Origin of the sequence: Mycobacterium sp. UM_WGJ (genome assembly GCF_000455125.1) — a bacterium.
Taxonomy (GTDB): domain Bacteria; phylum Actinomycetota; class Actinomycetes; order Mycobacteriales; family Mycobacteriaceae; genus Mycobacterium.
The window spans coordinates 1-50,264 of the sequence record NZ_AUWR01000075.1 but is presented as its reverse complement, the minus strand read 5'-3'; the positions used below and the strand labels follow the sequence as shown (position 1 = coordinate 50,264).

Genomic DNA, 50,264 nt, shown 5'->3' with positions numbered 1-50,264 from the left:
CCTCGCTGAACCGCCGGAGGGGTCCGCTACCACGGTGACATTGCCTTTCAACAGCACCGTGGCCCCGAATCGGTCGGCCAGCTCGCGGGCCGCGCCCACCCGGTCCGGCCCGGGCGGGTGTCCGGCTAGGCGGGCGTATTCGCCGGCATGCGGAGTGAGCACGGTGGGGGCGGTGCGGTCGGCCACCAGCGACGGGTGGGCGGCCAGGATGGTGAGCGCGTCCGCGTCGACGATCACCGGAAGATCGGTGCCGAGCGCGAACCACAGTGCGGCAGCAGCCTGCTCGCCGGTGCCAAGACCGGGACCGACTGCCCATGCCTGCACCTTCCCGGCGGCTGCCGGGCTGGGCGCCGCCACCACCTCCGGCCAGTGCGAAACCACTTGGGCATCAGCGCTTCCGGCGTAGCGCACCATGCCAGAGGTGGCCGCCACCGCTGCCCCGGCGCATAGGATCGCCGCGCCCGGGTAGGTCGCCGAGCCGGCCAGGATTCCAGTGACGCCCTGGGTGTATTTGTCGTCGCGGGGGCCGGGCGCCGGCCAGCAGGCCTCGACGTCGGCAGCGGTCAACGAATGAATGTCGGTGTCCGGCAGGTCCAGGCCGATCTCGATGAGCTCGACCCGCCCGCACTGCCCCAGCGCGTGCACCGGTTTGAGGCCACCGAAGGTGACGGTGAGCGCGGCGTTCACCGCGGGACCGTCCGCCGCGCCGGTGTGCGGATCCAAGCCGCTGGGGATGTCGACAGCCACCACCGGAATGCCCGCCGCCTCAACCGCGGCGAAGACTTCGGCGGCGTTCGGCCGCAACGGGCCGCGCCCAGAGATGCCGACCACTCCGTCGATCACCAGATCTGTTGCGGGCGGCACGGTGTCAACGATCCGGCCGCCGGCACGCCGGAACGCTGCAAGCCCTTTGGCGTGGGCGCGCGCAGGGTCGAGCAGGATGGCGCTGGCCGCCACGCCGCGCCGGCGCAGCAGCGTGGCCGCCCACAGCGCATCGCCGCCGTTGTCGCCGGACCCCACCACCGCGCACACGTTGCGTCCGGCGGTCCCGCCGGTGCGCGCGGCCAGTTCCCGAGCGATCGCGGTCGCCAGCCCAAACGCGGCCCGGCGCATCAACACACCGTCGGGCAGGCTCGCCAACAGCGGTGCTTCGGCAGCGCGAATGACCTCGACGCTGTAGTAATGCCGCACTTGCCCTCCTCGGACTGCCCGCGATTGTCAGGCTAGTGGCCGCCGACGACGCTCGGGGGATGTCGCGGCGGATGGTGGGGGTGAGTCAGCGGGTAACAGCACAATCCGATGACCACCGCGGCGGCGTGGCCGATCGCGGTGAAGTCGGGATTGATGAGCAGAGGCACGGTGAAGATGACGACCAGACCGGCCAGGTAGGCCCAGCGCCACGGCCGACGGATGCGGTAGGTGAGCACTGCCATCACGCCCACCAGGAAGTAGCTGACGCCGATGTCGCGGGCGAAGGTCAACCGCTCCGATTCGCGGTGCAGGTGAATCAGTGCGTAGAGCGCGCCCTCACTGACATAGGTGGCGCCGACGTGGGAGATCAATCCGACCATCAGCCAGCGCAGGTGCCCCAGCCAGTGTTCGGCCGGGGCCAGAAACAGGGTGAACAGCACCAGATACGGCGACCAGTCCTTGCCGTCGATCCACAACAGGCTGGAGACCAGCACCTCCAGCGGGTCGGTGGCCAGGTGATGCAGGTTGGTGGACTGCTCGACGAGCATGGTGTGCAGGCGCGGGCCGACCAGGTGCTGGATGAGGGTGGTGACGCCCAGCACCGCCAGCCATAGGTAAGTCAGCGGCGCGGTGTGCACGAAGTGCCACACCGCAGCCAGGCGCGTTCTGACGTCGGCCACGGCGTACAGCGTCGCACGGCTGATGCAGACACGGACAGACCATCCGCTGATAGCCTCTGGGAAAATCGGGCCCATCCGCCTGCGATCGGCCCCGAGGGGATCTGGGGGCACCTCATGAACGAACCGCACGGTCCGACGCCCAATCCATACCAGCAGCCCCCCTTCGCGCCCATGAACCAGCCCATCCCGCCGGTTCCGGGGGGACCGTTCCCGCCGCCGCTGCTGCCGCCTGGGCTCGGCGGTCCCCCACCGTGGTCGCCAGGGCCCAACCGCCGCAAGGTGTGGACGCTGTTGGCCACGGTCGCCGTGATCGCGGTGATCGGCGTCGTGCTCACCGTGACACTGTCCGGGCGCGGCCAGCACGACACTGCCAAGCCCGCCGCAAAGACGACGACCCCGGCGACAGCGTCGGCATCCACTGACAAGGCACCGGTCCCGGTTTCCAAGATCGAGGGGTTGCTGCCCCGGCAGGAAGTCCTCGCCGCGGCGGTGGCCGATCCCGAACTCGGCGTCGTGGCCAGTGGTGAGGCGATGGATGAGGTCACCGTGGTGGACGCCGACTGCCAGGGCATCAGTTCGGTCGCCTCGGGACCCGTCTACGCCGGCACCGGCTGGACCGCCATCCGCTGGCAACGCTGGTACAGCCCACCCGACATCGACACCCACGACCTGAAGCACGGCCTGCTGGTATCGGTGGCGGCCTTTCCCCGGGCGGACAACGCGCAGGCCTTCTACACCAAGCAGCGCGACAAGTGGAAAAGGTGCGCCGGCCGCACCCTGAACATGACCGTGACCCCTGGCGACAATGAGCCGCGCGTCTTCTGGACCGTCACCGAGGTCACCGAGTCCGATGAGCTCGTCAAGACAACAGCGATCAGTGAGGGCGGCGGTGGCTGGTCATGCCAGGACGCCCTGACCATCCGCAACAACCTCGTCGCGCAGGCCGATGTCTGCGGTAACAGCATCCCGGCCACCGCGGCGCAGGAAATCCTCGCCTCGATCACCACGAAGATCGACGCCGCCGGGTGAGCTGACCGCGTCGGGAGCCGGCGCCACCGCACCCAACCCTTGATCAGCCTCAGCGCCTCGCGTATCGTCCGACTCAATTTCGCGTCGCACAGTAGCGAATACAGGGGAAGGGCCGAGCCGTTGCGCAACCGCTACGCCGGGGAACCGTTCACCACCACCGATTCCGAGATCGCCGCCGCTTTGGAGCAGGTCTCGATCCCCACCTTGTTGCTGTCGTGCGTGCACATCACCGGCGACCCCCGCTTCATCCGGGAGTTCCGGCAGAACGGGATCTTCCTCAACGAGATCCAGGGGTTCATGTCCGAGGAGGACAAGGCCCGCGCCCGCGCCGAAGCGCTGCCGGTGATCATCGACTATCGCGACCGTGGCTGCCCGCAGCCCGCTCCCCTGCCCGCCGAGCTGGTCAAGGAGATGATGGACTGGGCGGCCTGCGAGACCGTGCCCGACGCCTACCTGGGGTTGCTCTCCGAAGAACTCGACCTCGAAGGCCGCGATCCACGACGGCCCGCACCCCTGGACCCGGCACGCGCCGCGGAGCTGTCGGTGGTGGTGGTCGGCTGCGGCGAATCGGGTGTGCTGGCCGGAATCCGGCTCGCGCAGGCCGGTATTCCCTTCACGATCATCGAGAAGAACGAGGGCCCGGGCGGAACCTGGTGGGAGAACGACTATCCCGGAGCCCGGGTGGACGTCGCGAACCACTTCTACTGCTACAGTTTCGAACCCAACAACGACTGGGGCCACTACTTCGCCGAACAGCCCGAGCTGCGGGCATACTTCACCGATCTGGTCACCAAACATGGCCTGAACGAGCACATTCGGTGGGGCACCGAGGTCACCGACGCCGTCTGGGACGAGGGCATCGGAACCTGGACCTTGACCACTCGCGCCGCCGACGGTTCGCAGTCCACGCTGCCGGCGCGCGCGGTGATCACCGCGGTCGGTCAGCTCAACCGGCCGCATCTGCCCGATCTCGACGGGTCGGACAGCTTCGCCGGACGCGCATTTCACTCCGCGGCGTGGGACCACAGCGTCGACCTGACCGGTAAGCGGGTAGCACTGATCGGGGCCGGTGCCAGCGGATTTCAGATCGCACCCGCGATCGCGGAGAAGGTAGCGCACCTCACGGTGTTTCAGCGCACCGCACAGTGGATGTTCCCCAACCCGATGTATCACGACGCCGTCGAAGACGGGGTGCACTGGGCGTTGCAGCACCTGCCGTTCTACGGCCGCTGGTACCGCTTCCTGCTGCTGTGGCCCGGCGCCGACAAGGGACTGGAGGCCGCCCGGGTAGACCCGGACTATCCCGACCAGGACTACGCGGTGAGCGAGATCAACGCCCTGGCCCGGCAGATGTTCACCGCCTGGATCACCGATCAGGTGGGTGACGACGACGAGCTGCTGGCCAAGGTACTGCCGGACTATCCGGCGACCGGCAAGCGCACCCTGCAGGACAACGGAACCTGGCTCAAAACCCTGCGGCGCGACAATGTCGAGCTGATCCGCACCCCGATACGCTCGATCACCCCGCAAGGGGTGGAGACCGACGACGGCGTCCACCACGAGGTGGACGTGATCGTGTACGCCACCGGCTTTCGGCACACCGACGTGTTGTGGCCGATGCGCATCACCGGCCGCGGCGGCACCGATCTACACGCGCTGTGGGGCAACAAACCGTATGCACACCTGGGCATCACCGTGCCCGGCTTCCCGAACTTCTTTGTGCTCTACGGGCCCGGGGCGCATCTGGCACACGGCGGCAGCCTGATCTTCAACTCCGAGTTGGAGATGCGCTACATCGACGCCTGCCTAGCCAAGCTCGCCGGTGAACAGCTGCACTCGATCGAGCCGACCGTGCAGGCCGCCACCGAGTGGCAGCAGGCCACCCAGGCCGCGATCGCCCAGACGGTCTGGGCTCATCCGGCGATCAAGCATTCCTACTTCAAAAACGCCGACGGCGAGATCCACACGGTGAGCCCGTGGCGGCTCGACGAGTACTGGTCGGCGGTGCGTGAACCGGATTGGTCGCAGTTCGTCATCACAGAGGGAGCGCGCAGGTGAGCGGAGTTGTCATCACCGGGGCGGCATCGGGGATCGGCCGGGCCTGCGCCCAAGCCCTTGTCGCCGAGGGGCGCCGGGTTGCGTTGTGGGACATCGCCCCGGCGGTCCAGGAGGTGGCCGAGAGTTTGGGGATGCCCGGCGCGGTGGTCGACGTGTGCGACGACGCCGGCATGCCCGCCGCGGTCGCGGTCGCGGCCGAGGCACTCGATGGCATCGACGGACTGGTGCACGCCGCGGGCCGGGTTCTGCCCGAACCGGTAGGCGCCTACACCGCCGAATCCTGGGATGCGGTAATGGATGTCAACTTGCGCGCGCAGGCGATGCTCGTGCAGTTGATGCTGCCGCATCTGGAGGCTGTCGCCCGGGCCGGTGGCGACCCGGCGGTGGTCGGCATTTCGAGCATCGAGGGCTTGACCGCCAACCCGTTCATCCCCGCCTACTGCGCCTCCAAGGCCGGACTGCTGGGGCTGACCAGGTCGATGGCCGCCCAGTTGGGCCCGGCCGGAATCCGCGTCAACGCGGTCTGCCCCGGCTTCATCGAAACCCCGATGCTGCAGATCGCGCTCGACGTCGAAGAGGTCGCGGCAGGCTTCGTGGCCGCTGCGCCGTTGGGCCGAATCGGTCAACCGGCCGAGGTGGCCCAGGCGGTGGCGTTCCTGATGTCGCCGCGGGCGTCGTTCATCACCGGAACCCAGATCGTCGTCGACGGTGGAGTCACCGCCCGGCATCCGTGACTGGCCTAGAAGACCCAGCTCTGCGGTGCGGCGATGACGAAGCCGTGGGTGGCCACCGGACCCTCCGCACCGGACACCTGGGGTTCTTTGAGCACACAGACCAAATCGGTGGACGGCGGGACCCCGCAGACCATCGACTGGGCGGGTGAGAAGTCCCAGAACACGATCTTGTGGCCCACCGGAAGCTTTGCGGCCGGCGGGTTTGCGGCGGCCAGAGCGTCCGGCGCAGCGGGAAGGAAACGCGCCGGAATGCTTTCCTTGCCGTAGATTCCGGGCAGCTCTACCGCTCCGGCGCCGCGCGGCGCCCCCGGAAGGTCGCCGGCACAGTTGACGTCGTGAGTGATCTTGCCCTGCCGCATCCTGCAGAGCAGCCCGGAGTCGGTCGCGAAGACCACGTTGGGGACCTCCTGCAGGTCACTGACCGAACCGGGCAGCGGCCCACTGTCGTCGATCAAAGAACCCAAGTCGGGGACACCCGGGGCCGCTACGGCGTCGGGGACCGCCATCGACGCCGCCACCGAGGCGATCGCCACTGCCAGTTCCCGCCACGCCAAGCGGAGCCTCCTTGTTCGCCGTGAACTCTTGAAACTACGAGCGACGGGCGCTGCGGTCAACGTCATCGGCCCACCGCGTGCATCCACGGCACCCGAACCTCGCCTCCGCGAGCACGCGCATCGGTAGCATCCCCGAAGATGACCCAGCGCCAGCCACCACCGAAACCGCCGATCTCGCGGGGCGATCTCGCCGGGTCTGTCTCAGCACTGGTCCTGACGTTCGTCGGCGGTGCTGTGGCCGCGGTCCTGGGACTGTTCATGATGGCCTTCACCGACTACTGCCCGCCCGCAACCTGCAATATCGATGCAGGCGTCACGGCAATCATGACCGGATTCGCGGCTGCCGCTGCGGTCGGCGCGATCGGAACGGCGGTGACCATCGTGCGACTGGTGCGCCGTCACCGGGCCTGGCCCTACGCCGTCGCGACCTTGGTGCTGACCGCCGTGGCGTGCGCTATGGGCATAGGCGGCTATCTCGCTGCGGTGGGCGGCTGACTCCTACGTGGCGCTCACCGAGGAAGCGCGCCTGGCAGCATCGGCGATCGCTTCCCGCAGACCCCGCGTCGCCAGCTCATCGGCCAGCTCGTTGTCGGCAACCCCGGAATGGCCTTTCACCCAGAACCACTCGACCTGGTGACGCGCGCAGGCGGCCTGAAGCCGTTGCCACAGGTCGACGTTCTTCACCGGCTGCTTGGCGGCGGTCAGCCAGCCGTTGCGCTCCCAGCCCGACACCCACTTGGTGATGCCATTGCGCACGTAGGTGCTGTCAGTGTGCAGATGTACCACCACGGGCCGGGTGAGGGCTTCCAGCGCCGCGATCGGAGCGGTCAGCTCCATCCGGTTGTTGCTCGTCTCGCCGGGCTCGCCACCGCACATCTCGCGGACGTGGTGGCGCATGCGCAGCACCGCGCCCCAACCGCCGGGACCCGGGTTGGGCCGGCACCCACCGTCGGTGTGGATGACGACCACGTCATCGGTGGATTCGGCGAGCGGTGTAGTTCCGCGAGCAAGAGATCCGACGCCATCAGGATCGGTGGATTCGGTCATCGGCTGAGAATAGGCGGCGAGATCATCGCGGTGCGGACCGACATGCCCAGATCGCGATGCCGCAGTGTGGTGATCCGGCGCCCGGGCTGCACGGCGTCCTTCACCGGCAACGTGCGCTCGCCGAAGAACGACGCCGTCGCCTCGATATCGGCGACGACGTAGGTGATACCCCACAGCGATGACGGGCCGTCCTCCGCGGCGTCGGGCGACCCGACGACTTCGAGGATCACCGACCCCAGCCGGAAGAAGATCTGCCGCATCGGCCGGCCGCCGAATTCGGCGTCGCGTACCCGGCGCGACTGCAGCCCGACCGCGACCAACGCCTGCACGGTCCGAGACAGGTTGGGAGACAACAGCACAACATGATCGATCGAGGTCACGCCGTTCGGATGTGTGGCCGGCTCCGCGGCCGCCGCGGCGGAACGGGAGGTGGGAATGCCGTCGAGCGGGCCGTCTTGGGGTAGGCCCCGCAATACCCACCCCAGGATGCCGCTGCCGCCTCCGGACAGCCGCAGCCGGACGTCACCCACCCGGCAGACGTCGTCGGGGTCCACGCTGAAACCGGCCGCGCGCCACGTGTCAGCCGGATCGGCAAGATGGAATTCATCGACGGTGACGGACATGCCGCTCACTCGTGTCAGGCCTGCGTGACCGGCTCGGGTTTCAGGTCGCGCCACCAGCAGTAGATGTACAGCAGCATCGACATCACCAGCGCGACGATCACCCAGAGCGTGATCGTGACGTCGATCCAGGATCCGATCGGCGGAGAGTCGGGCAGCGCGTTTCTCAGCGGGACCACCGCGAAAAGCATTGCCGCATACCAGGTTGTCATCGGCGGCTGGAACTTGCGCCAGCCCAGCAACGTCAGGTTGGCGACCACAACGGCCACCGCGGCCAAGGCGATCAAAACACCGACGATCACGGCACCAAAAGCCATCGTGCTCGGCGACCGGTGCAGCGTGATGCGGTACGGGCCACCGTCCTCGCGGTCGCTGACAATCTCGTTCTTCCAACCGGCGATGTGGTCCACGAACGTCACCGACATCCGTTCGGGAATCGTGGCATCACCACGCACGACGTCGACGGTGATGGGCCCGGTCTGGTAGTGATCGAACGGCCACTTCGACGAATTACCGGAGATGGTCAAGGGGACCGGGAACTCACCGGGCACCGTGCCTTTGGTCCAGGTGCGCTTCGTCGGCGTGACCGCGGAGTGCACCGCGAGGCTCAGGTCCTCGGTGAGCCCGTGCCGGACCGGATCGAGCAGTGCAGGCCCCGGGGTGATGGTGACCTTGCCGGTCAGGGTTCCCTTCACCGTCTGGAGATCCTCGATGTCGACGGTCACGGTCGTGCCATCGGCCGACGCCAGTCCTTCGGTGAGGTGGCGCGGGCATCCGCATCCCGCGCGCTCATACAGCGCGACGGTGACGACGTAGGACGCGACGAAGAAGATCGTCATAGCGAGGATCAGGAGCAGCCTGGGCCGGTTGAAGTGAACGGCAGGATCGGCGTTGGACAAGCCCGTTCTCCCTGATGTCAGCTCGATGGTCGACAGCAACGGCTGCATCGTCTCATCGTCGCCGCGGTTGCCGCCGAGTTTTCGACGGACAACGGCACACAAATCGAGTTGCTGCAACCGGTTTCCGGCAGTGCCGCGAACCGTTGGCGGGTTAGAAGACGTCGCTGTGCGGGGCGGCGATGACGAATCCGTGTGTCACCGTCGGGCCGCCGCTCTTGGCGCTGTTCTCGCGCGCGGCCTTGAGCACGCAGGCCACTTCGGTGCCCATCGGAGCGCCGCACACCAGCGATTCGGTGGGTGAGAAGTCCCAGAACACGATTTTGTGACCGGGCGCCAACATGATCGTCGGAACCTTTCCGGGATCGCCGAGGAGCCCGGCGGGCGCCATCGGCATGAACTGCGCCGGGCCGTTGCCGTCGGCATGGACGGTCCCCAGGCTCACGCTGCGGCTTCCCGCCGGGGCGCCGACCAGGTTCCCGGCACAGGCCACACTGTGCGTCACCTTCCCGCGACTTTTGCGGCAGGCCAGACCCGACGGGGTGGTAAATGCCAGATCCGGGATTCCGGTGAGGTCAGCCACCGAGCCCGGCAGCGGTCCGCTGTCGTCAAAAAGCGGGTCGAGGTCGGGAACCTCGTTCGCCGCACCGGCGTTGGGTACCGGAATAAGCACTGCCAACGCGGCGCACGCCGCCGCCAACAATTCCCGCACTGAAGGGCTCCTGCTACTCGACGGTGACCGACTTGGCCAGGTTGCGCGGCTTGTCCACGTCGTAGCCGCGCGCCTGCGCCACCCCGGCGGCAAACACCTGCAGCGGGATGGTCGACAACAACGGCTGGTACAACGTTGACACCGCAGGGATTTCGATCAGGTGGTCGGCGTAGGGGCGCACCGTATCGTCGCCCTCCTCGGCAATCACGATGGTGACGGCACCGCGGGCCTGGATCTCGCGAATATTGGACAGCAGCTTGGAATGCAGCATCGCCGCGTTCTTGGGCGAGGGCATCACGACGATCACCGGAAGGTCGTCCTCGATCAGTGCGATCGGGCCGTGCTTGAGTTCACCGGCGGCAAACCCCTCGGCATGCATATAGGCCAGCTCTTTGAGCTTGAGCGCGCCTTCCAGCGCCACCGGGTAACCGACGTGGCGGCCGAGAAAGAGCACCGCACTGGACGACGCGAACTGCCGCGCCAACTCGGCGACCGAATCGATGCCACTCAGCACGTGCGACACCAGGTCGGGCATCGCCTCCAGTTGCCGGTACTCGTGCTCGACCTCGTCGGGGTATTTGGTGCCCCGGGCCTGCGCCAGCGCCAGACCGACCAGGTAGTTCGCGGTGATCTGCGCCAGGAACGTCTTCGTGGAGGCGACGCCGATCTCCGGCCCGGCCCGGGTGTAGAGCACCGCGTCGCACTCCCGGGGAATCTGCGAGCCGTTGGTGTTGCAGACCGCGAGCACCTTGGCCTTCTGCTCCTTGGCGTGCCGGACAGCCTCGAGGGTGTCGGCAGTCTCGCCGGACTGGCTGATCGCCACCACCAGCGTGCTGCGATCCAGCACCGGGTCCCGGTAGCGGAACTCACTGGCCAGCTCGACTTCCACCGGCAACCGCGTCCAGTGCTCGATCGCGTACTTGGCCAACAGACCGGAGTGGTAGGCGGTGCCGCAGGCCACGACGAACACCTTGTCGATCTCACGTAACTCTTGGTCGCTCAAGCGCTGCTCGTCGAGAACGATTCGGCCGTCCTCGAAGTGCCCCAGCAGAGTCTCGGCCACCGCGGTGGGCTGCTCGGCGATCTCTTTGAGCATGAAGTACTCATAGCCGCCCTTCTCGGCGGCCGACAGGTCCCAGTCGATGTGAAATCGGCGAGCGGCGGCAGTGTCGTCGTTGCCGTGGAAGTCAGAGATGCGGTAGCCATCGGCGGTGATGACCACCGCCTGATCCTGGCCCAGTTCGACGGCTTCGCGGGTGTACGGGATGAACGCCGCCACATCGGAGCCCAGGAACATCTCGCCGTCACCGATACCGACCACCAGCGGGGTGGATCGACGCGCCGCCACGATGGTGCCGGGTTCATCAGCGTGGGCGAACACCACGGTGAAGTGGCCCTCCAGTCGGCGCAGCACCGCCAGCGCCGAGGCCACGAAGTCCCCGGCGGTGTCGCCCTCGCGGTACTGGCGGGCCAGCAGGTGAACGGTCACCTCGCTGTCGGTCTCGCTGGTGAACTCCACCCCGGCGCGTTCCAGTTCGTCGCGCAGCATCGCGAAGTTCTCGATGATGCCGTTGTGCACCACGGCGAACTTGCCGGCCGCGTCGCAGTGCGGGTGGGCGTTGTGGTCGGTGGGGCGGCCGTGGGTGGCCCAGCGGGTGTGGCCCAGCCCGGTGCCCCCGACCAGCAGGGCGGGATCGGTCGCGGCCAGTTCGGCTTCCAGGTTGGCCAGCCGGCCGGCGCGACGCCGGACGGTCAGCTGCCCGATCCCGTCGACGACGGCGATTCCCGCGGAGTCATAGCCGCGGTATTCCATGCGGCGCAGGGCCTCGACGACGACGTCGCGAGCAGGGCGTTGCCCGACGTAGCCGACGATTCCACACATAGCTGTTCAGGGTAGTGCACCGGCAGGCAGCCCCCATGAATCGCGCAGGTCAGCGGGATACCCGTCGCGCGCCAAGCAAGGTGCTCCTGGCCGAATCCCCCGTGCGTTACGGTCATCAGATGGCCAGCATCAAGCGCCTTTACACCGCGTTGACCCGACCCGGACCGCATCGCGTCCTGCGCGGCGATCTGGCCTATGCCGGCCTGGCCGGGGTGGTGTACACCCCACAGTCCGGGTACCGGCTTCCCGCGGTGGCATTCGGCCACGACTGGCTGACCGGAACCGACCGCTACGCCGGACTGCTGGAACACTTCGCCTCGTGGGGCATCGTGGCGGCGGCTCCCGACACCGGACGGGGGTTGGCGCCCTCGGTACTGGATCTGGCTGCTGATTTGGGCCGCGCCCTGGAGATCGCCACCGAGGTCCGGCTGGGGCCGGGTCGGATCAGTGTCGACCGCGATCGGCTCGCGGTGGCCGGACACGGGTTCGGCGGTTCGGCCGCGATCTTCGCGGCAGCCACACTGTCAGTGAAACCCACAGCGGTGGCAGCGATTTTCCCGACCGCGACCACCCCGCCCGCCGAGCAGGCGGCGTTGGGGCTGGACGTGCCGGGCGTGGTCTTCAGCAGTCCCGACGCCCCGAAGGCACTGCGGTCCAACGCGATCGAGCTGGCCCATGCCTGGCAGCATTGCACCCTGCGGGTGATCGACAAGGTGTCGCCGGCCGGTTTGCCGCAGGGCCGCCGGCTGACCGGGTTCTTCGGATTGCCGACCTCGGATCGGCGCACCCAGCGGCGGGTGCGGGCCCTGGTGACCGGATACCTGCTGGCACAACTGGTGGGCGACAAGACGTTCCGCGACTTCGCGAACCCCCGGGTGGCCCTCCCCCGTACTGCAGCGCTCGATGCGCTGCCGGAACCGGCCAGCCCGGAAGAGAAGATCGCCGCACTGTTCAAGTAGTTCTGCATACGGCAGCGGCCGTCGAGTCCTTTCAGACCCGAGCGGCAATACGGAATCAAACGTGGCGAAACGACAACGGTCGCCGAGCCCAGGTGGACTCGGCGACCGTGGTCGCGTTGCGCTGTCGGCTACGCGCCGGGCGCGCCGTCAGTGCCCGGGGTGCCGGGGGCGCCGTTGCCGGCACCGCCGGTTCCGGTGCCGCCGGTTCCGGCCGCCCCACCGGCCCCGCCGGGACCAGCCGGGCTGCCGCCCTTGCCACCGTTCGCGCCGTCGCCGCCATCGCCGCCGGTGTTGCCAGCGCCCTGGGCGGTACCGCCCTTGCCGCCCGCCCCGCCGGCACCGCCGGACCCGCCTGCCCGGTCAGTGCCGTCCGAGCCCGCCGCGCCACTGGTGCTGGCACCGCCGGCTCCGCCGGTGCCGCCGTTGCCGCCGGTGCCACCGACCGCGCCGTTGCCGCCGTCGAATCCGTCGCCGGTGGCGTTGGTTCCGCCGTTGCCGCCAGCTCCACCGGCACCACCCGCACCGGCAAGGCCGCCGTCCCCGCCGGCCCCGCCGCTACCAGCGACGGAGGTGCCACCGGCACCGCCCTTGCCGCCGTTGCCTCCATCACCGGCAGCGCTGCCGTTACCACCGGCCGCGTTCGAGTGGTTAGCGCCCACCGCGCCGGCACCGCCGACCCCGCCGTTACCGCCGGCACCGCCGGCACCGCCGTCGCCATCGCCGCCGACAGTTCCAGCGGGTCCGCTGGTGCTGGTACCGGCCGCGCCGCCGACGCCGGCCTTACCGCCGACCCCGCCGTTGCCGCCGTTACCGCCGTCTTGGCCCTGACTGCCGGCGCCTCCGTTACCGCCTGCACCGGCAGCGCCGCCGGTGCCACCGACTCCGCCGCTGCCGGCGGCGCCGGTGCCCGAGGTACCACCGGCCCCGCCGTTGCCGGCGCTGCCGCCGTTACCGCCGTTGGTGCCGTTGCCGCCGGCCGCGCCGTCAGTGCCTGCGGCTCCGGCCCCGCCGTTGCCGCCGGCGCCACCTTGGCCACCACTGCCATCGAGTCCGACGGTTCCTGCGGCACCAGCGGTTCCGCTGGTGCTGGCGCCGCCCGCGCCGGCCGCGCCGCCGGTGCCGCCCGCGCCGCCCTTGCCGCCATTACCGCCGGCCAAGCCGTTGCCACTGGCGTCGGTACCGCCGTTACCGCCGGCGCCACCGGTGCCACCGGTGCCACCGACTCCGCCGTTGCCGCCCTGGCCGCCGTCACCGGTGGTCGCGGAACCGCCGGCGCCGCCCTTGCCACCCGCGTTGCCGGCCGCGCCGTCACCGCCGTTACCACCGGCCTTGCCGGCCAGTGCGCTACCGGCCGCTCCGGCCGCTCCGGCCGTGCCGGCACCGCCGTTACCACCGTTACCGCCGTTGGCCGTGCCGGTAGCGGCGCCGCCGTTACCGCCCTGGCCGCCACCGGCACCACCGTCACCGCCGTTACCGGCATGAGCGTCACCGGGTGCGATGCCGAGGGGGTTCCCGATCGCCGCCACCGCGCTGCCGCTGCTGGCGCCGCCATTACCGCCGGCGCCAGCCGTACCGCCGGGCTGACCGGCAGCGCCGCCGGCACCGCCGTTGCCGCCGATGACCGTGCCGCTGCCGCCGGCACCACCGGCAGCGCCGTTACCGCCATTCGTCGTGCCGCCGGTGAGGCCGGCTCCGCCGGCACCGCCGGCACCGCCCGCACCGCCATTGCCGCCCACGCTGACGCCGGTGGCCGCGCCGGCACCACCGGCACCACCGACACCGCCATTGCCGCCATTGGCACCCGTGAAGCCGGACCCGCCGCCGCCATAGCCACCAGAGCCGCCGTTGCCGCCCATGCTGTAGACACCGGTCCCGTTGTTCCAGCCGGTAGCGCTACCGCCAGCGCCACCGATGCCGCCGTTGGAGGCGTAATTCGCGCCGTTACCGCCGGCGCCGCCGTTACCGCCGGCGAAGGTGCCGGTACCGCCGGCACCACCGGCCCCGCCGTTGCCGCCGGGGCCCCTGGAGCCGAACCCGCCCATACCGCCGCCGCCGCCCGCTCCACCGGTGGTCTTCACGGTGGCGTCGTTGGTGGCGCCAGCACCACCGGCTCCACCGGCGCCACCGTTACCTGCTGCCCCGGTGCCGTTGCCGCTACCGCCGAAGCCGCCCTGACCGCCGGCCCCGCCGACGCCCGCAGCTAGTGCGGAACCGGTCGCGGCACCACCGGCACCGCCGTTACCACCGGCGCCCCCGGTGCCAGTACCGAAGCCGCCGCCGCCACTGCCGCCACTACCGCCGAGGCCGCCGTTGATGCCGGCACCGCCCGCACCCCCGCTGCCGCCGTCCGCGCCGATGCCGAACTTGGCCCCGTAGCCCAGGCCGCCGCCTTGGCCGCCGGAACCGCCCATGCCGCCGTTGCCGAGGAAGGCACCGGTGCCGTCCTTGGCCGCGTCGCCGCCGGCGCCACCGGCACCGCCGGCTGAGCTGGCGCCGAGCTGGCCGGCCCCACCGAGGGGGCCGTTGAACTTCTCACCGCCGACACCGCCGGCGGCGCCGCTACCGGCCCAGCCGCCGTTACCACCGTTGAGGTGAGTGGCGTCACCGGCAGCCCCCACGCCGCCGTTGCCGGCGGTGCCGGCCGCGCCGCCGTTGCCGCCGGCGCCGAGGGTGTAGCCACTGCGGCCACCGTCACCGCCAACGCCGGCGCTACCACCGGTGCCGCCGTTGCCGCTGCCGCCGTTGGCGAATGTGCCGGCCGCGCCATTAGCACCGTCACCGCCGGCACCGCCGTTACCGCCCGTGCCGAAGAACCAGGCCACCGCGGCACCGCCGTCACCACCGGCACCGCCGCTGAAGCCGGCAGTGATGGCGTCGCCGCCGGCGCCACCGTCACCACCAAGGCCCATGAACCAGCCACCGGCGCCACCGTCGCCGCCCGCCGCGCCGGCGCCGCCGGCCCCACCGTCACCGCCGTTGCCGATCCAGCCGAGGGCGCTGCCGCCGTTACCGCCGGCAACACCGGCCGCGTCGCTGCTCCAGCCAGCGCCACCGTCGCCGAACCACAAGCCACCGTCACCGCCATCGGGATTGAGAGCTGTTCCGTCGGCACCATCACCGATCAGGTACAACCCGGAGATGTCGTTGATGGCACCGTTGACCAACTCGCCCAACGGGTTATTGATCCAGAACTCCATCACCATGTGGAGCGGGTTGTAGAACAAGTTGGTGAACAGGTCCGTGCCGAAGTCCGCCGCGGGCATGGGCTCGAAGTTGAAGCTGAAGTCCGCCGGCGAGGCATCCGACTGCGGGAACATGTCGGAGAGCCAATCGAAGTTGAACAGATCATCGAGGTCGGCCTGCGCCGGGGGCGCCGAAGCCAACGGCGCCATGCCGAAAGCCAGGAACGCGGCGACGGCGCTGCTGGCGCCGGCCACCCGGTTGCGGCGCCGCGAGCGCACCTCCGGCTGAGTGCCACGCTGACTGCTGCTGTGACGACGATTCATTTTCGAACACCTCTCCTGTGAACAGTCCTGTTGAGCGGTTGTGACTTGTCAGTTGGGTCGTGCGACATGCTGGCTGTGTCGGCCTAAGCGCCTAGGCCGGCCAGGGCGTCCATCAGGTACGTCCAATCGAACGCGTCCCCCACGCTGGAGCCGGCGCCGCCGTCATCGAAGAGGTCGGAGGGGATGATGGGGAAGGAGAATCCGGCCAGCGGCGGCTCCACGGGTGGTTGGCCAGGGTTCTTGCCGTCCCAGTTCCAGGCAGCCCCGCCCATCAAGCCGACCATCGCCTGCTGCCAGCCCATCATGGCGCCGATCGGGCCGACCCCATGGCTGTCAACGGTGAGCGTGAGCGGTACCCCCAGAAAACCCGACGCGTCGATAGCGAGGCCGACACTGTTGAAGATCGAACCGCCGACCGCGGGCACGGAGTCGACGATGTTTCCGGAAGAGTCGTAGTACGTGTAGTCAGCGTTGGCCACCGAGCCGGGGGTAAGCAGGCCACCGAACGCGAAATCCAGATGCGAGATGGTGCCCGGGGGGACCGCATCCCCGAGCAGCGGTATCACGAAGCCGAGATCGAGAGTGGCGCCGTTGAAGAAGGCGCCGGCCATATTGGCCAGGGTCTCGTTCAGGCCGTCGCCGTCGTTGATGCTATTGAGCAGCGCGATCCAGGGGCTTATCCCCGGCCCAAGCATGCCCATGATCATGCCGCTCATCGGTGACGAGATGAAGTTGATGATCGCGTTTATCGGTTCGACGTCGGTACCGGGGGGCAAGAAGGCCGGCAACAGTTGAGGCAGAAGCCCGAAGAGCAGCGAGTGGCCGAGGGTGAAGGTGGATAGGTCGGCACCACCACTGAGGGTATGCAGAATCGTGGTAGCTGCGATCGGGTCATCCGCGGCGACATTGAGCAGGGTGTAGCCATTCATCACCCCACGCAGATGTTCCTGCATCTCATTGACCACGTCGGGGATCTTCGACGGGTCGTTGAGGATCTCCTGGAAGAACGCGTACTGGTTGGCGATGAACTGCTGGAACACCACATTCGGAGCGACGTTGAAGTTGTTGGCAAGCACCGTGGCGTTCTGGGCCGCGATGTTGTACTGGTCGATCCACGGCGCCCAAAGATCGCCAAGTGCACTGAGCTGAACATCTCGGATCGTGGGGACACTCGCCAGCGGGGTTGCCGCCGGGGTGGCTGCGATCAGGCCGGAGCCCACGATCGCAATGCCGGCGGTGACGTAGGGGCGAAGAGTTTGCTGCACAGCCATCTCCTTTTGTGAGGTGCCGCCCTCGGCAGGCGCCCCTTACGAAGCCGTGACGCTGCCGTGTTGTTCCTGAATTCACGCTTACTTACTGATGTGTCACGGAACACTATCCGTGAGGAACTTAAGACACAAGCATCTCCGTCAAGTATTTTTCGTGTGTTTTCAAAGCTCACAGGCGTTAACTTTGTATATCTCGTGGTCCGGCATATTTTTCACCTGAGAGTGGACAGGCGTTCTTTTTGGGATACGTCTGCCGTCCACAAGAGGACCGGCTTATGTGATAAAAGCGACCCCGCGAACGACACGGTCGTGGGGGCCCGCCAGTGACCCGGCGGCCGTGAGGTGTCGTACTCGGGCGCCCAACCAGCCGCCGAGCGGTCGGTGGCCGGGGTCCTGCGCCGCGGTTGTAGTCGGTGCGGCCGGCACCACCCCACTGTGCCGATACCGCGTTTTGACTGCCGTGGTATGTCTGATAAGTGCGGATCGGTGTACAGCTGGCCTACGCGGGCGGCTTCAAGGAAGCGGTGGAGCGGGTCATCGAGCTGGAGCAAGCCGGGATCGACGTGATCGCCGTCGCGGAGGCCTACTCGTTCGACGCCATCAGCCAGCTGGGCTACCTGGCGGCCAAGACTTCACGAGTCGAACTCCTCACCGGGGTCCTGCCGATCTACACCCGAACGCCCACCTTGTTGGCAATGACAGCCGCCGGCTTGGACTACGTATCCGACGGCCGGTTCGCCCTGGGCCTGGGCACCTCGGGGCCGCAGGTGGTGGAGGGCTTCCACGGCGTACCGTTCGACGCCCCACTGGGACGTACCCGCGAGGTGGTGGAGATCTGCCGGACAGTGTGGCGCCGCGAACGACTCAGCTACGACGGAGAGCACTACCAGCTACCCCTTCCGGCGGACCGCGGAACCGGGCTGGGCAAGTCATTGAAGTTGATCAATCACCCGGTGCGGGCGCGGATTCCGATCTCGATCGCTGCGCTGGGGCCCAAGAACGTCGCACTGACCGCCGAGATCGCCGACGGTTGGCAGCCGGTGTTCTTCTACCCGGAACGGTCCGGCGAAGTGTGGGGCGAGTCCTTGAAAGCCGGCGCCGCAAAACGTGATCCGGCGCTGGGTCCGCTGGATGTCATCGTGGGGGCGTCGCTGGCCATCGGCGACGACGTCGAGGACCGGCTGGCTTGGGTGAAACCGCAACTGGCCTTGTACATCGGCGGAATGGGCGCCAAAGGCCGCAATTTCTACCACAACCTGGCCACCCGGTACGGCTTTGGGGCCGCCGCCGATCGCATCCAGGAGCTGTATCTGTCCGGACGCAAGGCCGAGGCGATCGCCGCCGTGCCCGACGAGCTGGTGCGCCACACCTCGCTGGTCGGGCCGCGCGGCCTGGTGGCCGAACGACTCGCCGCCTACGCCGAGGCCGGCGTGACCACGCTGCTGGTGGGCCCGCTGGCCACCGGGCCCGACGAAGCGCTGCGCTACGTCGAGGAGCTCCGCGCCCTACTGCCGTCCTGAGCCAGCGCACCGCAGGCCGACGATGGGCCGGATGTGGCCCAGGACACTCCGCAGGCCAAGATGGGCCTATGGACTTCACGCCGACCGTGACAACGCCCATCGCCCAAACCCTGTTTGAGCTGCTGCAACGCCAAGCAGACCGGTTCGGTGACAAGGTCGCGTTCAGCTTCTCCTACAACGGCGACGACGAAGGCCGCAGCGAGCTGACGTTTCGTGAGCTGGACCGCCGCGCACGCGCGATCGCGGCGAACCTGCAACGCTACGACGTCGCCGGCGAGCGGGTCCTGGTGCTGGTGCGGCCGGGCCTGGACTTCATCGCCGGGTTTTTCGGCTGCCTCTACGCCGGCGCCGTGGCGGTGCCGGTCCATCAGAAACTGGCGCCGCGCCTGCAGGTCGTCGTCCCCGACGCGGCCGCGAAGTTCGCGCTCACCGCCAGCGAGAAGAGCGAGGAAACCCGAGCCGCGGTCGCCGGGATTCCAGGGGAACCCGAGCAGTGGTTCTTCACCGATGCAGGCGCCGACCCTGACACCTGGGTGACGCCGGACCTCAACATCGACTCGCCAGCTGCCATCCAGTACACCTCCGGATCGACTCGCTCCCCCAAGGGCGTGCTGCTGAGCCACGGCAACATCCTGCATAACTGCGATGCCATCCGCCAGTCGTGGAACGGCGACGAGAACGCCAGGGGCGTGTTCTGGCTGCCACCGCACCACGACCTGGGCCTGATCGGCGGCATCCTGTCCATGATCTACGTCGGGGCCAGCACGGCGCTGATGTCACCGACCGCGTTCATCAAGCGCCCGATGCGCTGGCTGGAACTGGTGTCCGCCCATCGGGGCGTGATCACCGCCGCGCCGAACTTCGCCTACGACCGGTGCGTGGAGACGAGCACTCCCGAAGAGCGTGCCGCGCTGGACCTTTCCTGCATGACAGTCGCCATGAACGGAGCCGAGTCGGTGCGCGCCACCTCACTGGCGGCGTTCGCCGACGCATTCGCGCCGGCGGGTTTCCAGCTCTCGTCGTGCTATCCGGTGTACGGGTTGGCCGAGGCCACCCTGTGTGTGGCGTCCGGATCGCCCGCCGGAGTGCCCGGGGTGCGCTACCTCGATCGGGTCGCGCTGGAACAGGACCGCATCGTCGATGTGGCACCGGAGGACCCCGCCGCCGCGACCTTCGTGGGCTGCGGTCAGCCACGGCAGACCGACATCGCCATCGTCGATCCAGTGACCCGCCGCCTCTGCGGACCCGACGAGATCGGCGAGATCTGGGTCGCCGGACCCAACGTGGCGCAGGGCTATTGGAATAGGCAGGAGGAAACGGCGGCGACGTTCGGAGCCAGGCTGGCCGAACCGGCCGACCAGGCCCGCGGACCGTTCTTGCGCACCGGAGATCTCGGTTTCCTGTGTGCCGGTGAGATTTTCACGACCGGACGCTGCAAGGACCTGATCACCATCGACGGTCACAACTACTACCCCAACGACATCGAATTCACGGTGCAGCAGTGCAGTCCGGTGCTGGTGTCGGGCCGCGGAGCGGCCTTCGCCACCGACGCGCCGCCCAACGGGGTCGGACAGTTGGTCATCATCCACGAGGTGGACAGCGCGCAGGCCGCTGAGGCCGACCTCGATGCGATCATCGATGCGATTCGACTGGCGGTCGCAACCCATCACGGGATCGCGGCCGACGCCGTGGTCTTGGTGCACCACGTATCGCTGCCGACCACCTCGAGCGGCAAGATCCAGCGCGGCCAGTCCAAGCAGAACTTCGTCGAGGGCAGGCTGGCAGTCCTCGCCGAGTGGCGTACGCCGACCCACGAACTGTCTCTGGAAGAACTGGAGGCGGCAGCCAGGATCGTCTCGACGCTGCAGTCCTGGGGAACCGCGCAGGGCTGAACGACGCGCCGGGTGCTTGGCCTTATGCCAGCGGGTTGATCCAGCGCAAACCGGGGAATCGCTGAAAATCGGTGTCGGCGGAGGCCAGTTCGACGCCGTGCTCGATGGCGAGGGCGGCAAGCTGCGCGTCCGGTACCAGGTTGCCGGTGACTTCGATCTGAGCGCAGATAGTGGCGTATGCCTGTGCGGTGGTTTCGGTCGCGGGCGGGATCCACACCACCGGGACCGCTAACCAGTCCGCGATGTAATCCCACGCTTGGGGCCCGGTCAAGGGGTTGGCAGTCACCCTGGGATGAGTGACGATACGCAGAAACGCGCCGATGGTCTGCCATGGCAGGCCGACCCGGTTGGCGCCGTTCAGCGTTTCTTCCAGCCACGCCGCGGCCACGGGATTGTGTTTGCTATCGGCGTCGACCGCGTACATCAGGAGGTTCGCGTCTAGGAGCATCGCGGCTCACCGGTCATCATCGAGCAGGTCCAGCACCTGCGCCACGTTGGTGACATCGACCTTCAGGCCGATCGGCGTGGAGCGATGACGATATCGAGACCCGGGGGCGCTGGCCGATGCGGCGATACCGCGGCGGGCGAGCAGGTTCAGCGCCTCGCTGATCCCCAGCCCCTGCCGCCGAAGCCGCTCGATCTCGGCAGCGACGTCGCTGTCGATGACCACGGTTGTCCTCACGTTCAGCATCGTACTCCGATGCGCATCATGATGCGTTCTTAACCGCATCATGATGTGAGTGCTCGGATCACTCCCCTACCTGCGGCAACTCTTCGGCGGCGGTCTCACAGGGGGTCTTCGGCGCGACATCAGCGGCCGGCCCGGGGGGGTCGTCCGCCTCGCCGGGCTGCTCGGCGTCTTCGGTGTCCGCGGTTTCCTCGGCTCCCGGCCGCGGACCGATGTCTTCCGACAGTTCGGCCGGCTCGGGTTCCTCAGCCGCACCGGCGGTCTGGCCTGCCGGTTCGGAGTCGCCGGCGTCCTCGGAATCGGTGGGGCCCGCGGGGTCTTCGGGTTCAGGGTCGCCCCGGGCGTGTTCATCGAACGGCTCGTCGAGCGCCTGGCCGGCGCCGGGATCGCCGAGCGCATCGATAAGCCGCGGGATCAGCCCGCCCAGGCCCGCGAGGCCGCCGAGCCCACCACCCGCGCCGCCCGGTAGTCCCGTCGACGGCAACCCCAGGTCGCCGGGCAGGCCGGGCACTCCAAGCGAGCCAAGATCACCCGGCAGGGCATCGAGCGGTCCGGCGGGCGCCGGGTCGCCCACTGCCGGCCCCGGCGGGCCCGGCGCCACCGCGGCAGGCTGCGCCGGCGGAACCTCCGCAAGACCCGGCATCGGCGCAACCGAAAACGGCACAACGGGCTCCGCCGCGGCGGGCTGACCCACCGGTCCCAGGTCCCCCGGCAGCGCGAACACCACGCTCGGCCCAGGCTCGGCCGCCGCGACCGCGGCGCCGTAGGCCGCATCAATGCCGTCCCGCGCCGACCGGACCGCGGCCACCCACTCGACGCGGACATCGTTGTCCACGTACGGCAGCACCTGCTTGTCGACCACCTCGGTGGCACGTTCGTCCTCGGAGCCGGAGGCCACCGCGTGGGCTGCCGCCAGCCAAGACGACCGGTACGCGCCCGCCCGCTCATCGACGGCCAACACCGCGGCGACCTTAGCGTCGACCAACCGCCACAGCTCATTCCGCAGCGAGCCACAGGCGCCGGCCACGGCGCGCAGCCGGGCCGTCAGCTGCGCCGCGGCGTCACAGTGCTGGCGCAGGAACTCCGCGGCCACGTCGGCGCCCGGACCGCGCCAAGCACCGTCCAACTCGACCAGTTGCTGTCGTTGCGCGCGCAGTGCCTCGTCGGCAGCGTCAGCCAGTGCGTACATACCGACACAGTCGGCATCGAGCGCTCGCAGGTCCAGGCCGGCTTCGCTGTCGTAGTGGTCGGCGAGCTGTCCTTCGTAGCCGGTGAGCTCCGGATGCCGATATCCCCGTCGCTGGCAGGCCGCCACGTAGGTCTGCAGGTGCGTGACCGCCTCACGCCCCTCGGCCAGCCGGCCGGACACATCGTGTCGCTGGGCCACGTCAGCCGACCCGTTCGGCCGCAGAGGTATCGGCCTGTCCATAGCGCACCAGGCCGACTCGCAGTGCCGTGGCGATCTCGGCGTTGGCCCGCGACCAGCGCATCAGCTCGGGCAACCACGCCTGTAGACCACGGCGTAACGCCTCACCCGGGCCGATATGGTCGCGTCCGGCAACACCGCCGTCGAATATCAACCCGCCCAACCGGATGCCGGAAGCCGTATCAATGGCCGACGCGGTCGCATCGAAATGGTCCGCCACCGACCGCAGCGCGGCGGCGTCGAGGTAGAGCTGTTGTCGTCCCATACGGGTATGACGGCGACAGCGTTGGACGGGTTCCCTGGTTCCCCGAGATTCGCTGAACCGCGGGTTCAGTTCCGAGTGCGTACCGCGTCGGCGACATCTGCCGCGATCCGGCGCGCCGTCTCCTCATCGGAGGCTTCCACCATCACGCGGACGAGCTGCTCGGTTCCCGACGGTCGCAACAGGATTCGTCCAGTGGCACCGAGTTCGTCGGTGGCACGCTGCACCGCGTCACGCACGGCGGGGCGGCCCACCGCTTCGGCCTTGTCAGTGACCTCGACATTGATCAGCACCTGCGGCAACGTGCGCATCGCCGAGGCCAGGGCGGCCAGCGGAGTCCGGGTCTGCGCCATTCGTGCCATCAGACGCAGGCCGGTGATGATGCCGTCACCGGTAGTGGCCACCTGGGGAAGCACGATGTGACCGGACTGCTCACCGCCGAGCGTGAATCCTCCGGCCCGCAACTGCTCGAGAACGTAGCGGTCGCCGACGTCGGTGGTGTGCACGGTGACCCCGGCCTCGCGCATGGCCAGGTGCAACCCGAGATTGCTCATCACGGTCGCCACCAGGGTGTCGTCGACCAGTTCTCCGGAGTCACGCATGGCCAGTGCCAGCACGACCATGATGGCGTCACCGTCGATCACATTGCCGGCGGCATCGACGGCCAGGCAGCGGTCGGCGTCACCGTCGTGCGCCAGGCCCAGGTCGGCGCCGTGGTGCAGCACCGCGGCGCGCACCGGTTCCAGATGCGTCGAGCCGCACCCCTCGTTGATGTTGAGCCCGTCGGGATCGGAGTTGATCGTGATCACGGTGGCCCCGGCGGCCCGGTAAGCCCGCGGCGCCGCGTCCGATGCCGCGCCGTGCGCGCAGTCCACCACCACGGTCAGGCCGTCCAGCCGAGTGGGATGGGTTTCGGTCAGGTGCCGCAGGTAGCAGTCCAGCGCATCCTTGGCGTCCACCACCCGGCCCAGCTCGGCGCCGATCGGGCGCAAGCCCGGTCCGGCGGCCACCAGGTCTTCGATCTGGTCCTCGGTCGCGTCGTCGAGTTTGTGTCCACCCGGGCCGAAGAATTTGATGCCGTTGTCCGGCATCGGGTTGTGCGAGGCGGAGATCATCACCCCGAAGTCGGCTTCATACGCGCTGGTCAGATAGGCCACTGCCGGGGTCGGCAGCACACCGGCGCGCAGTGCGTCGACGCCCTGGCTGGTCAGCCCGGCGATGACCGCGGCCTCCAGCATCTCTCCGCTGGCCCGCGGGTCACGGCCGACGACGGCCACCCGGCGACCGGTACCGGTGGCGAGCCGCTGGGCCGCCGCGCCGCCCAGTGCGACCGCCAGCTCGGCGGTCAGCTCGCGGTTGGCAACCCCGCGGACGCCGTCGGTGCCGAAAAGTCGACCCATAACTATCCTTTATCGCCGCGAGCGCGCGTGTCTCCGGCCCGACACGCCGGTATCGGACCGAAAACACGCACCCTCAAACGCAAGCCGGGGGCACCTTCCGCGTGCGGAAGGCACCCCCAACTCGCTGCCAGAATGCAATCGCAGATCAGCGCTTGCTGTACTGCGGAGCCTTGCGGGCCTTCTTGAGACCGTACTTCTTGCGCTCGGTGGCCCGCGGGTCACGAGTCAGGAAGCCGGCCTTCTTCAGAGCCGGACGGTCTTCGGGCTGCACCAGGATCAGCGCGCGGGCCAGCGCCAGCCGCAGCGCACCGGCCTGGCCGGAGGGGCCGCCGCCGTCGAGGTGGGCGTAGACGTCGAAGCTGTCCACCCGGTCCACGGTGACCAGCGGAGCCTTGATCAGCTGCTGGTGCACCTTGTTCGGGAAGTAGGCCTCCAGGGTGCGTCCGTCCAGGTTGAACTTGCCGGTGCCGGGCACCAGGCGCACACGCACCACGGCCTCCTTGCGGCGGCCGACGGTCTGGATGGGACGGCCCAGGTCGTGCGGCTGGTAAGCCGGCGCGGCCTCTTCGTGCACCTCTACGGTCTCGTCAACCGCGCTGGCCTCAGAGGCCTCGGCGGCCTCGTCGATGGCCTCGGTACCCTCAAATGCGGTCTCGGTCATTGCGCCACCTGCTTGATTTCGAACGGGATCGGCTGCTGAGCGGTGTGCGGATGCACCGGGCCGGCGTAGACGTGCAGCTTTCGCTGAATCTGACGCCCCAGCTTGTTGTGCGGGATCATCCCGAGGATCGCCTTCTCCACGACGCGGTCGGGACGGGTCTCCATCAGCTCACCGATGCTGCGCTTGCGCAGCCCGCCCGGGTAGCCCGAGTGGCGGTAAGCCATCTTCTTCTGCAATTTGTCGCCGCTGATGGCGACCTTGTCGGCGTTGATGATGATGACGAAGTCACCGCCATCAACGTTCGGTGCGAATGTCGGCTTGTGCTTGCCGCGCAGCAGGGTTGCTGCCGCAACGGCGAGCCGGCCGAGCACCACGTCGGTGGCGTCGATGACATACCACGAACGTGTGGTGTCACCCGCCTTCGGCGCATAGGTGGGCACAGCGCTTACCTCTTCTTTTACTCGAGCCGGGCGTTCCCGGTTCTAGCGGATCCCGGAGCGAGCCGGGTGCCGGTCCGGCGTGAACGCGGGGTGATTTCTCGGCGACCGACATTGACCCGAGTACCCGCTGTGCCACTAGGCACCGCACGCCAACGGTGCAGCTTACCGGCGGCGATCCGCGCGGGTCAAAACGGTGACCGCCGGCGTGGGAGCCGGTGTGGCCCCGTCGGCTCTCCATCCTCCGGGGCCACACCGTGTTAGGGGCGGCCTCTCCTACCTCCCCCAAGCTCCCGCGGCGCGACAGTCGGCGTCGGCAACGTCGGCGGCGCCGTCGCGGACGGCGCCGCCAAGGTCGAACAGGATCTGGTTCAGCGCGCTGACCGCGTGCTGCCATCGCAGCTGTTCAGCGTGGTAGGCACCGGCCGCCTCCCGCGTCCACACCTGCTGCAGGGGGGCGATCTGCGACCGCAGCTCCTCCAGGGCCCCGTTGAGCCGGGCGGCCGTGGAGTGGATCTCCTGGCGGACGGCATATTCGATCTCGTCGAAGTTGTACGACAATGCGGCATCCATCTGGGTCTCCGCTCAGATTCCGTCGCCGGCGGCAGCGATGTGGTGGGAGTGGGCCTGGGCGACCTCGCGCAGCGCCCGCTCGTTGTGGCGGATGGTCTCGGCAATGCGCGCCAGCGCGTGGTGCAGCTTCAGGGATTCGGCGTTCCAGCGGTCCACGACGTCCTGGAACCGGGCGGCCGCCAGGCCCGACCACACCGACGGCGGCACCGCCCGCATTCGACCGACAAACGCCTGCAGCATCCCGCGGATCTCCTCGTTGCGGGCGTCGGTGGCCGCCGCGACGGCGCGCATGACGTCGAAGTCGGCGCTGAGTGTGCTGGTGGCTGCGGGTGTGCTCACATCGTCTCCTGCCGTCGGCGGCCGCGATCGAGTCGCGCTGATATGTAGTTCGACGGCGTTCGGCTGGCTTCGGTTCCCTCGACCGTGGGCGTCCACCCGGCGTCGATTCTGCGCATTCCGCTTCTAGAGCCACCGCCTGGATGACATAAATGCGGAACGCGGACCGTAAGCCTTGAGCTGACTGCGGCGTGGGCCCGTCGTCTGCATCGAGGAGGGGAAATGCAACGCACTCTGGGCGTCTGTCTCACCGCTGGACTGGCCATCACCGGCGCCGGTGCGCTGGTCGTTCCGCCGGTGCAACCAGCGGCAACATCGGCGCCGGTGCTCTTAGCCGGCACTGGATCCTCGCTCGGGGACGGCACCGCCCTGATCATGGGCGCCAGCTTCGTCGCAACCCCCAGCCAGGGCTGGCTCAACGCGTTCGACAGGTTGTACCTGCAACCACATGGCTTCACCGGCGACCTTCTGCCGGTGACCACACCGCAGTCGCTGTATCCGTTCACCGGGCCGTTCAGCATGACGTTCGACAATTCGACAGCCCGGGGCATGCAGATCATCGAAGAGGCGATCCAGCGGCAGATCGCGACCGGTGGAGTCAGCGCCGACAACCCCGTCGTGGTGAGCGGCTACTCGCAGAGCGCCTCCATCGACTCGCTGCTGATGGCGCGACTGGAGCAGGAGGGCATTGATCCCGCGAATGTGCACTTCGTGCTGCTGGGCAACCCGAACAACCCCAACGGCGGGTTGCTGGAACGGTTCGCCGTCCCGTTCGGCGATAACCCCGACGCCGTACACCTGGGGCTGACGTTTTCCGGCGCCGCCCCATCGGATGTGTCGCCGACCTCGGTCTACACCTATGAGTACGACGGCTTCGCCGACTTCCCGAAATACCCGATCAATCTGCTGGCCGACCTCAACGCGTATCTGGGCATCCTCTTCAACCATGTCGCGTATCTGGGGTTGACGCCGGAGCAGATCAGCAACGCCGTGCCGCTGCCGACCTTGGATCCCGACAGCCTGACCAGCTACTACATGATCGAGTCGCCGAGCCTGCCGCTGCTGGCCCCGCTTCGGCTGCTGCCGGTGTTCGGCAATCCGCTGGCCGACCTGCTGCAGCCGGCGCTGTCTGTGTTGGTGAACCTGGGCTACGGCAGCATCGACAACGGCTGGTCGCCCGGCTACGCCGATGTGGCCACCCCGATGGGTTTCCTGCCCGACCAAAGCGTCCTCGACCAGGTGCCCGAGGCGCTGTGGAACGGTGTGCTGCAGGGATTCACCGACGCCTACCAGGACCTGATCGATCCCGCGAACTACCAGCTGATCTCACCGAAAACGATGTCCGACGTGCTGGGGCCACTGCTGAACTCGGCGACCGCGGCGTTCAACCTCGACGGGTCGTGGGAGGACATCACGAGTTATCTGTCGACCTTCCTCGCCGGCGCCGCGAACTGGTACGCCGAAGGCCTCCAGGAGCTGTCGCTGACCCACACCGGTCTGCCGCCCATCGACATGGGCAGCACCCTGTTCTTCACCCTGCCCCAGGTCGCCTGGAACCTGTTCGAAACCCAGCTGGCTGCCGGCGACCCGCTGGCCGCCATCGGCGAACCACTGGCGGCGCTGATCGGCCTGGCACCGCTCATGCTGGTGGGGGCGGTGATTTAGGCCCAACGACGCTGAGGAGCTGGCCTGCGTGCATTGTCCACCGGCCGGCCTGTGGTCCGAATGGCCGGACTCAAGGCAGCTCTCCCAGCCAGTGGCGCAAATCCCCCCGTTTGACGTTTGGCGGCATCGACCCTCAGCTGACGGCGTGGGCAGAGCGCACCGCCTGCTCACACACCGCGCGCAGGGTGGCCTCGCCACCCGGTCCGCTCTGGCATCCGATGCCGATGCGCACGGCGCGGTCGACCACGATCGCCCAGTCGACGTGGTGGCCGTCGCGCACCTCTCGATAGGTCACCGCGGGCCGACCCGCGCTGGTGCCGGCGGGGTTGAAACCGGTGAACACCCCGGGCGTCTCGGCGTCAGCGCGTCGCAGTGCTCGCTGCAACGGTTCGGCGACGGCGGTCAGGGTATCGCCGGCGGCGGGCGCCTGGGTGACGTGCAGCACCAGCTGCGGGTCGCCGGGCGACGCCACCTCCACTCGGGCCGAACCTGGCCCATCCGTCACCCGTCGCGTCACCCAATCAGACGGAACCTGCACCGCCACATGACTTTCCACGAGATAGGTCACGGGATTCTCGATGTCCGGGCGCGCCGCGTGACCTGCCAGCAGGGCCAGCGCCACCACACCGCCGACCAGGGCGGCTGGGCCCAGCCACAACCGGCGACCGGAAGGGGCCGGTTCGGCGACCGGCGGATCGACGGCGCGGCGGATCGGCGGCAGCCGATCGACCACCGTCACCCGCACCTCGGGCCGCAGCCGCTGCTCGATCAGCGCCGAGAGCAACCCCGCCCCGCCAATCCCGGCCGGTGCGTCGATCACGACCACTGCGGGGTGACCCCGAACCGCCGCACGTATCCGGTGTGCCACCGCGTCGGCGACCTCGTCGGGGGAACCGATGCGCGGCTCGGCAACGACATCAGCGCCTTCGGCTCCGGTGACGGCCACCAGGACCGCGGCGATCTCCACCACGACCGCGGCGCGGAATGCACACGCCAGTAGCGTTGCACGCGAACGGGTCACGACCTCGCCGGTCAGCTCTCGCGCCGCCGCCGTGAGCAGTTGCACCCTTCGAACCGGCCACCAGGATGGGTGGATGAGCTCGACCGACTCGCCAGGCAGCGGGCAGGCCAATACGTCGCATAGCAGCTCCGCCATCGACACCGGTTGCCCGCCGACCAGTCCGACCGGGTCATCGATCCACTCCAGCGCCGCTACAGCGTCGACTGATTCCACTCCGCCGCAACATAATCGGCGAATCGATACGGGACCTGCCTCGATCACCGCACGATGACATGCGCTCATGGCTCCCAAGCCACCTGGATAAGCCGCTCGCCGTCAGACCGGGTGACCAGGGTGCCGCGCCCGGGCGGCAGGGGCACCGGGCGGACCGGACCCCACGGGGCGTCCGCGGCACTGCCGGCCAAACCGTTCATCGTCAGCGTCATCGCGCCCAGATCGGTCAGCGCGGTCAGCAACGGCTCGTACATCGACCGGGCCGCTCCCCCGCTGCGACAGGCCACGATCAGGTGCAGTCCGAGATCCCCTGCGTGCGGCAGGTATTCCAGCAGTGGTGCCAGCGGATTGCCGGCGCCGGCGGCAACCAGGTCGTGGTCATCGACCACCACGTACAAGTGCGGGCCAGACCACCACGACCCGGCGCGCAGTTGCTGCGGTCTGAGGTCGGCACCGGGCATCCGCCTCGCCAGCCGGTCGATCAGCTCCGGCAGCAGTGTTGTCAGCGCCGGCCGCGACATCGCATAACCGGCCAAGTGCCCGGCCGGCACGACGTCCAGCAGGCCGCGCCGGTAGTCGACCACCAGCAGCTGAGCCTGGCCGACGGCGTGGCATCGGACCAGCTCCCGGCACAACGTTCGCAGCGCGGAGGTCTTGCCGCACTCACTGCCGCCCACGACGAGCAGGTGCGGTTGGCGACCGAAATCAATCGGAACAGCCTCGAGTCCGCGTTCGTCAACGCCCAGAACCGGCAGGCCAGCAGGGGTCGCCGCCAGCTCGGCCCGGTCGACGACGGCCGGCAGCAGCCGGATCGGCGGCGCGACGGCACCGTCCGGGTGCCGCATCGGTTCCCAGCCTTGCGGGCGGGCCAGCAGCATGTGCATGCCGTCGTGGGTCAGGCCGCGTCCGGGCCGGCCCTGCGGCACCCGCTGGGCCTGGCGGCGGTCCAGTTCGGACTCGGCCGGATCCCCCAGCCTCAGCTCGATACGGGTGCCGATCAGGTCCCGCAAGGCGGGCCGCACCTCGGCCCACCGCGACGCACCCAATATCACGTGCACGCCAAAGGACAGCCCGCGGGCGGCCAGCGCGACAATCCTGGCCTCCACCTCGATTTCGCGGCACAGCGCGGACCATCCGTCGATCACCATAAACACGTCCGCGGCCGGGCGTTCGTCTTGCGCGATGCGGTCGGCTCGCTGGGCTTCGCGCCGCGCCACGATCGCCTCCATCTCGGCAACCACCCGCCGGACCAGGTCCGGTTGCCCAATGCCGGCGACGGCACCGACGTGCGGCAGGGTTCGGAGCGCCGATAGCGTCCCACCACCGAAGTCCAAGCAGTAGAACGCGACCCGGGTCGCATCGTGGGTGGCGCACAGCGCCGCGATCAGGGTATGCAGCGCGGTCGACTTGCCCGACTGCGGGGCACCCACGACAGCGACATGTCCGCCGCCGCCGTCCAACCGAAGCGACAAGGTAGTCCGACGCTGCTCAAAGGGCCGATCCACGATGCCGATCGGGACCGTCAGATCAGCGTAGCCTGCGTCGAGGAGTGCTCCCAGAGCTGGGGAATCTCCCAGCGGCGCCAGCCATATCGGTCGCGCCGCCGGGCCGTACCCGGACAATCGCTGCAGCATTGCCTGCAGCAGGGTGCGCCCGCCCGCTTCGGCCGCTTCCCTTACCGGGCCCAGTGGCGCGGCGGTGAACGGGCGGACCGCGATCGGATCAGTCCGGGCAGCAGGGCACATCCCGGAGACGTAGGCCGTCTGGAATCGCCGCACCGTGCCGTCTGCGGTGCGCAAGAGCCCCACTCCGGGAATGTTGGGCAGTTCGTATGCCTCGCCGTTGCCCAGCACTATCCGGGATTCGGCCGCCGACATCGTCTTGAGACACACCCGATAGGACAGATGCGATTCCAGACCCCGAAGCCTGCCCTCTTCGAGCCGCTGGCTGGCCAGCAATAGGTGCATTCCCAGCGACCGGCCCAGCCGGCCGATGGCGACAAAGGTGTCGAGCAGGTCGGGCTGCTGGTGCAATAGCTCGGCGAACTCGTCGACGATCACCAGCAGTGCAGGCAGGGACGGCAGCTGCGGCTGCGCCGTTCGCACCTGCCGATATGCGGCGATACTGGGCGCCCCGGCGGCGCGCAGTTGTTGCTGGCGCCGCTGCATCTCGCCGGCCAGCGCGTCGCGCATCCGCTCCACCAGCGGCGCCTCGTCGGCAAGGTTCGTGATGACCGCACTGACATGGTTGACCTGCTCGAAACCGAGAAAGGTTGCGCCGCCTTTGTAGTCGACCAGCACCAGGTTGAGTTCCTCGGGTGAATGCCGCGCCGCCATGCCCAACACCAGGGTGCGCAGGAACTCCGATTTGCCCGAACCTGTGGCTCCGACACAGAGCCCGTGCGGTCCACTACCGTGCTCGGCGGCCTCCTTGATGTCCAGCCGTACCGGGTCTCCGCTCGGGTCCGTGCCGATCGGGACGCACAATGACTGCGCTGATGCGCGTGCCCATTCCGACGGTGCATCGAAGCGGTCGATGTCGCCGATGCCGAGCAGATGAGCCCACCCTTGAGCGTCCCCGGCGCCGACGGGCCCGTGCGCCGCCAGGCGCCGTGCACACACCACCGCGTCGGCGCGGGTCAGAAAGTCCGGCCGGCCAAGGCGGTCATCGGCGTCACGCAGCTCCGTCGCGGTCACGTGCAGGCGGCGCGCCTCACCTCGGGCGCCTGTCTCCGCCACCCGAAGGCCGCTGGCGTCGTCGCTGACCACGATGGCCCGGCGGCCGGACAGGCTGGTTTCGGCGGCGGCCAGGCCGGGATAGTTCAGGCGCAATGGCCCGCCGGCATCGGTGGCCGACGGATGCTGATGGTGCGGCAGCCATTTCAGCCAATCCCAGTCGCCGCAACGCCGACCGTCCACGGCCGCGATCAGCAGTGCATCGGGCCCGTGCAGCACGGCGAGCTGACAGATCAGTGCGCGCAGCAGACCGCGAGCCCGTTCACTGTCGCCGTCCAGCAGCAGCGGCGAAGGTCCCAGCACCGTCACCGCGACAGGTACGTCTGGCACCGCAGCGTAGGTGTCCAGGAAACGGCGCAGCGCTGCGTCGGTGACCGGATCGACCCCGCGCACCGGATCGCGCGAGGGTGCCACCACTCGACTGGCCGGGACAGCCGGGCCGATCCCGACTCGCACCGAGCCGAAGTCGGGGTCGCCGAGTTGGCGCTCCCACATTCGGGCCCCGCCGGCCAACGTCCAGAGTGCGTCTGGCTCTGGGTGCGACCACAGCGCCCAAGCCCGCTGGGCCGCAGCATTGTCTGCCAAAGACTTCCGTAAGTCCGCGAGATAGGCCAGGTAGTTCTCGCGGTCCTCGTCGATGTCGTTGCCACGTCCGTGGCTTCGCCCGGCGACAACGGCGGTCACCGCGGAGGTGAGCATCATCAGTGGGAACAGTGCGAACACCGGGCTACGTGCGGCCGGGGAGCCCGAGCGGTAGGCGACGGCGGTCACGACGAGCATGCCCACCGCCATAGCGGCGGGCAGCAACCGGGCCAGAATCATCCGCGGCTCGGAGTCCGGCACCGATGGCGGTGCAGCGACCGCAATTTCATCCCGCGATGGCGACGCGGGTGGGAGCGCGGTCGGCGCTGGACCGGTCATCGGCACACCGTAGGCACCGCCGATTTCACCGGCAAGTCGGCTGTGGATAGTCGCAATCCTCTCCGCAGCCGGATCAGTAGCGTGCGAGCAACGAAGCCGAAAGGAGAACGTGCCGTGTCAGATCCGGATTCCGGCCTGCGTCGGGTAGCGGTACACGCCGCTAATGCGCACGCCGATCTGACGCTCCCGTCCAGGGTGCCGGTGGCGGTTCTGATCGCGGCTGTCCTCGAGCTGATGCCGTGCCTAGCCAGCCCGGACTCGCTGCGGCCCTATCGGCTCTTCGAGCCGGGACGAGCCGCACTAAACGGCACGAAAACCCTTTCTCAGCAAGGTATCCGCGATGGCGCCACCCTGGTGTTGAGCCACGCTGAATGTCCGGCCCCACAAGTGTCGTTCGACGATCCCGCCGAAGAGGTGGCGGCCGCGGTGCGCAACATCGAGCGCCCATGGAGTCCTACGGCTTGCCGGCTCAGCGCTGCGCTCGCCGCGTCCGGGCTGGCCGGGGTGGCCGGCTTCGTGGCGACTCCGGGCGGCCCCGGCGCCCCAAACGCGCTGTTGGCGGTCGCGGCCACCGGCGCGGTCGCCCTGATGGCCGTCCCACCGAGTGGCTGCAACGGGTTGGTGCGCACCACATTGTGCTGCCTGGCCGGATTGGCGGTACTGGGTGCCGTCGCGGGAATGACCGTCGCGGTGACAGGAATTGCGCTGCCGCGGGCGGGAGCCGCGGCGGTTGTCGCCGGAGTCGGCATGCTCCGAGTCGCCGGCCGAGCGGCGGCCGCGGCCACCGGGTTGTTCCGCCGGGGACAAGCCGTGCCGGCGCAGGTAGCCGAGACGCACCACCTGGTGACCGGATTGGTTGCGGCGACTGCGGCGTCGGCGACTCTGGGCGCTGCCGCGGTGGTCGCCGGATCACCGGGTGCCGGGGCGCCCCGCATGGTCGGCGCAGTGTTCGCGGCGACGGCCGGCATGGCGCTGGCACTGCGCGCCCGCTCGCACACCGACGGCGTGCAGGTCGCGGCGCTGATCGCCGGCGGTACCGCCACACTGGCGGTCGGCCTGCTCGCCGCGGCAAGCAGCACAACGGCGCAATGGCCGGCGGCGCTGGCCGTGATGCTTGTCGCGACGGCGCTCGGACTGGGCTTCACGGCTCCGACCGCGTCCCCGCTCATCCGGCGGGTCGCCGAGGTGATGGAGGGCCTGGCTCTCGGATCCTTGGCGCCGCTGGCGTGTTGGGTGTGCGGGTTCTACAGCCTGGCCCGCGGATTGAGTATCGGCTGAGCCGTGCCGCGTACCCGGATCGCTCGGCTACTGGCGGCCGCCACGATCGCGGTGACGGCGGCCGCGCCACCGGCCAGCGCGGTTACACCGCCGCCGGTCGACCGCACCCTGGTTCCTGCCCCGGCGCCGGCCACGCCGGAGCGGCCAACGGTGCAACGTGAGGTGTGCGCGGTGGGCACGCTGGGGCCAGGTGCGGCCCCGACCCAGCTCGCCGGGCTGGACCTGGCGGCGGCCTGGGCGCTCACTCGCGGTGCCGGTCAGCGGGTCGCGGTGATCGACACCGGTGTTGCCCCGCACCGGCGGCTACCCGGACTGATCGGCGGCGGTGACTACGTCTCCACCGGCGACGGCACCCGGGATTGCGATGGACACGGCACCCTGGTCGCCGGAATCATCGCGGCCGCAGCGGATCCCGTGACCGACGGGTTCAGCGGCGTGGCACCGCTGGCCACCGTGATCGGCATCCGCGCGTCCAGCACCCGGTTCGCGGCACTCGGCGACGCCGCAGGTATCGGCGACGTCGACATCCTGGCCAAGGCGGTACGTACCGCGGCCGACCTGGGTGCGTCGGTGATCAACATCTCCACGGTGGCCTGCCGGCCCGCCCGTACCGGACTCGACGACCGCGCGCTGGGCGCTGCCCTGGCGTACGCGGTCGAGATCAAGAACAGCGTCGTCGTCGCAGCAGCCGGCAACACCGACCAGGGTTGCGGGGCCCAGGAACCCATGATCGTCACGCCGGCCTGGTACGACAACTACGTGCTGACCGTGGGCTCGGTGAACTCGCGCGGCGTCGCCTCGGCGTTCACCCTGCCCGGTCCGTGGGTGGATGTGGCAGCGCCCGGCGAAGCGGTGCTCTCGTTGAGTACCGTCGGCGATGCGCTGGCCGATACCCTCGACGACTCGCCGTTGAGCGGCACCAGTTTCGCCGCTCCGGTGGTCAGCGGGCTGGCGGCGCTGATCCGCTCGAGGTTTCCGCAGTGGACGCCGCACCAGGTGATGGACCGGATCAGGGCCACCGCCCATCACCCACCGGGCGGGCGTGATGATCTCGTCGGTGCCGGTGTGGTGGACGTGTTGGCGGCGCTCACCTTTGACGTGGCCACCTCCGCCGAGCCGCCCCGGCCCGCCCCGCCTCTGTCGCGTCCCGCCCCTGACCTCGAACCCGCTGCCGAAGCCGCGCCAGCCGGGCTGCGCACCGCGATCGTCGGCACGGCGGCCCTATTGGCGTTGCTGCTGGCAGCCCTCACCGGTCGGGCGCTGTCGGGCCGGGCACCGCGTCCCGGCTCAGCATCGCCTGGTCACGACTGAGACGGGGGCCGGCCGGCAACCCGGCCAACAGCGGCCACGGCACCCCGGTGGCCACTGCGGGCAGTCCCAGCCTGCGCGCCGCATCGTCGTCGTCGACGGTGAACCGCACCCCGCTCTCGGCGATCAGATAGCCGACACCGCCCGCGTGACCCGAGGTGTCGGCCGCCCGCACGTAGGCACTGTGCCCGGGCGGCAGATAGACCCCGTCCAAGGCGGGGCCAGACCCGTCGGCGTGGGCCAGCGCGGTCGGCGACGCCCCCGCCGGTAGACGCGCCCCACTCGACAGGGTGATCCCGGCCGCTTCGTCGACGCGCCAGTGCACGCACAACGTGGCCGGGGCCGAGCCCACCAACGGGCCCGCCCTACCAAGGTCGACCGGCGGGGCTTCGGGGATCGCGTTGAGCAACAACGCCGAGACCCGTCTCGGCACGGCGGAGTCCAGCAGCGGGTCAGCAGGGTCGACCGCAACCCGCCGCCCGTCGAGGAGCAGATAGGTTGCCCCTGCTTCGGAGCTGACCGGTATGGCCTGCGGTGGGTCGAGGCGCCCGGACGGATCGGCACCGACTAAAAGGACGGTGCCGGCCGAGTCCTCGCACAACGACCACGCCACCGTGTCCGGCAGTGGCGCCCCGAGCACGCCCGGCGCACCCGGGATGCCCAGCGGCGCGCCGCGCCGGGCCCGGCCGACCGCGTTGCCGTCCACCGGTCGAGGGTCGGCCGCCCCGGTGATCAGCCGCGCCGACGCGAGGTTGTACACCGGATGCACCGTGTCGCCGATGCGGACGTAGAGCGCCCCGGTCGCGCGGTCCAGCACGATCGGCGCATCACCCAGGACCGGATGTGGCCGTACGACGGCCAGCAGGATCGCGCCGACGGCCACGACCATGCTCACCAGCCAGCCCCGGGCCAGCGCGCTTCGACCGGGGACCGCGCCGCCCGTGACCTGCCCGCACCGCAGCGCCCGTTCCATCCGGCGGGCCAGGAAGCGGTGCGCGCTGAGCTGAAGCTGCGTCGTCGATCGCCTGGCCATTTCGGCCACAGGCTATTCGTGAGACCGGTGCGGCCGTATACGGCCATCCACAGTCCCGTCGGTATCGGATTCGGGCTTCGGTACCATCTCGGGTATGCGTTTTGTTCAGCTGAGCAGCATTTTTTCCGCGACATTGATGGCAGGCGCACTGCTGACGCTTCCGGCAGTAGCGCCGAGCGTCGTCCCGGTGGCGACCGCCTACGACTGCCCGGACGTCGAGGTCATCTTCGCCCGCGGCACCAGCGAGCCCCCGGGCGTCGGCCGCGTCGGCCGGGCCATGATCGACTCGCTGCGCCAGCAGACCTCCAAGAAGGTCGACGAGTACGCGGTCAACTACCCCGCCGGCCGGCTGCAGCTGGGTGGCGGCGACGGCGCCAACGACGTGATCAAGCGGGTCAAGGCGGCGGCTGAAGTCTGCCCGGACACCCAGCTGGTGCTGGGCGGCTACTCGCAGGGCGCCTCGGTCATCGACATCGTGACCGGCACCCAGGTCGGCGGCATCACTTGGGGCAACCAGCTGCCGGCGCAGTACGCCGACCAGGTGGTGGCGGTGACCACGTTCGGTAACCCTGCCGACCGCACCGGCGGACCGATCAGCGTGCAGAGCGCCCTGTTCGGTTCGAAGGCTCTCGACCTGTGCAACCCGGGTGACCCGATCTGTCACGAGGGCCCCGGCAACGAGTGGACCGATCACACCGACGGCTACATCCCGGCGCTGACCAGCCAGGCGGCGAACTTCATCGCCGGCCGGCTGCGGGCTGCGGGCCCGGCGCCGACGCTGGCGCCGTGACGGGACCCACCCGTTTTAGTTAGCTCATCAAGGCTTATTTTCGCTACTATCGTTCACCATGAAGGCATTCCGCGTCCTGGCGGCAGGGGTCGCTGCCGCAGCGCTGCTGATGGACCCCACCGCGTCATCGACGCCGACCGCCTCGGCTGACGGTTGCCCCGATGTCGAGGTGGTGTTCGCTCGCGGCACCAGCGAGCCGCCGGGCCTGGGTCGGGTCGGCGACGGCCTGGTCAGCGCTTTGCGGAACCGGACGTCCCGATCGGTCGGCGCCTATGCGGTCAACTACCCGGCCAGCTATGACTTTGGCCGGGCCGCCGACGGCGCCAACGACGCCAGCGGCCACATCATGTGGATGGTGGAGAACTGCCCGGGCACCCGCCTGGTCCTCGGCGGCTACTCGCAGGGCGCGGCGATCATCGACATCGTGGCGGCGGCACCGGTGCCGGGCTTCGGTTTCACCGCGCCGCTGCCCCCCGAGGCCGCCGACCACGTCGCGGCGATCGCGGTGTTCGGCAACCCGTCGAACAAGATCGGGCAACCGCTGACCAACAGTCCGGTCTACGGATTCAAGACCATCGACCTGTGCACCGATGGCGACCCGGTCTGCTCGCCTGGGCGCATGTTCTCCGCGCACTCCGGCTACACACCGGGCATGACCAATCAGGCCGCTTCGTTCGTCGCCGGCCTGCTGTAGCGCTGTCGGGCGTTCTCGCAGGACAGGTTCGAGTAGCCACCTGCGTTCAGCACGATCTCGCGACGATCAGCAGGGCTTCCGCAGATCCCGGGTGATGATCGTGCGCGCCCCCAGCTGATCGTCCGGCGGGTAGTCGACGCCGACCAAGGTCAGCCCGCGGGCGGGTGCGGCGGTGAAATCGCTGGATCGGCGCTGCGCGTTCAGCAGATCGGCGCACCAGGCGGCATCGCGCCGGCGCTCACCGACCGCCAGCACCGCCCCGACCAGGGAACGCACCATCGACCAGCAGAACGCGTCGGCGCTGACGTGCGCAGTGACCAGATCACCGTCGCGAACCCAGTCCAGACGCTGCAGGTCGCGAATGGTGGTTGCGCCCTCGCGGTGCCGGCAGAAGGCCGCAAAGTCATGCAGCCCCACCAGAGTCCGGGAGGCCTCGGCCATCGCGTCGACGTCCAGCGGACGCGACCACGCGGTGATGTAGCGGGCCTGCTGCGGCACCACCCCGTACGCAGCGGTCGACAACCGGTAGGTGTAGTGGCGGCGCAGCGCCGAGAACCGGGCATCGAACTCAGCGACGGTGCGCTGCACCCGCAGCACCCGCACGTCGATCGGCAGGAAGCGCGACAATCGCCGGGTCAGCGCCAGGAACTCCGGCTCGCCGTACCGCCGGGTCCGCGAATAGGCATGCGGTAGCGCCGAAACCGGAACATCGAGGTGGGCCACCTGCCCGGTGGCGTGCACACCCGTATCGGTACGTCCGGCCGCGAACAACCGCACCGGAGTGCGGAACACGGTCGTCAGAGCCTCGTCGAGAACTCCGGCGACCGTGCGCTGTCCCGCCTGAACCGCCCAGCCGGCGAATTCCGTGCCGTCGTAGGCGATGTCGAGCCGAAGCCGGACGACTTCGGCCGTACCGTCAGGACTCGTCGGTACCCTCGGCCGCATCGGTGGCCTCAGCAGCGTCGGTGGCCTCGGTCGCCTCGGCGGCCGGCTCTTCGACCGTCTCGTCAGCCTCGACGGCCTCAACCTCAGCGGGCTTCTCGGCCTTCTCGGTCTTGGAGGCAGCCTTGTCCGCCTTGGCCGCAGCGCGGCGAGCGCGGTCAGCCTCCGACGTCACGGTCTTCTCCCGAACCAGCTCGATCACGGCCATCGGGGCGTTGTCACCCTGACGCGGCTCGACCTTGATGATCCGGGTGTAGCCACCGCTGCGGTCCGCGAAGTGCGGGGCGATCTCGGCGAACAGCGAGTGCACCACGTCCTTGTCGCGGATCTTCTTGAGCACCTCACGCCGGTTGTGCAGCGTGCCCTTCTTGGCGTGGGTGATCAGCTTCTCGGCGTACGGCCGCAATGCCCGCGCCTTCGGCTCGGTGGTCTTGATCCGGCCGTGAGTGAACAGCGAGGTGGCCAAGTTGGCCAGCAGCGCCTTCTGGTGCGAGGACTTTCCGCCGAGGCGGGGGCCCTTGGTGGGCTTGGGCATTGCGACTTCTCCTAAATGGGGCCGACCCCCGTGTCAGGTAGGGCCGGGACGGCTCTCTTATCGAGAGGTTGGGCGTTACAGCTGTTCGGTTTCGGCGTAGTCCTGCTCGTCATAACCGGCGTCGGCCGACCAGGTGCCGGTGGCAACGTCGTAGCCCGCCACCTGCGACGGGTCGAAGCTGGCCGGGCTGTCCTTGAGCGACAGGCCGAGCTGGTGCAGCTTGACCTTGACCTCGTCGATGGACTTCTGACCGAAGTTGCGGATGTCGAGCAGGTCGGACTCGGTGCGAGCGACCAACTCCCCGACCGTGTGCACACCCTCGCGCTTCAGGCAGTTGTAGGACCGCACGGTCAGGTCCAGGTCGTCGATCGGCAGCGCGAACGAGGCGATGTGGTCCGCCTCGGCCGGCGACGGGCCGATCTCGATGCCCTCGGCCTCGACGTTGAGTTCCCGCGCCAGACCGAACAGCTCGACCAGGGTCTTACCGGCCGAGGCCAGCGCGTCTCGCGGGCTGATGGAGTTCTTGGTCTCCACGTCCAGCACCAGCTTGTCGAAGTCGGTGCGCTGCTCGACACGGGTCGCCTCGACCTTGTAGGTCACCTTGAGCACCGGCGAATAGATCGAGTCGACCGGGATGCGGCCGATCTCCGCGCCCGACACCTTGTTCTGCACGGCCGGGACGTACCCGCGGCCGCGCTCGACGATCAGCTCGACCTCGAGCTTGCCCTTGTCGTTCAGGGTGGCGATGTGCATGTCTGGGTTGTGCACCGTCACGCCGGCCGGCGGAACGATGTCACCGGCGGTGACCGCACCCGGGCCCTGCTTGCGCAGGTACATGGTGACCGGCTCGTCCTCTTCGGACGAGACCACCAGGCCCTTGAGGTTCAGGATGATGTCGGTGACATCTTCCTTGACCCCGGGGACCGTGGTGAACTCGTGCAGCACACCGTCGATGCGGATGCTGGTGACCGCCGCGCCGGGGATCGACGACAGCAGGGTACGACGAAGCGAGTTGCCCAGGGTGTAACCGAATCCCGGCTCCAGCGGTTCGATGACGAACTGCGACCGGTTGTCGGCCACGACCTCTTCGGACAGGGTCGGACGCTGAGAGATCAGCATGGTGTTCTTTCTCCTTCTGGCACCCGCTATTTGATGCCGCTCGGTTGTCTCGCGGCGATCCGCTTCGCCCGGCTACGCCGCGCTCGCGGATCCCCGCGGGGACTCGGGGTCGGACCCCGAGTTGTCTTACTTCGAGTAGAACTCGACGATCAGCTGCTCGGTGAGCGGAACGACGATCTGAGCCCGCTCGGGCAGCTGGTGGACCAGGATGCGCTGACGCTCCCCGACCACCTGCAGCCAGCCCGGGATCGGACGGTCGCCGGCGACCTCACGGGCGATCTGGAACGGCACCGTGTTGAGCGACTTGTCCTTGACGTCGATGATGTCGTACTGCGCCACCTGGTAGCTGGGCACATCGACCTTCACACCGTTGACGGTGAAGTGGCCGTGGCTGACCAGCTGACGGGCCATCCGACGGGTGCGGGCCAGGCCGGCGCGGTAAACCACGTTGTCCAGCCGGCTCTCCAGGATGCGCAGCAGTTCTTCGCCGGTCTTGCCGCCGCGACGGACAGCTTCCTCGTAGTAGCGACGGAACTGCTTCTCCATCACGCCGTAGGTGAAGCGAGCCTTCTGCTTCTCCTGCAGCTGCAGTCGGTATTCGCTCTCCTTGACCCGGGCGCGGCCGTGCTGGCCGGGCGGGTAGGGCCGCTTTTCGAATGCCTGATCGCCGCCGATGAGGTCAACGCCGAGACGGCGGGACTTGCGGGTGGCGGGTCCGGTGTAACGAGCCATGTTGTTTCAGTCCTCCTAGACCCGACGCCGCTTGGGCGGACGGCAGCCGTTGTGCGGCTGCGGGGTGACATCGGAAATCGCGCCAACCTCGAGGCCGGCGGCCTGCAGCGAGCGGATCGCGGTCTCACGACCCGAACCCGGGCCCTTGACGAACACGTCGACCTTCTTCACGCCGTGCTCCTGCGCCTTGCGGGCAGCGTTCTCGGCGGCCAGCTGCGCAGCGAACGGGGTGGACTTACGCGAGCCCTTGAAGCCCACGTGGCCCGACGACGCCCACGCGATCACGTTGCCCTGCGGGTCGGTGATCGTCACGATCGTGTTGTTGAAGGTGCTCTTGATGTGCGCGGCACCGTGCGGGATGTTCTTCTTTTCCCGCCGCCGAGTCTTCTGGCCCTTCTTGGGCCCGGTCGCTTTCTTGGTTGCCATGGGTCTTACCTGGCCTTCTTCTTACCGGCGATGGTGCGCTTCGGGCCCTTGCGGGTGCGCGCGTTGGTCTTGGTCCGCTGGCCACGCACCGGCAGGCCGCGACGGTGCCGCAGACCCTGGTAGCAGCCGATCTCAATCTTGCGACGGATGTCGGCCTGCACCTCGCGGCGCAGGTCGCCCTCAACCTTCAGGTTGCGCTCGATGTAGTCACGCAACTGGGTGAGCTGGTCGTCAGTCAGGTCCTTGCTGCGCTGGTCCTTGTCGATACCGGTCGCGGCCAGGATTTCGTTGGAGCGAGTACGGCCGATGCCGTAGATATAGGTCAGCGCGATCTCCATGCGCTTATCGCGCGGCAGGTCGACGCCCACAAGTCGAGCCATGGGGGCATGCCCCTTTCATCTTCGTCACGGAGGTTGTGATCCCAGCCCGTTCCCGGCCAACTGCTCCGGGGCCCGGCCTCCGATCCGGGCGTGTGTGGGCGGCCTATCCGCTCACTGGTACTGGGAGGTCTGCATTCAGTTGTGGCTGTGCCCGACCAGGCCGGGCAGGGTACGAGCTGCTAGCCCTGGCGCTGCTTGTGGCGCGGGTCCGAGCAGATCACCATGACCCGGCCGTGCCGACGGATCACCCTGCACTTGTCGCAGATCGGCTTGACGCTGGGGTTCACCTTCACGGCTGCTGTGGTCCTGTTCTAATCGCTGGTTGACGTACTTCGGGCGGTCGGGAGCTACTTGTACCGATAGACGATGCGTCCCCGGGACAGGTCATAGGGAGACAACTCCACGACCACCCGGTCTTCCGGCAGGATACGGATGTAGTGCTGCCGCATCTTGCCGCTGATGTGGGCGAGCACCTTGTGACCGTTCTCCAGCTCAATGCGAAACATCGCATTGGGCAGGGGTTCGACCACTCGACCCTCGACCTCGATTGCACCGTCTTTTTTGGCCATTACTCTCCGGCGATCCTCCGTGTCTGACTTACTTGTCGCATGTGCATGCGCCCGCCTCGGCGCAGCATCGACTACGACTGCAAAACGTGGGCCGGTGACAGAAAATTCGAGGTAGAACCCCAAGAATCTCAGACTGGACACGCAAGAGCCGACGCGGACGCCGCACCGTCGACCTACGATACCCGCATCCGCCTCCCACGCCAAAATAGCGGGGATCTCTGCCGCGGCCCCAGCTTCGCCTCTCCTGCGTCGAGCCTCGCTAAACCGCGGGGTTCAATGCCGCGGCCCCAGCTTCGCCTCTCCTGCGTCGAGCCTCGCTAAACCGCGGGGTCCATACAGCAGCAGCATGCGAGGATGACCTGACGATCGGTGTAGTGGCGCCCTTCGACCTGCAGGAGGAGTCATGACGGCGGTGTACCTGGCGGCATTCGCCGTCGGCGCGATCGCCCTGCTCACCGCCTTGCTGTTGACCGATATCGGGCACGACGGGATGCCTTTTCTGAGCCTGACCGGAATGTCCGCCGCCCTGGTCGGAACGGGTGCCGGCGGGTTGGTGGGGACCTGGGCCGGGTTCAATGCCGTGCCCGCGGCCGCACTGGGCCTGGGCACTGGAGCCACGCTGGTCTTCATCCTGCATGGCGTGGTGCTGCCCTATCTGCACCGGCAGGAATCCAATTCCCAGCACGCACGGTCGGCCTACATCGGCCTGTTGGGCACGGTGACGATCGACGTACCGCCCGGCGGGTGGGGTGAGATCGCCTTCGTCGATCCCGACGGCAACCGGGTCCGGTCCCGCGCGATCAGCCCGGAGCCGCAGGCACTCACCAAAGCCACCCGCGTCTACATCGCCGATGTCGACGCCGATTACCTGCACGTCGTCGCAGTACCCACTCAGTAACCAGCTGGAGAGGCAGTAATCGTGTCGCTTGTCTTGATCGTGACCATCGCCACCGTCGCAGCACTGCTGTTGCTGGTCGTATTGCCGATGATCTACGTCCAGAACTACATCAAGGTCCCGCCGAACGAGGTCGCCGTGTTCACCGGGCGCGGTCAGCCCAAGGTGGTTCGCGGCGGCGCCAGGTTCCGGATGCCGGGCATCGAACGAGTCGACATCATGTCGCTGGAGCCGTTCAACGTCAGCATCAACCTGCAGAACGCGCTGTCCAACAACGGGGTGCCGGTCAACGTGGAAGCCGTCGGCCTGGTCCGGATCGGCTCGGCCGACGACGCCGTGCAGACCGCGGTGCAGCGCTTCTTGACGTCGGACCTCGACGATCTGCAGCGCCAGATCAATGACATCCTCGCCGGGAGCCTGCGCGGCATCACCGCGACGATGACCGTCGAGGATCTCAACTCCAACCGCGACACCCTGGCCCGCAGCGTGGTCGAGGAAGCCGGGACCGACCTGTCCCGCATCGGCATGGAAGTCGACGTCCTCAAGATCGCCGGCATCTCCGACCGCAACGGCTATCTCGAATCGCTGGGTCAGCGGCGCATCGCCGAGGTGAAACGGGACGCCACGGTCGGCACCGCCGAAGCCGAGCGGGACGCCCAGATCCAGTCGGCCAAGGCCCGTCAGGCGGGAGCGGTCGCCCAGGCCGAAGCCGACACTGCGATCGCCACCGCCAACCAGAAGCGCGACGTCGAGCTGGCCCGGCTGCGCGCCCAGACCGAGGCGGAGAACGCCCAAGCCGACCAGGCCGGTCCGCTGGCGCACGCCCGCGCCGAGAAGGACGTCGGTATCGCCGTCGAGCAGGCCGAGGCCGCCCGGGTGCAGGCCCGCATCGAGGTGGAGCAGCGTCGCGCCGAGCAGGCCCAGGCCGCTCTGCAGGCCGATGTGATCGCCCCGGCCGAGGCGCAGCGCCAGGCCGATGTGGCCCGCGCCGAGGGCCAGCGCCAGGCCGCGATCCTGGCGGCTCAGGCCCAGGCGGAGGCGGCCCGCCAAGCCGGTGAAGCCCAAGCCGACGCGCGCAAGGCGGCCGCCGAGGCGCTGCGGGTGGAGCGCCAGGCCGAGGCCGACGGCGCCAGGGCGAGCCTGGTCGCCGAGGCCGAGGGCACCAAGGCCAAGCTGCTCGCCGAAGCCGAGGGTAAGAAGGAGATCGCCAACGCCCTCAACAGCTACAGCGCGGAGGCGGCCCGAATGCTGATGCTCCCCGATGTGCTGGCCTCGGTCGTTGCGGCCACCCAGGCCGCGGCCGCGCCGCTGTCTGACATCGAGCGGCTGTCGATCGTCGGCGGCGCCGGCGATGCCCAGGATGCGATCGGCGGTCTGCTGGGTATCAGTCCATTGGGCATCGCCAAGGTGCTGGAGACGCTGAAGGCGTCCGGGGTGGACGTCGCGGCCATGCTGCGCCCCAAGGCCGCCGAACCCCCACCGGTCGACAACTCGTATCCGCTGCCCACCGAGTAACTGCGACGAGCACAGGAGTCACGATGTCGGACACGTTCGCACTCAAACCCGACCTGGGCCGCTACGCGGTGTGGACCTTCGGATCCCCCACTCCTGAGCAGGCCGCCGAGATCGAACGCCTGGGCTACGGCGCGATCTGGGTGGGCGGCTCACCGGCCGCCGACCTGGCGTTCGTCGAGCCGCTGCTGGCGGCGACCTCGACCCTGCAGGTGGCCACCGGGATCGTCAACATCTGGTCCGCGCCGGCCGCACAGGTCGCCGAGTCCTATCACCGCATCGAATCCGCCTACCCGGACCGGTTCCTGCTCGGCATCGGTGTCGGTCACTCCGAGGCCACCGCCGAGTACCGCAGCCCCTATGCGGCCCTGACCGACTACCTGGACGCCCTCGATGACGCCGCAGTGCCGAACAGCCGCCGAGTGCTGGCCGCACTGGGCCCCAAGGTGTTGCGGTTGGCGGCGCAGCGCAGCGCCGGGGCGCACCCCTACCTGACCACGCCCGAACACACCGCCAGTGCGCGCGAGCTGGTCGGCCCGTCGGTGTTCCTGGCGCCCGAACACAAGGTGGTCCTGTCCACGGACGCCACCGCGGCCCGCGAGGTCGGACGCGAGGCGGTCGGCTTCTACCTACGGCTGTCCAACTACGTCAACAACTGGCGCCGGTTGGGCTTCAGTGAGCGCGACGTGCGCGCGCCGGGCAGTGACCGGTTGATCGACGCGGTGGTCGCGCACGGCACCGCCGACGAGATCGCCGCGCGCCTGGACGCGCACTTGGATGCCGGCGCGGATCAGGTGACCATCCAGGTGCTGGGCGGCTGGAAGAACCTGCTGCCGACGCTGACCGAGCTGGCCGGCCCACTCGGGCTGACGCCGCGGGCCTAAGCGCAAGCGGGAATCCGGGTCGCACCACCGTTAGGGTTGCCCCATGCATCTGCTGGTCACCGGCGGCGCCGGGTTCATCGGCGCCAACTTCGTGCACAGCACGCTCGCGCAGCGCCCCGGTACCACGATCACCGTGCTCGACGCGTTGACCTACGCCGGCAGCCGCGAATCACTGGCCGATGCCGCTGACCGGATCCGGCTGGTGCAGGGCGACATCACCGATGCCGCACTGGTTGCTGCGCTGGTCGCCGAGTTGAACCCCGAGACCGACGCGGTGGTGCACTTCGCCGCCGAAACCCACGTGGACAACGCCCTGGCCGACCCGGAGCCGTTCCTGCGATCCAACGTGATCGGCACTTTTACCGTGCTGGAGGCGGTGCGCGCCCAGGGGGTGCGGCTGCACCACATCTCCACTGACGAGGTCTACGGCGAACTGGCTCTCGACGACCCGCGCCGGTTTACCGAGACGACGCCGTATCACCCGTCAAGCCCTTACTCATCGACCAAGGCCGCTGCCGACCTGCTGGTGCACTCCTGGGTGCGTTCCTATCGCGTGCGCGCGACGATCTCGAACTGCTCCAACAACTACGGGCCGTATCAGCATGTGGAGAAGTTCATCCCGCGCCAGATCACCAACCTGCTCACCGGGCGCCGGGCCAAGCTGTACGGCAACGGGGCCAACGTCCGCGACTGGATTCACGTCGACGACCACAACAGTGCCGTCTGGCAGATCATGACCGGCGGTCATATGGGGCGCACCTACCTGATCGGCGCCGACGGGGAGCGGGACAACCGCAGCGTGCTGCAGATGATCCTGCGACTGATGGACCACGACCCCGACGACTACGATCACGTCTCCGACCGCCCCGGTCACGACCTGCGCTACGCGATCGACCCGTCGGCGTTGCGCGACGAATTGGGCTGGAAGCCCGAGCACACCGACTTCGAGGCGGGCCTGCGCGAGACCATCGCCTGGTACCGCGCCAACGAATCCTGGTGGGCTCCCCTGAAAGAGGCTGCCGAGGCCCGCTACGCGGAATTGGGGCGCTGACGTGCAGGCGCGCGAGCTGACCATCCCGGGGGCCTGGGAGCTCACCCCGACTCAGCACACCGATTCCCGCGGCGTGTTCTTCGAGTGGTTCACCGACCGGGAGTTCACCGCGTTCGCCGGGCACCGTTTCGACCTGCGCCAGGCCAACTGCTCGGTGTCGAGCGCCGGGGTGCTGCGTGGCCTGCACTTCGCCCAACTGCCGCCCGGGCAGGCCAAGTACGTCACCTGCGTGTCGGGTTCGGTCTTCGACGTCGTGGTCGACATCCGGGTCGGCTCCCCGACCTACGGCCGCTGGGACGCGGTGGTGCTGGATGCCCGGGATCGCCGGTCGGTGTACCTGGCGGCCGGTCTGGCGCACGGATTTGTTGCGCTGGAAGATAATTCGACGGTGATGTATCTGTGCTCAGCCGAATACGATCCGCAGCGCGAGCACACCATCTGCGCCACCGACCCGGCGATCGGGATCGACTGGCCCGACGGTCATCCTCTGGTGCTCTCGGATCGGGACGCGGACGCCCCGTCGCTGGAGCAGGTCCGTGCTGCCGGGTTGCTGCCGGCCTGGTAGTGGCCCTGCCCGACGTGGGGCTCAGGCCAGCGCGATGTACTTGGTTTCGAGGTACTCCTCGATTCCCTCGCCGCCACCCTCCCGGCCCAGACCCGACTCCTTGATCCCGCCGAACGGTGCCGCCGCGTCCGTAGTGAAGATTCGCGTCAGGGTGGTTGCGTCCACGCCGGAATCGGCGATCAAATCGGCCACGACGCCCCCACACGAACCGCTGTCAACGCTACGGCCTGCGGCGGCGGTCTAGCCCTCGGCTTCCAGCAGCAGAGAGTCGAACAAGGCGGTCATGTCATCCATGACGGCCGGACTGGTAGTCGCGGCCGCATGGGCAAACCCATCGACGATGGTACTGATCAGGCGCGCGATCGCCACCGGATCCCGGTCGGCGCGGATCAAGCCGTGATCCTGGCCGTGGCGCACAGCTGCAGTCAGCGTCTCGGCCATAGCGACGGCCTGTTTGGCGAACGCCTCGGTGAGTTCAGGATGACGCCGCGCGTCGATGGGCGCGGTGGCGACGAACCCGGCCAGCGTGGGCGACTCGTGGTTGATCCGCATCGACTCCCCCAGCACCGCATGCAGCAGTCCGCGCACCGAAAGCGGCTGGGCCATCGCGACTTCCGCCGACCGCGCGATGATCTTGCCGTACACGGTCTCACACACGGCGTCGAAGAGTTTGCTCTTGGCCCCGTAGTGGTAGTACACCGCCCCCGCGGTGACACCGGCCAATTCGGCGATCAGACTGTTGGTCGCCGTGCTGTACCCGTACTGGGCGAAACACCGACACGCCGCGTCGATCACCCGCTGCCGGGTATCGCCGCTGTCGATGCCAGCTGGGCGCCCTGGACCGGGTTTCGCTCGCGTGCCACTCACCTGGCCATCATGGCAAACCCCCGGGAAAATCCCGGCTCTGCGCGCCCGGCGTGAGCGGCCCGAACTCGTTGACCACGAAGGTGACGCCTGTTACAAACTATTGGTCCACCAGTCACGACCCGACGCCGGTAGGTCCTCACACGATCCCCCTGCCCTATGGCGGGCCGGTGATGCCGCCGGAGTCCGAACCGCAGCGTCAAGGCATTCCATGGAACTGACAAAGAGCCGACACATGCCGGACACACAGTTGCTGCACCCACCTGAGGCCCGGAAGAAGCCACCCGATATCGACGGCACGGCCACCGGCGGCGGTGACACCCGAGGTGAGACCGCACCGGCATCGCCACAACGCCTGCCGCACCCGGCCCGCGGCTCCGTCGCGCTCCTAGTTCTCGCGCTGGCGGCGTGTTGCGGCTACCGGGGGTGGCAGGACAATAGCCGTCATGATATTCAGGCCGCCGGCGCGGCAACCCAGAAGGCGGCAGAGGACTACACAGTCACCCTGACACCGATCGACAGCAATAACCCGGACACGAACTTCGCGACCGTCCTCGACGGCGTGTCCGGTGAGTTCCAGGACCTGTACCGCCAATCCAGCAGCCAGCTGCGCCAAGTGCTGATAGCGCGCAAAGCGACCGGGCACGGTGTGGTCGTGGACTCGGCGGTCAAATCGGCGACCAGGGATCAAATGGAAGTGCTGCTGTTCGTCGACCAGACCGTGACCAACACCGACATACCGGAGCCACGCATCGACCGCAGCCGCATCGTGATGACGATGCAGCGGCTCGATGGTCAGTGGAAGGCTGCAAAGGTCGAGATGCCATGAATAACAGGCTCGCCGCCGTACGTGATGACTGGATCATGCGATCCATGCTGGCCCGGGTGGGCGACATACCCGAAACGGTGCTGCTGCCGTTACTGCGGCAAGTCGCCGATGATCGCGCGGCGGTCGAGGCCGGATGGCAAGCGGTGAACGCCGGGCGAATCCCCGCCCGGGCCCGGCTGACCGCCCGTGAATCATGGCGCTGCCGCTATGGGCAGTTCGTCCGGGAATTGGAATGGGCCATCACCGGATTGGTGGCGGTAATGCCCAGAGCAGACGTCGAGCAGTTGGTCTCCGACGCGGTGGCCACCCGGCTGCGGAGCTGGCTGCGGTTCCTGCTGCCCGCCTTCGGCACCGTCGGTCTGATCCCTCGCAGGATATATCCCAAGATCATGGACGCCGGGGTGTCCGTGGCGACATTTCTGGTCGGACCGATACACCGGACCGGCGTCGAAGCCGACGGAACACTGGTGTACGAGATCCCGGAATGCGCCATGCATACAGCAACCGGTGCCGTTGTGGCGCAGGAACATTCGTGCCTGATGGCCTGCAAGTCCGCCTGCGAGAAGGTGTTCGACAAGGATTCAGCCATGCCGCTCGAGTTCGACCCGCACCTGCCCGGATTGTCCTGCACGCTGCGCGTTCACCGAGCCACCACTCACCTCAACAGACAGCACCGAATGTGACCAACACCGACACGGCCGACGCCGACCTCACCGTCTAGACCCCCGGCACGAAGAATATGACTACACCATCGACGATTACGCCGGCACGCTGCCAGAGGATTTGCAGGGCATGCTGTACCGCAAGGGCGCCGGCAGGAACAAATTGTCCCAAGTGGTCAGACCCCCACTCCACTTGTCGAATACTCGGGTAGCCACCGCGCGAAACGGCATATTCGGCATATCGGTGTTGTATTCACCGACGAACAGTTCAGAAACAGTCAGCGGACGAAATGGGCAGTGCCCCGTGGGG

50 protein-coding genes and 2 pseudogenes are annotated in these 50,264 nt (G+C 68.6%); 19 read left to right on the top strand and 33 right to left on the bottom strand.

What is annotated here, in order from left to right:
• Both N416_RS0119665 and N416_RS0119660 read right to left on the bottom strand, forming a co-directional pair.
• On the bottom strand, positions 1-1,191 hold a 1,191-nt coding region (locus N416_RS0119665), incomplete at its 3' end, for an NAD(P)H-hydrate epimerase (protein WP_024443807.1).
• A 32-nt stretch (positions 1,192-1,223) separates the two neighbouring features.
• Positions 1,224-1,871, bottom strand: a complete 648-nt coding sequence (locus N416_RS0119660; protein WP_024443806.1) for a rhomboid-like protein — start codon at positions 1,869-1,871, stop codon at positions 1,224-1,226.
• Between the two features lie 171 nt (positions 1,872-2,042).
• Between N416_RS0119660 and N416_RS0119655 the strand changes: the two genes are divergently transcribed.
• The 3 genes from N416_RS0119655 (at position 2,043) to N416_RS0119645 (ending at position 5,692) form a co-directional block, all read left to right on the top strand.
• Entirely contained in the window at positions 2,043-2,900 is an 858-nt protein-coding gene (locus tag N416_RS0119655; protein ID WP_081654638.1) for a sensor domain-containing protein, read from the top strand.
• Positions 2,901-3,020: 120 nt separating this feature from the next.
• Positions 3,021-4,958 carry an NAD(P)/FAD-dependent oxidoreductase gene (locus tag N416_RS0119650; RefSeq protein ID WP_024443804.1) on the top strand — a complete coding sequence of 646 codons (1,938 nt, stop codon included), beginning with the start codon at positions 3,021-3,023 and terminating at the stop codon, positions 4,956-4,958.
• On the top strand, positions 4,955-5,692 hold the full coding sequence (locus tag N416_RS0119645; RefSeq protein ID WP_024443803.1) for an SDR family NAD(P)-dependent oxidoreductase: 738 nt from the start codon (positions 4,955-4,957) through the stop codon (positions 5,690-5,692). The genes N416_RS0119650 and N416_RS0119645 overlap by 4 nt, the downstream gene beginning before the upstream one ends.
• A gap of 5 nt (positions 5,693-5,697) precedes the next feature.
• Here N416_RS0119645 and N416_RS0119640 read toward each other — a convergent pair whose 3' ends face one another.
• Complete coding sequence (locus N416_RS0119640; RefSeq protein WP_125078961.1) at positions 5,698-6,246, bottom strand: hypothetical protein; 549 nt, start codon at positions 6,244-6,246, stop codon at positions 5,698-5,700.
• A 138-nt stretch (positions 6,247-6,384) separates the two neighbouring features.
• On the opposite strand from N416_RS0119640, the gene N416_RS0119635 reads away from it, so the two are divergent.
• Positions 6,385-6,741: a hypothetical protein gene (locus N416_RS0119635; RefSeq protein ID WP_024443801.1), complete on the top strand. Its 357-nt coding sequence runs from the start codon at positions 6,385-6,387 to the stop codon at positions 6,739-6,741.
• Between the two features lie 3 nt (positions 6,742-6,744).
• Here N416_RS0119635 and rnhA read toward each other — a convergent pair whose 3' ends face one another.
• The 5 genes from rnhA to glmS all read right to left on the bottom strand — a co-directional run bounded on the left by rnhA (position 6,745) and on the right by glmS (position 11,403).
• Entirely contained in the window at positions 6,745-7,293 is a 549-nt protein-coding gene (gene rnhA, locus N416_RS0119630; protein WP_024443800.1) for a ribonuclease HI, read from the bottom strand.
• Positions 7,290-7,916: a VOC family protein gene (locus N416_RS0119625; protein WP_024443799.1), complete on the bottom strand. Its 627-nt coding sequence runs from the start codon at positions 7,914-7,916 to the stop codon at positions 7,290-7,292. Before N416_RS0119625 ends, rnhA begins: the two co-directional genes overlap by 4 nt.
• 14 nt (positions 7,917-7,930) lie before the next feature.
• The gene (locus N416_RS0119620; RefSeq protein ID WP_036458679.1) at positions 7,931-8,752 is read right to left on the bottom strand and encodes a DUF4436 domain-containing protein; all 822 of its coding nucleotides are present in this window, start codon (positions 8,750-8,752) and stop codon (positions 7,931-7,933) included.
• 211 nt (positions 8,753-8,963) lie between these two features.
• On the bottom strand, positions 8,964-9,521 hold the full coding sequence (locus tag N416_RS0119615) for a hypothetical protein (RefSeq protein ID WP_024443797.1): 558 nt from the start codon (positions 9,519-9,521) through the stop codon (positions 8,964-8,966).
• 13 nt (positions 9,522-9,534) lie between these two features.
• Positions 9,535-11,403, bottom strand: coding sequence for a glutamine--fructose-6-phosphate transaminase (isomerizing) (glmS, locus tag N416_RS0119610; RefSeq protein ID WP_024443796.1), 1,869 nt, complete (start codon positions 11,401-11,403; stop codon positions 9,535-9,537).
• Positions 11,404-11,522: 119 nt separating this feature from the next.
• On the opposite strand from glmS, the gene N416_RS0119605 reads away from it, so the two are divergent.
• Complete coding sequence (locus N416_RS0119605) at positions 11,523-12,362, top strand: dienelactone hydrolase family protein (protein ID WP_024443795.1); 840 nt, start codon at positions 11,523-11,525, stop codon at positions 12,360-12,362.
• A 128-nt stretch (positions 12,363-12,490) separates the two neighbouring features.
• On the opposite strand, the gene N416_RS23390 is transcribed toward N416_RS0119605, so the two are convergent.
• Together N416_RS23390 and gjpA are read right to left on the bottom strand one after the other, a co-directional pair.
• A complete protein-coding gene (locus tag N416_RS23390; RefSeq protein ID WP_155943411.1) occupies positions 12,491-15,868 on the bottom strand; it encodes a PGRS repeat-containing protein in 3,378 nt (1,125 codons plus the stop codon).
• An 83-nt stretch (positions 15,869-15,951) separates the two neighbouring features.
• Positions 15,952-17,139: an outer membrane porin GjpA gene (gene gjpA, locus N416_RS0119595; protein WP_024443793.1), complete on the bottom strand. Its 1,188-nt coding sequence runs from the start codon at positions 17,137-17,139 to the stop codon at positions 15,952-15,954.
• A gap of 473 nt (positions 17,140-17,612) precedes the next feature.
• Between gjpA and N416_RS0119590 the strand changes: the two genes are divergently transcribed.
• Positions 17,613-18,656, top strand: coding sequence for an LLM class F420-dependent oxidoreductase (locus N416_RS0119590; protein ID WP_024443792.1), 1,044 nt, complete (start codon positions 17,613-17,615; stop codon positions 18,654-18,656).
• 68 nt (positions 18,657-18,724) lie between these two features.
• A complete protein-coding gene (locus tag N416_RS0119585; RefSeq protein ID WP_024443791.1) occupies positions 18,725-20,548 on the top strand; it encodes a fatty acyl-AMP ligase in 1,824 nt (607 codons plus the stop codon).
• Between the two features lie 22 nt (positions 20,549-20,570).
• On the opposite strand, the gene N416_RS0119580 is transcribed toward N416_RS0119585, so the two are convergent.
• The 9 genes from N416_RS0119580 to N416_RS0119540 all read right to left on the bottom strand — a co-directional run bounded on the left by N416_RS0119580 (position 20,571) and on the right by N416_RS0119540 (position 26,334).
• A complete protein-coding gene (locus tag N416_RS0119580) occupies positions 20,571-20,996 on the bottom strand; it encodes a TA system VapC family ribonuclease toxin (protein ID WP_024443790.1) in 426 nt (141 codons plus the stop codon).
• A 6-nt stretch (positions 20,997-21,002) separates the two neighbouring features.
• The gene (locus N416_RS0119575) at positions 21,003-21,239 is read right to left on the bottom strand and encodes a hypothetical protein (RefSeq protein ID WP_036458668.1); all 237 of its coding nucleotides are present in this window, start codon (positions 21,237-21,239) and stop codon (positions 21,003-21,005) included.
• Between the two features lie 58 nt (positions 21,240-21,297).
• The gene (locus N416_RS0119570; protein WP_024443788.1) at positions 21,298-22,623 is read right to left on the bottom strand and encodes a hypothetical protein; all 1,326 of its coding nucleotides are present in this window, start codon (positions 22,621-22,623) and stop codon (positions 21,298-21,300) included.
• A gap of 1 nt (position 22,624) precedes the next feature.
• Complete coding sequence (locus N416_RS0119565) at positions 22,625-22,927, bottom strand: hypothetical protein (RefSeq protein WP_024443787.1); 303 nt, start codon at positions 22,925-22,927, stop codon at positions 22,625-22,627.
• Positions 22,928-22,992: 65 nt separating this feature from the next.
• Complete coding sequence (gene glmM / locus N416_RS0119560) at positions 22,993-24,324, bottom strand: phosphoglucosamine mutase (protein ID WP_024443786.1); 1,332 nt, start codon at positions 24,322-24,324, stop codon at positions 22,993-22,995.
• A 145-nt stretch (positions 24,325-24,469) separates the two neighbouring features.
• On the bottom strand, positions 24,470-24,985 hold the full coding sequence (gene rpsI, locus N416_RS0119555; RefSeq protein ID WP_024443785.1) for a 30S ribosomal protein S9: 516 nt from the start codon (positions 24,983-24,985) through the stop codon (positions 24,470-24,472).
• A complete protein-coding gene (gene rplM, locus N416_RS0119550) occupies positions 24,982-25,425 on the bottom strand; it encodes a 50S ribosomal protein L13 (RefSeq protein ID WP_024443784.1) in 444 nt (147 codons plus the stop codon). Before rplM ends, rpsI begins: the two co-directional genes overlap by 4 nt.
• Positions 25,426-25,698: 273 nt before the next feature.
• Positions 25,699-25,995: a WXG100 family type VII secretion target gene (locus N416_RS0119545; protein ID WP_024443783.1), complete on the bottom strand. Its 297-nt coding sequence runs from the start codon at positions 25,993-25,995 to the stop codon at positions 25,699-25,701.
• Positions 25,996-26,007: 12 nt separating this feature from the next.
• On the bottom strand, positions 26,008-26,334 hold the full coding sequence (locus tag N416_RS0119540; RefSeq protein ID WP_024443782.1) for a WXG100 family type VII secretion target: 327 nt from the start codon (positions 26,332-26,334) through the stop codon (positions 26,008-26,010).
• A 219-nt stretch (positions 26,335-26,553) separates the two neighbouring features.
• Between N416_RS0119540 and N416_RS0119535 the strand changes: the two genes are divergently transcribed.
• Entirely contained in the window at positions 26,554-27,996 is a 1,443-nt protein-coding gene (locus N416_RS0119535; protein ID WP_024443781.1) for a PE-PPE domain-containing protein, read from the top strand.
• 133 nt (positions 27,997-28,129) lie between these two features.
• Here N416_RS0119535 and N416_RS0119530 read toward each other — a convergent pair whose 3' ends face one another.
• Together N416_RS0119530 and eccCb are read right to left on the bottom strand one after the other, a co-directional pair.
• The gene (locus N416_RS0119530; protein WP_024443780.1) at positions 28,130-29,299 is read right to left on the bottom strand and encodes a type VII secretion-associated protein; all 1,170 of its coding nucleotides are present in this window, start codon (positions 29,297-29,299) and stop codon (positions 28,130-28,132) included.
• Entirely contained in the window at positions 29,296-32,886 is a 3,591-nt protein-coding gene (gene eccCb, locus N416_RS0119525; RefSeq protein WP_036458666.1) for a type VII secretion protein EccCb, read from the bottom strand. The genes N416_RS0119530 and eccCb overlap by 4 nt, the downstream gene beginning before the upstream one ends.
• Positions 32,887-33,000: 114 nt before the next feature.
• On the opposite strand from eccCb, the gene N416_RS0119520 reads away from it, so the two are divergent.
• Positions 33,001-34,164 (top strand): EsaB/YukD family protein, encoded by a 1,164-nt coding sequence (locus N416_RS0119520; RefSeq protein WP_192830986.1) that lies wholly within the window; start codon positions 33,001-33,003, stop codon positions 34,162-34,164.
• Positions 34,165-34,167: 3 nt separating this feature from the next.
• A complete protein-coding gene (gene mycP, locus N416_RS0119515) occupies positions 34,168-35,475 on the top strand; it encodes a type VII secretion-associated serine protease mycosin (protein ID WP_024443777.1) in 1,308 nt (435 codons plus the stop codon).
• Here mycP and eccB read toward each other — a convergent pair.
• Positions 35,411-36,505 carry a type VII secretion protein EccB gene (gene eccB / locus N416_RS22265; RefSeq protein ID WP_081654636.1) on the bottom strand — a complete coding sequence of 365 codons (1,095 nt, stop codon included), beginning with the start codon at positions 36,503-36,505 and terminating at the stop codon, positions 35,411-35,413. The genes mycP and eccB overlap by 65 nt on opposite strands.
• 94 nt (positions 36,506-36,599) lie before the next feature.
• Between eccB and N416_RS0119505 the strand changes: the two genes are divergently transcribed.
• Both N416_RS0119505 and N416_RS0119500 read left to right on the top strand, forming a co-directional pair.
• Entirely contained in the window at positions 36,600-37,295 is a 696-nt protein-coding gene (locus N416_RS0119505) for a cutinase family protein (RefSeq protein ID WP_024443775.1), read from the top strand.
• 58 nt (positions 37,296-37,353) lie between these two features.
• Positions 37,354-37,989 (top strand): cutinase family protein, encoded by a 636-nt coding sequence (locus N416_RS0119500; protein ID WP_024443774.1) that lies wholly within the window; start codon positions 37,354-37,356, stop codon positions 37,987-37,989.
• Between the two features lie 66 nt (positions 37,990-38,055).
• On the opposite strand, the gene truA is transcribed toward N416_RS0119500, so the two are convergent.
• The 8 genes from truA to infA all read right to left on the bottom strand — a co-directional run bounded on the left by truA (position 38,056) and on the right by infA (position 42,692).
• On the bottom strand, positions 38,056-38,934 hold the full coding sequence (gene truA / locus N416_RS0119495) for a tRNA pseudouridine(38-40) synthase TruA (protein WP_024443773.1): 879 nt from the start codon (positions 38,932-38,934) through the stop codon (positions 38,056-38,058).
• Positions 38,906-39,466 carry a 50S ribosomal protein L17 gene (rplQ, locus tag N416_RS0119490; RefSeq protein ID WP_024443772.1) on the bottom strand — a complete coding sequence of 187 codons (561 nt, stop codon included), beginning with the start codon at positions 39,464-39,466 and terminating at the stop codon, positions 38,906-38,908. Before rplQ ends, truA begins: the two co-directional genes overlap by 29 nt.
• Before the next feature lie 75 nt (positions 39,467-39,541).
• Positions 39,542-40,585, bottom strand: coding sequence for a DNA-directed RNA polymerase subunit alpha (locus N416_RS0119485; RefSeq protein WP_019738182.1), 1,044 nt, complete (start codon positions 40,583-40,585; stop codon positions 39,542-39,544).
• 126 nt (positions 40,586-40,711) lie between these two features.
• Positions 40,712-41,317: a 30S ribosomal protein S4 gene (gene rpsD / locus N416_RS0119480; protein WP_024443771.1), complete on the bottom strand. Its 606-nt coding sequence runs from the start codon at positions 41,315-41,317 to the stop codon at positions 40,712-40,714.
• A 15-nt stretch (positions 41,318-41,332) separates the two neighbouring features.
• Entirely contained in the window at positions 41,333-41,743 is a 411-nt protein-coding gene (gene rpsK, locus N416_RS0119475) for a 30S ribosomal protein S11 (RefSeq protein ID WP_024443770.1), read from the bottom strand.
• Between the two features lie 5 nt (positions 41,744-41,748).
• Positions 41,749-42,123 (bottom strand): 30S ribosomal protein S13, encoded by a 375-nt coding sequence (rpsM, locus tag N416_RS0119470; protein ID WP_024443769.1) that lies wholly within the window; start codon positions 42,121-42,123, stop codon positions 41,749-41,751.
• A gap of 179 nt (positions 42,124-42,302) precedes the next feature.
• On the bottom strand, positions 42,303-42,416 hold the full coding sequence (gene rpmJ, locus N416_RS22900) for a 50S ribosomal protein L36 (RefSeq protein ID WP_003879483.1): 114 nt from the start codon (positions 42,414-42,416) through the stop codon (positions 42,303-42,305).
• Positions 42,417-42,470: 54 nt separating this feature from the next.
• On the bottom strand, positions 42,471-42,692 hold the full coding sequence (gene infA, locus N416_RS0119460) for a translation initiation factor IF-1 (protein ID WP_003418601.1): 222 nt from the start codon (positions 42,690-42,692) through the stop codon (positions 42,471-42,473).
• 403 nt (positions 42,693-43,095) lie between these two features.
• Between infA and N416_RS0119455 the strand changes: the two genes are divergently transcribed.
• From N416_RS0119455 to rfbC, 5 genes are read left to right on the top strand one after another with little or no spacing between them, the layout of a single operon-like run.
• On the top strand, positions 43,096-43,590 hold the full coding sequence (locus N416_RS0119455) for a hypothetical protein (protein WP_024443768.1): 495 nt from the start codon (positions 43,096-43,098) through the stop codon (positions 43,588-43,590).
• A 21-nt stretch (positions 43,591-43,611) separates the two neighbouring features.
• Entirely contained in the window at positions 43,612-45,102 is a 1,491-nt protein-coding gene (locus tag N416_RS0119450) for a flotillin family protein (protein ID WP_036458659.1), read from the top strand.
• Positions 45,103-45,125: 23 nt separating this feature from the next.
• Entirely contained in the window at positions 45,126-45,983 is an 858-nt protein-coding gene (locus tag N416_RS0119445; protein WP_024443766.1) for an LLM class F420-dependent oxidoreductase, read from the top strand.
• Positions 45,984-46,026: 43 nt separating this feature from the next.
• Positions 46,027-47,034 (top strand): dTDP-glucose 4,6-dehydratase, encoded by a 1,008-nt coding sequence (gene rfbB / locus N416_RS0119440; RefSeq protein WP_024443765.1) that lies wholly within the window; start codon positions 46,027-46,029, stop codon positions 47,032-47,034.
• Position 47,035: 1 nt separating this feature from the next.
• Positions 47,036-47,599 (top strand): dTDP-4-dehydrorhamnose 3,5-epimerase, encoded by a 564-nt coding sequence (gene rfbC / locus N416_RS0119435; RefSeq protein WP_024443764.1) that lies wholly within the window; start codon positions 47,036-47,038, stop codon positions 47,597-47,599.
• A 21-nt stretch (positions 47,600-47,620) separates the two neighbouring features.
• Here the strand turns inward: rfbC and N416_RS23385 are convergent.
• A pseudogene (locus N416_RS23385) lies at positions 47,621-47,734 on the bottom strand (aldehyde dehydrogenase family protein); the annotation flags it as partial.
• Between the two features lie 105 nt (positions 47,735-47,839).
• Positions 47,840-48,466 carry a TetR/AcrR family transcriptional regulator gene (locus tag N416_RS0119425; RefSeq protein WP_024443763.1) on the bottom strand — a complete coding sequence of 209 codons (627 nt, stop codon included), beginning with the start codon at positions 48,464-48,466 and terminating at the stop codon, positions 47,840-47,842.
• Positions 48,467-48,674: 208 nt separating this feature from the next.
• On the opposite strand from N416_RS0119425, the gene N416_RS21920 reads away from it, so the two are divergent.
• Both N416_RS21920 and N416_RS0119415 read left to right on the top strand, forming a co-directional pair.
• Positions 48,675-49,292, top strand: a complete 618-nt coding sequence (locus N416_RS21920; RefSeq protein ID WP_081654633.1) for a hypothetical protein — start codon at positions 48,675-48,677, stop codon at positions 49,290-49,292.
• On the top strand, positions 49,289-49,975 hold the full coding sequence (locus N416_RS0119415; RefSeq protein WP_024443761.1) for a hypothetical protein: 687 nt from the start codon (positions 49,289-49,291) through the stop codon (positions 49,973-49,975). Before N416_RS21920 ends, N416_RS0119415 begins: the two co-directional genes overlap by 4 nt.
• Before the next feature lie 75 nt (positions 49,976-50,050).
• Here the strand turns inward: N416_RS0119415 and N416_RS24075 are convergent.
• Positions 50,051-50,264 (bottom strand): annotated as a pseudogene (locus N416_RS24075) (hypothetical protein); the annotation flags it as partial.

Coding starts and splice junctions, on each gene's coding strand:
- N416_RS0119655 (WP_081654638.1), top strand. CDS start 2,043: ATGAACCAGCCCATCCCGCCGGTTCCGGGGGGACCGTTCCCGCCGCCG.
- N416_RS0119635 (WP_024443801.1), top strand. CDS start 6,385: ATGACCCAGCGCCAGCCACCACCGAAACCGCCGATCTCGCGGGGCGAT.
- rnhA (WP_024443800.1), bottom strand. CDS start 7,293: ATGACCGAATCCACCGATCCTGATGGCGTCGGATCTCTTGCTCGCGGA.
- N416_RS0119625 (WP_024443799.1), bottom strand. CDS start 7,916: ATGTCCGTCACCGTCGATGAATTCCATCTTGCCGATCCGGCTGACACG.
- N416_RS0119620 (WP_036458679.1), bottom strand. CDS start 8,752: ATGACGATCTTCTTCGTCGCGTCCTACGTCGTCACCGTCGCGCTGTAT.
- glmS (WP_024443796.1), bottom strand. CDS start 11,403: ATGTGTGGAATCGTCGGCTACGTCGGGCAACGCCCTGCTCGCGACGTC.
- N416_RS0119605 (WP_024443795.1), top strand. CDS start 11,523: ATGGCCAGCATCAAGCGCCTTTACACCGCGTTGACCCGACCCGGACCG.
- N416_RS23390 (WP_155943411.1), bottom strand. CDS start 15,868: ATGAATCGTCGTCACAGCAGCAGTCAGCGTGGCACTCAGCCGGAGGTG.
- gjpA (WP_024443793.1), bottom strand. CDS start 17,139: ATGGCTGTGCAGCAAACTCTTCGCCCCTACGTCACCGCCGGCATTGCG.
- N416_RS0119585 (WP_024443791.1), top strand. CDS start 18,725: ATGGACTTCACGCCGACCGTGACAACGCCCATCGCCCAAACCCTGTTT.
- N416_RS0119580 (WP_024443790.1), bottom strand. CDS start 20,996: ATGCTCCTAGACGCGAACCTCCTGATGTACGCGGTCGACGCCGATAGC.
- N416_RS0119575 (WP_036458668.1), bottom strand. CDS start 21,239: ATGCTGAACGTGAGGACAACCGTGGTCATCGACAGCGACGTCGCTGCC.
- N416_RS0119565 (WP_024443787.1), bottom strand. CDS start 22,927: ATGGGACGACAACAGCTCTACCTCGACGCCGCCGCGCTGCGGTCGGTG.
- glmM (WP_024443786.1), bottom strand. CDS start 24,324: ATGGGTCGACTTTTCGGCACCGACGGCGTCCGCGGGGTTGCCAACCGC.
- rpsI (WP_024443785.1), bottom strand. CDS start 24,985: ATGACCGAGACCGCATTTGAGGGTACCGAGGCCATCGACGAGGCCGCC.
- N416_RS0119545 (WP_024443783.1), bottom strand. CDS start 25,995: ATGGATGCCGCATTGTCGTACAACTTCGACGAGATCGAATATGCCGTC.
- N416_RS0119535 (WP_024443781.1), top strand. CDS start 26,554: ATGCAACGCACTCTGGGCGTCTGTCTCACCGCTGGACTGGCCATCACC.
- N416_RS0119530 (WP_024443780.1), bottom strand. CDS start 29,299: ATGAGCGCATGTCATCGTGCGGTGATCGAGGCAGGTCCCGTATCGATT.
- eccCb (WP_036458666.1), bottom strand. CDS start 32,886: ATGACCGGTCCAGCGCCGACCGCGCTCCCACCCGCGTCGCCATCGCGG.
- eccB (WP_081654636.1), bottom strand. CDS start 36,505: ATGGCCAGGCGATCGACGACGCAGCTTCAGCTCAGCGCGCACCGCTTC.
- N416_RS0119505 (WP_024443775.1), top strand. CDS start 36,600: ATGCGTTTTGTTCAGCTGAGCAGCATTTTTTCCGCGACATTGATGGCA.
- N416_RS0119500 (WP_024443774.1), top strand. CDS start 37,354: ATGAAGGCATTCCGCGTCCTGGCGGCAGGGGTCGCTGCCGCAGCGCTG.
- truA (WP_024443773.1), bottom strand. CDS start 38,934: ATGCGGCCGAGGGTACCGACGAGTCCTGACGGTACGGCCGAAGTCGTC.
- rplQ (WP_024443772.1), bottom strand. CDS start 39,466: ATGCCCAAGCCCACCAAGGGCCCCCGCCTCGGCGGAAAGTCCTCGCAC.
- N416_RS0119485 (WP_019738182.1), bottom strand. CDS start 40,585: ATGCTGATCTCTCAGCGTCCGACCCTGTCCGAAGAGGTCGTGGCCGAC.
- rpsD (WP_024443771.1), bottom strand. CDS start 41,317: ATGGCTCGTTACACCGGACCCGCCACCCGCAAGTCCCGCCGTCTCGGC.
- rpsK (WP_024443770.1), bottom strand. CDS start 41,743: ATGGCAACCAAGAAAGCGACCGGGCCCAAGAAGGGCCAGAAGACTCGG.
- rpsM (WP_024443769.1), bottom strand. CDS start 42,123: ATGGCTCGACTTGTGGGCGTCGACCTGCCGCGCGATAAGCGCATGGAG.
- infA (WP_003418601.1), bottom strand. CDS start 42,692: ATGGCCAAAAAAGACGGTGCAATCGAGGTCGAGGGTCGAGTGGTCGAA.
- N416_RS0119455 (WP_024443768.1), top strand. CDS start 43,096: ATGACGGCGGTGTACCTGGCGGCATTCGCCGTCGGCGCGATCGCCCTG.
- N416_RS0119445 (WP_024443766.1), top strand. CDS start 45,126: ATGTCGGACACGTTCGCACTCAAACCCGACCTGGGCCGCTACGCGGTG.
- rfbB (WP_024443765.1), top strand. CDS start 46,027: ATGCATCTGCTGGTCACCGGCGGCGCCGGGTTCATCGGCGCCAACTTC.
- N416_RS21920 (WP_081654633.1), top strand. CDS start 48,675: ATGGAACTGACAAAGAGCCGACACATGCCGGACACACAGTTGCTGCAC.
- N416_RS0119415 (WP_024443761.1), top strand. CDS start 49,289: ATGAATAACAGGCTCGCCGCCGTACGTGATGACTGGATCATGCGATCC.